Annotated in this window: 51 protein-coding genes and 1 pseudogene (1 of these 52 cut by a window edge); 39 read left to right on the plus strand and 13 right to left on the minus strand. The window is 65.9% G+C overall.

The genetic code is table 11. The annotated features are described in order from the left end of the window. Positions 1-330: 330 nt before the first annotated feature. On the minus strand, positions 331-1,674 hold the full coding sequence (gene pssA / locus AC07VU_RS24870) for a CDP-diacylglycerol--serine O-phosphatidyltransferase (RefSeq protein ID WP_007932925.1): 1,344 nt from the start codon (positions 1,672-1,674) through the stop codon (positions 331-333). A 206-nt stretch (positions 1,675-1,880) separates the two neighbouring features. Between pssA and AC07VU_RS24875 the strand changes: the two genes are divergently transcribed. Both AC07VU_RS24875 and AC07VU_RS24880 read left to right on the plus strand, forming a co-directional pair. Then, positions 1,881-2,459, plus strand: coding sequence for a TetR/AcrR family transcriptional regulator (locus AC07VU_RS24875; RefSeq protein WP_457276530.1), 579 nt, complete (start codon positions 1,881-1,883; stop codon positions 2,457-2,459). Positions 2,460-2,513: 54 nt separating this feature from the next. Further along, positions 2,514-2,993: a nuclear transport factor 2 family protein gene (locus AC07VU_RS24880; RefSeq protein WP_053261441.1), complete on the plus strand. Its 480-nt coding sequence runs from the start codon at positions 2,514-2,516 to the stop codon at positions 2,991-2,993. Positions 2,994-3,088: 95 nt separating this feature from the next. Here AC07VU_RS24880 and sfnG read toward each other — a convergent pair whose 3' ends face one another. Further along, a complete protein-coding gene (gene sfnG, locus AC07VU_RS24885) occupies positions 3,089-4,183 on the minus strand; it encodes a dimethylsulfone monooxygenase SfnG (RefSeq protein WP_495030673.1) in 1,095 nt (364 codons plus the stop codon). A 378-nt stretch (positions 4,184-4,561) separates the two neighbouring features. Between sfnG and AC07VU_RS24890 the strand changes: the two genes are divergently transcribed. Both AC07VU_RS24890 and AC07VU_RS24895 read left to right on the plus strand, forming a co-directional pair. Further along, positions 4,562-5,800 (plus strand): acyl-CoA dehydrogenase family protein, encoded by a 1,239-nt coding sequence (locus AC07VU_RS24890; protein ID WP_495030674.1) that lies wholly within the window; start codon positions 4,562-4,564, stop codon positions 5,798-5,800. Positions 5,801-5,938: 138 nt separating this feature from the next. Beyond that, a complete protein-coding gene (locus tag AC07VU_RS24895; protein WP_009044159.1) occupies positions 5,939-6,718 on the plus strand; it encodes a TSUP family transporter in 780 nt (259 codons plus the stop codon). An 85-nt stretch (positions 6,719-6,803) separates the two neighbouring features. On the opposite strand, the gene nudC is transcribed toward AC07VU_RS24895, so the two are convergent. The 3 genes from nudC to AC07VU_RS24910 all read right to left on the minus strand — a co-directional run bounded on the left by nudC (position 6,804) and on the right by AC07VU_RS24910 (position 9,350). Next, the gene (gene nudC / locus AC07VU_RS24900; RefSeq protein ID WP_009049279.1) at positions 6,804-7,634 is read right to left on the minus strand and encodes an NAD(+) diphosphatase; all 831 of its coding nucleotides are present in this window, start codon (positions 7,632-7,634) and stop codon (positions 6,804-6,806) included. A gap of 6 nt (positions 7,635-7,640) precedes the next feature. Beyond that, on the minus strand, positions 7,641-8,453 hold the full coding sequence (locus AC07VU_RS24905; protein WP_495030675.1) for a crotonase/enoyl-CoA hydratase family protein: 813 nt from the start codon (positions 8,451-8,453) through the stop codon (positions 7,641-7,643). Between the two features lie 114 nt (positions 8,454-8,567). Next, positions 8,568-9,350, minus strand: coding sequence for a class I SAM-dependent methyltransferase (locus tag AC07VU_RS24910; protein ID WP_007926533.1), 783 nt, complete (start codon positions 9,348-9,350; stop codon positions 8,568-8,570). 145 nt (positions 9,351-9,495) lie between these two features. Here AC07VU_RS24910 and AC07VU_RS24915 point away from each other — a divergent pair, with 145 nt between their 5' ends. Continuing rightward, positions 9,496-9,756, plus strand: a complete 261-nt coding sequence (locus AC07VU_RS24915; RefSeq protein WP_274303382.1) for a hypothetical protein — start codon at positions 9,496-9,498, stop codon at positions 9,754-9,756. Between the two features lie 78 nt (positions 9,757-9,834). Next, entirely contained in the window at positions 9,835-10,497 is a 663-nt protein-coding gene (pncA, locus tag AC07VU_RS24920; protein WP_274303384.1) for a bifunctional nicotinamidase/pyrazinamidase, read from the plus strand. Between the two features lie 65 nt (positions 10,498-10,562). Here the strand turns inward: pncA and AC07VU_RS24925 are convergent, their stop codons facing one another. Together AC07VU_RS24925 and AC07VU_RS24930 are read right to left on the minus strand one after the other, a co-directional pair. Continuing rightward, complete coding sequence (locus AC07VU_RS24925) at positions 10,563-11,864, minus strand: ATP-binding protein (RefSeq protein ID WP_007926529.1); 1,302 nt, start codon at positions 11,862-11,864, stop codon at positions 10,563-10,565. Positions 11,865-11,868: 4 nt separating this feature from the next. Beyond that, entirely contained in the window at positions 11,869-12,570 is a 702-nt protein-coding gene (locus tag AC07VU_RS24930) for a response regulator (RefSeq protein WP_009044166.1), read from the minus strand. Positions 12,571-12,786: 216 nt separating this feature from the next. Between AC07VU_RS24930 and AC07VU_RS24935 the strand changes: the two genes are divergently transcribed. The 13 genes from AC07VU_RS24935 (at position 12,787) to AC07VU_RS24995 (ending at position 27,280) form a co-directional block, all read left to right on the plus strand. Continuing rightward, the gene (locus AC07VU_RS24935) at positions 12,787-13,944 is read left to right on the plus strand and encodes an efflux RND transporter periplasmic adaptor subunit (protein WP_037034818.1); all 1,158 of its coding nucleotides are present in this window, start codon (positions 12,787-12,789) and stop codon (positions 13,942-13,944) included. Between the two features lie 12 nt (positions 13,945-13,956). Next, positions 13,957-17,085 (plus strand): multidrug efflux RND transporter permease subunit, encoded by a 3,129-nt coding sequence (locus tag AC07VU_RS24940; RefSeq protein WP_053261448.1) that lies wholly within the window; start codon positions 13,957-13,959, stop codon positions 17,083-17,085. A 178-nt stretch (positions 17,086-17,263) separates the two neighbouring features. Next, on the plus strand, positions 17,264-17,905 hold the full coding sequence (locus AC07VU_RS24945) for a DUF1345 domain-containing protein (RefSeq protein ID WP_009044169.1): 642 nt from the start codon (positions 17,264-17,266) through the stop codon (positions 17,903-17,905). Between the two features lie 75 nt (positions 17,906-17,980). Continuing rightward, positions 17,981-18,820: an AraC family transcriptional regulator gene (locus AC07VU_RS24950; RefSeq protein WP_274303388.1), complete on the plus strand. Its 840-nt coding sequence runs from the start codon at positions 17,981-17,983 to the stop codon at positions 18,818-18,820. Between the two features lie 52 nt (positions 18,821-18,872). After that, entirely contained in the window at positions 18,873-19,496 is a 624-nt protein-coding gene (locus AC07VU_RS24955) for a LysE family translocator (RefSeq protein ID WP_101338172.1), read from the plus strand. A 142-nt stretch (positions 19,497-19,638) separates the two neighbouring features. Continuing rightward, entirely contained in the window at positions 19,639-20,583 is a 945-nt protein-coding gene (locus AC07VU_RS24960) for a choline ABC transporter substrate-binding protein (protein ID WP_457276534.1), read from the plus strand. A gap of 70 nt (positions 20,584-20,653) precedes the next feature. Further along, the gene (locus AC07VU_RS24965) at positions 20,654-21,580 is read left to right on the plus strand and encodes an alpha/beta hydrolase (protein ID WP_457276535.1); all 927 of its coding nucleotides are present in this window, start codon (positions 20,654-20,656) and stop codon (positions 21,578-21,580) included. A 19-nt stretch (positions 21,581-21,599) separates the two neighbouring features. Next, positions 21,600-21,794 (plus strand): hypothetical protein, encoded by a 195-nt coding sequence (locus AC07VU_RS24970; protein ID WP_457276537.1) that lies wholly within the window; start codon positions 21,600-21,602, stop codon positions 21,792-21,794. A 28-nt stretch (positions 21,795-21,822) separates the two neighbouring features. Next, the gene (locus tag AC07VU_RS24975; protein ID WP_124351361.1) at positions 21,823-22,851 is read left to right on the plus strand and encodes a LacI family DNA-binding transcriptional regulator; all 1,029 of its coding nucleotides are present in this window, start codon (positions 21,823-21,825) and stop codon (positions 22,849-22,851) included. A 260-nt stretch (positions 22,852-23,111) separates the two neighbouring features. Next, entirely contained in the window at positions 23,112-23,894 is a 783-nt protein-coding gene (locus AC07VU_RS24980; RefSeq protein ID WP_457276539.1) for a sugar phosphate isomerase/epimerase family protein, read from the plus strand. After that, on the plus strand, positions 23,887-24,873 hold the full coding sequence (locus tag AC07VU_RS24985) for a sugar kinase (protein WP_457276541.1): 987 nt from the start codon (positions 23,887-23,889) through the stop codon (positions 24,871-24,873). Before AC07VU_RS24980 ends, AC07VU_RS24985 begins: the two co-directional genes overlap by 8 nt. 99 nt (positions 24,874-24,972) lie before the next feature. Then, on the plus strand, positions 24,973-26,268 hold the full coding sequence (locus AC07VU_RS24990) for an MFS transporter (RefSeq protein WP_101338178.1): 1,296 nt from the start codon (positions 24,973-24,975) through the stop codon (positions 26,266-26,268). 19 nt (positions 26,269-26,287) lie between these two features. Continuing rightward, positions 26,288-27,280 (plus strand): 2-hydroxyacid dehydrogenase, encoded by a 993-nt coding sequence (locus AC07VU_RS24995; RefSeq protein WP_457276543.1) that lies wholly within the window; start codon positions 26,288-26,290, stop codon positions 27,278-27,280. Between the two features lie 179 nt (positions 27,281-27,459). Here the strand turns inward: AC07VU_RS24995 and AC07VU_RS25000 are convergent, their stop codons facing one another. The 3 genes and pseudogenes from AC07VU_RS25000 to AC07VU_RS25010 form a co-directional block, all read right to left on the minus strand. After that, on the minus strand, positions 27,460-28,656 hold the full coding sequence (locus AC07VU_RS25000) for a pyridoxal phosphate-dependent aminotransferase (protein ID WP_274303406.1): 1,197 nt from the start codon (positions 28,654-28,656) through the stop codon (positions 27,460-27,462). 37 nt (positions 28,657-28,693) lie between these two features. Beyond that, positions 28,694-29,557: a methyl-accepting chemotaxis protein gene (locus AC07VU_RS25005; RefSeq protein WP_371919074.1), complete on the minus strand. Its 864-nt coding sequence runs from the start codon at positions 29,555-29,557 to the stop codon at positions 28,694-28,696. Then, positions 29,552-30,358: pseudogene (locus AC07VU_RS25010) on the minus strand (MCP four helix bundle domain-containing protein); the annotation flags it as partial. The gene AC07VU_RS25005 and the pseudogene AC07VU_RS25010, both read right to left, overlap by 6 nt. 338 nt (positions 30,359-30,696) lie before the next feature. Between AC07VU_RS25010 and hpaB the strand changes: the two are divergent. The 6 genes from hpaB to AC07VU_RS25040 all read left to right on the plus strand — a co-directional run bounded on the left by hpaB (position 30,697) and on the right by AC07VU_RS25040 (position 37,595). After that, entirely contained in the window at positions 30,697-32,259 is a 1,563-nt protein-coding gene (gene hpaB, locus AC07VU_RS25015; RefSeq protein WP_457276545.1) for a 4-hydroxyphenylacetate 3-monooxygenase, oxygenase component, read from the plus strand. 75 nt (positions 32,260-32,334) lie between these two features. After that, positions 32,335-32,847: a 4-hydroxyphenylacetate 3-monooxygenase, reductase component gene (gene hpaC, locus AC07VU_RS25020; RefSeq protein WP_457276547.1), complete on the plus strand. Its 513-nt coding sequence runs from the start codon at positions 32,335-32,337 to the stop codon at positions 32,845-32,847. Positions 32,848-33,140: 293 nt separating this feature from the next. Then, positions 33,141-34,118 (plus strand): helix-turn-helix transcriptional regulator, encoded by a 978-nt coding sequence (locus AC07VU_RS25025; RefSeq protein WP_457276548.1) that lies wholly within the window; start codon positions 33,141-33,143, stop codon positions 34,116-34,118. A gap of 136 nt (positions 34,119-34,254) precedes the next feature. After that, positions 34,255-35,130, plus strand: a complete 876-nt coding sequence (locus AC07VU_RS25030) for a transporter (protein ID WP_101338183.1) — start codon at positions 34,255-34,257, stop codon at positions 35,128-35,130. Between the two features lie 36 nt (positions 35,131-35,166). Continuing rightward, entirely contained in the window at positions 35,167-36,330 is a 1,164-nt protein-coding gene (locus tag AC07VU_RS25035; protein WP_495030734.1) for an MFS transporter, read from the plus strand. Between the two features lie 146 nt (positions 36,331-36,476). Next, on the plus strand, positions 36,477-37,595 hold the full coding sequence (locus AC07VU_RS25040) for a class II histone deacetylase (RefSeq protein ID WP_495030676.1): 1,119 nt from the start codon (positions 36,477-36,479) through the stop codon (positions 37,593-37,595). Between the two features lie 530 nt (positions 37,596-38,125). Here the strand turns inward: AC07VU_RS25040 and AC07VU_RS25045 are convergent. Continuing rightward, positions 38,126-39,088: a helix-turn-helix domain-containing protein gene (locus AC07VU_RS25045; RefSeq protein WP_495030677.1), complete on the minus strand. Its 963-nt coding sequence runs from the start codon at positions 39,086-39,088 to the stop codon at positions 38,126-38,128. 286 nt (positions 39,089-39,374) lie between these two features. Between AC07VU_RS25045 and AC07VU_RS25050 the strand changes: the two genes are divergently transcribed. The 6 genes from AC07VU_RS25050 to AC07VU_RS25075 all read left to right on the plus strand — a co-directional run bounded on the left by AC07VU_RS25050 (position 39,375) and on the right by AC07VU_RS25075 (position 46,702). Further along, entirely contained in the window at positions 39,375-39,908 is a 534-nt protein-coding gene (locus AC07VU_RS25050) for a 2,4'-dihydroxyacetophenone dioxygenase family protein (RefSeq protein ID WP_277588964.1), read from the plus strand. Between the two features lie 38 nt (positions 39,909-39,946). Continuing rightward, complete coding sequence (locus tag AC07VU_RS25055) at positions 39,947-41,212, plus strand: MFS transporter (RefSeq protein ID WP_274303419.1); 1,266 nt, start codon at positions 39,947-39,949, stop codon at positions 41,210-41,212. Continuing rightward, a complete protein-coding gene (locus AC07VU_RS25060) occupies positions 41,209-42,273 on the plus strand; it encodes a 2,3-butanediol dehydrogenase (RefSeq protein WP_495030678.1) in 1,065 nt (354 codons plus the stop codon). Before AC07VU_RS25055 ends, AC07VU_RS25060 begins: the two co-directional genes overlap by 4 nt. Before the next feature lie 167 nt (positions 42,274-42,440). Further along, complete coding sequence (locus AC07VU_RS25065) at positions 42,441-43,742, plus strand: carbohydrate porin (protein ID WP_495030679.1); 1,302 nt, start codon at positions 42,441-42,443, stop codon at positions 43,740-43,742. A 32-nt stretch (positions 43,743-43,774) separates the two neighbouring features. After that, on the plus strand, positions 43,775-45,454 hold the full coding sequence (locus AC07VU_RS25070; protein WP_495030680.1) for a GMC family oxidoreductase: 1,680 nt from the start codon (positions 43,775-43,777) through the stop codon (positions 45,452-45,454). Between the two features lie 273 nt (positions 45,455-45,727). Beyond that, the gene (locus AC07VU_RS25075; protein WP_457276555.1) at positions 45,728-46,702 is read left to right on the plus strand and encodes a bifunctional helix-turn-helix transcriptional regulator/GNAT family N-acetyltransferase; all 975 of its coding nucleotides are present in this window, start codon (positions 45,728-45,730) and stop codon (positions 46,700-46,702) included. Positions 46,703-46,708: 6 nt separating this feature from the next. Here the strand turns inward: AC07VU_RS25075 and AC07VU_RS25080 are convergent, their stop codons facing one another. Together AC07VU_RS25080 and hpaA are read right to left on the minus strand one after the other, a co-directional pair. After that, positions 46,709-47,803 carry a DUF1176 domain-containing protein gene (locus AC07VU_RS25080; protein ID WP_457276556.1) on the minus strand — a complete coding sequence of 365 codons (1,095 nt, stop codon included), beginning with the start codon at positions 47,801-47,803 and terminating at the stop codon, positions 46,709-46,711. Positions 47,804-47,874: 71 nt separating this feature from the next. Continuing rightward, a complete protein-coding gene (gene hpaA / locus AC07VU_RS25085) occupies positions 47,875-48,786 on the minus strand; it encodes a 4-hydroxyphenylacetate catabolism regulatory protein HpaA (protein WP_150051694.1) in 912 nt (303 codons plus the stop codon). A 215-nt stretch (positions 48,787-49,001) separates the two neighbouring features. Between hpaA and AC07VU_RS25090 the strand changes: the two genes are divergently transcribed. The 8 genes from AC07VU_RS25090 to hpaI all read left to right on the plus strand — a co-directional run. Continuing rightward, complete coding sequence (locus AC07VU_RS25090) at positions 49,002-49,688, plus strand: fumarylacetoacetate hydrolase family protein (RefSeq protein ID WP_123411431.1); 687 nt, start codon at positions 49,002-49,004, stop codon at positions 49,686-49,688. A gap of 9 nt (positions 49,689-49,697) precedes the next feature. Continuing rightward, positions 49,698-50,498, plus strand: a complete 801-nt coding sequence (locus AC07VU_RS25095) for a fumarylacetoacetate hydrolase family protein (RefSeq protein ID WP_274303430.1) — start codon at positions 49,698-49,700, stop codon at positions 50,496-50,498. Beyond that, positions 50,499-51,959, plus strand: coding sequence for a 5-carboxymethyl-2-hydroxymuconate semialdehyde dehydrogenase (gene hpaE / locus AC07VU_RS25100; RefSeq protein WP_274303432.1), 1,461 nt, complete (start codon positions 50,499-50,501; stop codon positions 51,957-51,959). A 140-nt stretch (positions 51,960-52,099) separates the two neighbouring features. Further along, positions 52,100-52,957, plus strand: a complete 858-nt coding sequence (gene hpaD / locus AC07VU_RS25105) for a 3,4-dihydroxyphenylacetate 2,3-dioxygenase (RefSeq protein WP_277588971.1) — start codon at positions 52,100-52,102, stop codon at positions 52,955-52,957. 77 nt (positions 52,958-53,034) lie between these two features. Further along, entirely contained in the window at positions 53,035-53,424 is a 390-nt protein-coding gene (locus AC07VU_RS25110; RefSeq protein WP_495030681.1) for a 5-carboxymethyl-2-hydroxymuconate Delta-isomerase, read from the plus strand. Between the two features lie 145 nt (positions 53,425-53,569). Continuing rightward, entirely contained in the window at positions 53,570-54,877 is a 1,308-nt protein-coding gene (locus AC07VU_RS25115) for an MFS transporter (protein ID WP_274303436.1), read from the plus strand. 2 nt (positions 54,878-54,879) lie between these two features. Then, a complete protein-coding gene (hpaH, locus tag AC07VU_RS25120) occupies positions 54,880-55,683 on the plus strand; it encodes a 2-oxo-hept-4-ene-1,7-dioate hydratase (protein ID WP_495030682.1) in 804 nt (267 codons plus the stop codon). Positions 55,684-55,694: 11 nt separating this feature from the next. Continuing rightward, positions 55,695-56,128: the 5' portion of a 4-hydroxy-2-oxoheptanedioate aldolase gene (gene hpaI, locus AC07VU_RS25125; protein WP_274303439.1), read on the plus strand. Its footprint extends 367 nt past the window's final position; the window shows 434 of its 801 coding nt (coding positions 1-434); it begins with the start codon at positions 55,695-55,697; the stop codon falls past the right edge of the window.

Below are 56,128 nucleotides of genomic sequence, written 5' to 3' on the forward strand. Positions count from 1 at the left end.
CTGCCGCAGGCTGCGTACGTCCCGAAGGGGCGCGGCGATCTCAGGACCGATGAAGGCCCTGCGGGCCTTATCGCAGCCTCGCGGGCTCGGCAGCGGCTACAGGATCGGGGCCTGGCTTCGTGTAGCCGCTGCCGAGGGCTGCGTACGTCCCGAAGAGGCGCGGCGATCTCAAGACGAAGGCCCTGCGGGCCTTATCGCAGCCTCGCGGGCTCGGCAGCGGCTACAGGCGGGACCTGGCTTCGTGTAGCCGCTGCCGCAGGCTGCGATAAGCCCCGCAGGGGCTTCAGGGCCAGCAAGAACGACCCCATCGTGGATCGTTCGCCGCGGACCTCAGAGGATGCGGTAGAGCAACCGCTCGATCCGCACCCGGCTGACCCGGCGCAGGAACTTGCCGACGGCCGCCGGGTAGTCCACCAGGGTTTCCAGGCGCTGGAAGTGCTCGATGCGCCGGGTGTGGCGGAAGATCGTTTCCAGCTCCTGGCGCCGCGGTTCCAGCAACTCGCCCTTGGGGTCGTCGAGCAACAAGGCGTTTTCCAGGTCGAGGCGAAAGGCCCGCGGGTTGAGGTTGTTGCCGGTGAGCAAGGTGTAGCGCTGGTCCACCCACATGCCCTTGAGGTGGTAGGTGTTGTCGCCATCGCGCCACAAGTGCAGGTTCAGGCGGCCGCTGTCGATGGCCTTCTGATGCCGCTTGGCGAAGCGCCGCAGGCTGATCTCATAGAGGTACGGCAGCGCGGCGATGACCTTGAACGGCTCGCTCGGCGGAATGTAGAAGTCGTTGGCGGTCTTGTCGCCGACGATGATGTCGATCTTCACCCCGCGCGCCAGGGCGCGGTTGATTTCCCGGGTCACCGCCAGCGGCAAGTTGAAGTACGGCGTGCAGATGGTCAGTTGCTGCTGGGCGCTGGCGATCAGTTCGCAGATGACCCGGCTCAGCGGGTTGTTCTTGCCCACCCCGAGCAGCGGGCTGACCGACAACTGGTCCTTGAGCACCCCGCCGGCACTGGTGTCGTAGGCCGCGTGCTTGAGGCGGCTGCGCAGGTCGCCGATGTCGTTGCGCAGGCTGCGGGTGGTCGGCAGGTTCGGCAGGTCCAGGCGATGCACCGCCCGCGACGCCACCAGGCCATGCTGGACCAGGTGCTGCATGGAGTCGGCCAGCTCGCGGTTGTGCAACAGGTGATAGCGGTCGAAGCGGTATTTGTCGAACTTGTGCAGGTACACGTTGTTCAGGCTGGCGCCGCTGTAAATCACGCAATCGTCGATCACGAAACCCTTCAGGTGCAGCACGCCGAACAGCTCGCGGGTCTGCACCGGCACGCCGTACACCGGCACTACGCTTTCGTGGGTGCGGGTCATTTCCTGGTACCAGGCCGAGTTGCCCGGCTGCTTGCCGGCGCCGATCAGCCCGCGCTGGGCGCGCAGCCAGTCGACCACGACCACCACGTCCAGCTCCGGACGCGCGGCCTTGGCGGCGTGCAAGGCATCGAGAATTTCCTGGCCGGCCTCGTCCTGTTGCAGGTACAGCGCGACGATATAGATGCGCCGGGTGGCCTGGGCGATCTTCTCCAGCAGGCAACGGCGGAATTCGGCGGCGCCATTGAGAATGGACAGGTCATCGGCAGCCAGCGGGAAGCTGCGCAATTTGGGCAGCAGGGAACGTTTGAAAAGCGACGGCATAGGGCTCGCAGAAGGTCGAATCCAAAAGAGCGCAAGAGCTTACACCAAGGTGCCGGCCCGGGTCTTGCGGGGCGCTGTGAAGATTTGTCGCCTGCCCTCTCGCGCCTGCCGCGCAAGCGCGGGTGACGGGATGGGCCGCGACAATAAATTCATCGATCGAAAATAACTTATTGACCAAGGAGAACGATCGTTCTACTGTACGCAACATGAACGAAATCACTAGCAACGACACACGCGACATCATTCTGGATGTCACCGAAAAGTTGATCTATAAAAGTGGCATCGCCGCCACGGGCATGGATCTTCTGGTGAAGACCGCCGGCGTCTCCAGAAAGAGCATCTACCGCTACTTCACCACCAAGGACGAACTAGTGGTGGCCGCCCTGCAACGCCGCGACCTGCGCTGGATGCACTGGTTTCGCAGCGAAGTGGACAAGGCCCCGACCGCGGCCGCGCGCCTGCTCAACCTGTTCACGGTGCTGGGCGGCTGGTTCGCCTCGGAGGACTTTCGCGGCTGCGCCTTCATCAATACCAGCGGCGAGACCGGCGACCCGCAGGACCCGGTACGGGTGGTGGCCAGGACGCACAAACAGAAACTGTTCGACTACGTGTTCGAGCTCTGCAAGGAATACGCCTCGGAAAAACCCGGCACCGAAGATCCGGAGGAGCAAGCCAGACAGCTGCTGATCCTGATTGACGGCGCCATTACCGTTGCACTTGTGATGGGTGATCGCAGTGCCGCCGATAATGCGCAATGCATGGCGCGAAAGTTATTGGACCTGTAATCGTTTAAAACAAGTTCGACACTGCTGAACCTCAACTTTCATTGGAGACTTTAAATGTCATCTAACGCTGAAGTTCGTCCGCCACTTCCCCCTTTCACCCGCGAATCGGCCATTGAAAAGGTCCGCCTGGCCGAAGACGGTTGGAACTCCCGCGACCCGCAGCGGGTGTCCCTGGCCTACACCCTGGACACCCAATGGCGTAACCGCGCCGAGTTCGCCCACAACCGTGAAGAAGCCAAGGGTTTTTTGACCCGCAAATGGGCCAAGGAGCTGGACTATCGCCTGATCAAGGAACTCTGGGCCTTTACCGACAACCGCATCGCCGTGCGTTACGCCTACGAATGGCACGACGACTCGGGCAACTGGTTCCGTTCCTACGGCAACGAGAACTGGGAATTCGACGAGCACGGCCTGATGGCCAACCGCTACGCCTGCATCAACGACATGCCGATCAAGGAAAGCGAGCGCAAGTTCCACTGGCCGCTGGGCCGGCGCCCGGATGACCATCCGGGGCTGTCCGACCTGGGCCTGTAACCCCTTGTAGGAGCGAGCTTGCTCGCGATGCCGGCACTGCGGTCTGTCCGACAAACCGCTATCGCGAGCACGCTGCGCTCCTGCAATTATCCCTCTCAAGCCGCGGCATCCTCGCGCTTCAGCGCCGCCTTGGCTTCCAGCTCGCGCACCAGTGGCAACACACGCTTGCCGAAGTACTCCACCTCTTCCTGGAAATGCAGGAACCCCGCCAGCACCAGGTCCACGCCCACGGCCTTCAAGGCGACGATGCGCTCGGCGATCTGCTGCGGCGTGCCGATCAGGTTGGTCTTGAACCCGTCGTTGTACTGCACCAGGTCCTCGAAGGTGGATTTGGCCCAGTTGCCCTCGCCTTCCGGCGATGCCTTGCCCGCCTGTTTCGCTGCGTCGCCAAAGGCGTTCACCGCTTCCAGATCGGCCTGGTCGATGATCTCGGCCAGCACCGCATGTGCTTCCTCCTCGGTGTCACGGGCAATCACGAAGGCATTGACCCCGACCTTCACCGAATGCTTGTTCGCCGCGGCCTTGGCGCGGATGTCGTCGACCTGGGCCTTGATGCCTTCCGGCGTGTTGCCGTTGGTGAAATACCAGTCGGAGACGCGTGCCGCCATGTCCCGCGCGGCGCGGGAACTGCCGCCCTGGAACACTTCCGGCTGACCCAGCGGCTTGGGCTTGAGGCTGTAGTTGTCGAAGCGATAGAAGTCGCCACGAAAAGTGAAGTTGTCCTGGCTCCAGATGCCCTTGAGGGAACGGATGAACTCTTCGGAACGCCGATAACGCTCGTCGTGCTCCAGCCAGTGTTCGCCGATGGCCTGGAACTCGCCCTTGAACCAGCCGCTGACGATATTCACCGCGATCCGGCCATTAGTCAGCTGGTCGATGGTCGCCAGCTGCTTGGCCGCCAGCGCCGGTGGCCAGGGGCCGGGCAGGATCGCCGCGATCACCTTGAGCTTGTCGGTGGCGGCCAGCAGCGCATGGCTGAACGCCACGGACTCATGCTGGAACTCGGCGCCGTAACCGGCGGTGAAACGGATCTGGGTCAGGGCGTACTCGAACCCGGCGGCCTCGGCCAGCTGCGCCAGCTTGCGGTTGTAGTCGATGCCCCAGTGGGTGCGCTGCTCGATCTTGCTGACCACCAGCCCGCCGCTGACGTTCGGTACCCAGTAGGCAAATTTGACGGCTTGCTGACTCATTGGCGTGTCCTCGCGACTGAAGTGTCCGGGGAGCAGAGCAGCAACCGTGCCAGCCGGAAAACTCCAGGGCCGCGCGCCTCTGTAGCCGCTGCCGCAGGCTGCGATCGGCTGCGCAGCAGACGCTGCCTGTACCGACGCAGGAAGGCCCTTCGGGCCTTTTCGCAGCCTGCGGCAGCGGCTACAGGTAGACCGTCGAACCCGCCTGAACAGGTCGATTTGTTGATGCGCTGTTGGCTGGGCAACAGTTACCGACCAGCCGCCCTGCGCCCGGCCCGCTGATTACAGCCACCCGCCTCCCGGCACGGACCGTGCAATCCCCTCCGCAGAAACCACGTTTTCACTGCCGAGCCAATTTATTGCCGAGAAGGAGCTGTGCCCATGACCGAACACCAGGTAATCAATCCATTGTCCGTAGGCGTCGACTACGAAGCCCTGGCCGGGCGCTTCCGCCCGATCTTCAAGCGGATCGCCGCCGGCGCGGTGGAGCGCGAGCAATCGCGCAGCCTGCCGTACGAGGCGATCGGGTGGCTCAAGGAAGCCGGTTTTGGCGCGGTGCGGGTGCCGGTGGAATACGGTGGCGGCGGCGCCTCCCTGCCGCAGTTGTTCCAGCTGCTGATCGAACTGGCCGAGGCCGACTCCAACGTGCCGCAAGCCTTGCGCGGGCATTTCGCCTTTGCCGAGGACCGCCTCAACGCTGCCCCGGGCCCGGCACGGGACCTGTGGTTCAAGCGTTTCGTCGAGGGCGACATCGTCGGTTGCGCCTGGACCGAGATCGGTAGCGTGGCCATTGGCGAGGTGATCACCCAGGTCTCGCCGGCCGGCGACAAGTGGCGGCTCAACGGCGAAAAGTTCTACAGCACCGGGAGCATTTTCTCCGACTGGATCGATGTCTACGCCCGGCGCAGCGACACCGGTGGCGACGTGATCGCCGCGGTGCGCACCCGCCAGCCGGGCATCGTGCAGAGCGACGACTGGGACGGCTTCGGCCAGCGCACCACGGGCAGCGGCACCTCGCGCTTTGTCGATGCCGAGGTGGAGGCCGAGAACCTTATCGACTTCGCCACCCGCTTCAAATACCAGACCGCGTTCTATCAGTTGGTGCTGCTGGCGACACTGGCGGGCGTCGGCCGCGCCGCGGTGCGCGATGTGGCCCACGAGGTGCGCGCGCGCAAGCGCATCTACAGCCACGGCAACGCGCCCCGGGTCAGCGAGGATGCCCAGGTGCAGCAGGTGGTCGGGGAAATCTCGGCCCTGGTGTACGCCGCCGAGGCCAGCGCGGTGCGCGCGGCGGAACCGGCGCAGCAGGCGTACCTGGCACGTTTTACCGGGAATGACGAGGCAGAGCGGGCAGCCAATGTCGCCGCGGAAATCCAGTCCGCCACGGCCCAGGTGGTGGTCACCGAGCTGATCCAGCGCGCCACCAGCGAGCTGTTCAATGCCCTGGGCGCTTCGGATATCCGCCAGGGCAAGGCCCTCGACCGCCACTGGCGCAACGCCCGTACCCTGTCGTCGCACAACCCGGTGATCTACAAGGCGCGCATCGTCGGCGATTGGCTGATCAATGGCAGCGAACCGCCGTTCGTGTGGCAGATCGGCAACGGGCCGGAGCGCCAATAACAGCCTCACCGCCCTCAACCTAGGAGCGTCGACCGGCCGCTCCTACAGAATGGGGACGGTCGCGGTCGTGAAAGGTTATGGGTAAGATACCGACCCTTCGCGCAGCTCTTCTGCGCCCCGCCGAAATAAGCCGATCCCATGCCTTTCGAACTCAGCGTAGATTTGACCACCCTCGCCATTCTGGCCCTCGTCGCCTTCATTGCCGGCTTTATCGACGCCATTGCCGGCGGCGGCGGCCTGCTCACCACCCCGGCGCTGCTCACCGCCGGCCTGCCGCCGCACCTGGTACTGGGCACCAACAAACTGAGTTCGACCTTTGGCTCGGCCACCGCCAGCTTCACCTTCTACCGGCGCAAGCTGTTCCACCCGCGGCAATGGACCCACGCCATAGTCGGCACCCTGGTGGGTGCGCTGACCGGCGCGGTGGTGGCCCATTACCTGCCGGCCGAATGGCTGAACAAGATGCTGCCGGTGATCGTCTTCGCCTGTGGCGTGTACCTGCTGTTCGGCGGCACGCCGAAAGCGCCGCTGGACAGCGAGGCGCCGATCAAGAAAAAGTGGCAATCGACCCAGGGCTTCAGCCTCGGTTTCTACGACGGCGTGGCCGGCCCCGGCACGGGCGCCTTCTGGACCGTCAGCAGCCTGCTGCTCTACCCCATCGACCTGGTCAAGGCCAGCGGCGTGGCGCGCAGCATGAACTTCGTCAGCAACGCGGCGGCGCTGTCGATCTTCATTTTCTCCGGTCAGGTGGATTGGGCCATCGGCCTGAGCATGGGCCTCTCGCTGATGGTCGGCGCCTTCTTCGGCGCCCGCACCGCCATCAGCGGTGGCGCGAAATTCATTCGCCCGGTGTTCATCACCGTGGTCCTGGGCCTGACCGTGCGCCTGGCCTGGCAGCACTGGTTCAGCGCCGTTTGACCCACTGAAACGACAGCGGGCGAACCCAATGGATTCGCCCGCGCTGTTTGTTTCCAGCTCCTTCCAGCTTGCTTCCAGCCGGGGCTCAACCCGGCAATACAGGCTCCGCCAAGCCCAGGCGCCGCGCCACATACAGATCGATCAGGTAACGGGCAATCGAGCGTGACGCCGGCAGCGGCGGCAACGCATGTACGTTGAACCACTGTGCATCCTCGATCTCGTCTTCCTGCGGCACGATCTCGCCACCGGCGTACTCGGCATGAAAACCCAGCATCATCGAATGCGGGAACGGCCAGCACTGGCTGCCGATGTACTGGATATTCTTGACCTCGATCTGCACCTCTTCGCGCACCTCGCGCACCAGGCAGTCCTCGGCCGATTCGCCCGGTTCGGCGAACCCGGCCAGGGTGCTGTAGACCCCGGGGACGAAACGCGGCGACCGCGCCAGCAACACCTCGTCGCCGCGAGTGATCAGCACGATCATGCTCGGCGAAATCCGCGGGTAGCTGCGCAGGTCGCAGGGCTCACAGTACATTGCCCGCTCGCGCATCACCTGGGTCATGGGCTGGCCGCAGTTGCCGCAGAAGCGGTGCTCGCGGGCCCAGGTGCCGATCTGCGCGGCATAGCCCAGAACCTTGTACAGGGTGTGATCGCCGTCGAGCATGAACGCCCGCAGGCCCTTCCAGTTGCAGCCCGGCACCTCGGAAACGCTCTTGAGTTCCAGCAGATAGACCGGCTCGCCATCCAGGTGGCCGATGCCGTGCTCGGCGAGGATCGGCAGGTCCTGGCGCTTGAGCCATTCGCGGGGGAACAGCGCGCCGTTGTCGTCGAACAGAAAGCCCTGCGGGCCGCGGGCCACGGCCCAGCCGCCGGGAAGGTCGATATCCAGTACTGCGGTGGTCCAGCGTGAAGTCATGTTCAATCAGTCCAGAAATTCAGGTTTCTGTTTGCTCATATGGGCGGCCATGGCCACGCGCAGGTCGGTGGATTGCAGCATGGCGGCGTTCCAGGTAGCGATGTATTCCAGGCCGTCGTCGATGCAGTGGTCGCGCATGTAGCTGATCATTTCCTTGGTACCGCTGACGGCGATCGGCGACTTGCTGGCGATTTCCCAGGCAATGCCCATCACGCCGTCGAGCAGGCTTTCGCTGTCGGCGTAGGTGCGATTGACCAGGCCGATGCTGCGCGCCTCCTCGGCGCCGAAGGTGCGCCCAGTGTAAGCCAGTTCGCGCAGCATGCCGTCACCGATGATACGTGGCAAACGTTGCAACGTGCCGACATCGGCGGCCATGCCGATATCGATTTCCTTGATCGAGAATTGCGCGTCCGCGGCGGCGTAGCGCATGTCGCAGGCGGCGATCAGGTCGATGGCGCCGCCCAGGCAGTAACCCTGGATCGCCGCCAGCACCGGCTTGCGGCAGTTGTCGACGGCATTGAAGGATGCCTGCAGCTGCAGGATCTTGCGCCGCAGCAGGCGCGCGTTGCGCCCGACGTCCTTGCCCAGTTCGTTGGCCACGCCGGCCAGCATCATCAGGTCGATGCCCGAGGAAAAGTGCTTGCCGGCACCGCTCAGCACCACCACGCGGACCGCGTCGGTGTCGTCGATCCAGCGGAAGATCTCGATGATCTCGCTCCAGAACGCGGCGTTCATCGAGTTGATCTTTTCCGGCCGGTTGATCTGCACATGGGCGATGTTGTCAGCAAGTTCGACGCGAAAGGCTTGATATTCGGACATGGCAGCATTCCTTACCGGGCAAAAAAATGAGGCCCGAACTATAGCAAGGGCCTGTGCCGCGCAGTAAGGCAGCGCATCGGCCAAAACCGGGACTGCTCTCTCCTGCAAAAGCAATCAGGGGATTTTGTGGGCCCAGAACGCCGCGGTTTCGTAAGGCACGCTGACCACGCATTTATCCCGCAGCTCCGGTTCTTCGGCGATCAAGGCGGCGATCTGCCGGTCGACCTCCGCCCTCTGCGCATCCGGCAAGGCCGCAATAAAGCTGGTGGAGCGCACCCGATCGAAAATCACGTTCTGCGGCGCGCCGCTGTGGCTGTTGCGAAAGTGCTGCTCCTGCAAGGGCGTGAAACTCGGATGGGGAAAGGCCTGGCGCCAGGCCCCGGTGTAATAGCGCGGCGTATCGCCTTGCAGGGCGTTGACGATCCGATCCAGGCGCTGCACCCACGGCACCCGCGCATCGCGCAGGTTCCACACCAGGCCCAGGCGGCCGCCCGGCTTGAGCACCCGGGCGATTTCGCTCAACGCCTCATGGCTGGCGAACCAGTGAAAGGCCTGAGCGCAGACCACGGCGTCCACCGATTCGTCGGCCAGCGCAATAGCAGTGGCGGTGCCGCTCAGGGCTTCGGCCTGGGGATAGCTGGCGGCGAGCCTGGCGCGCATCTGCGCCACCGGCTCCACGGCGATCACCCGCGCCCCGGTCGCCAGCAGGCGCCCGGTGAACTTGCCAGTGCCGGCGCCGAGATCGACCGCCACCTGGCCGGCCTGCAAGCCCAGGCTTGTGCGCAGCCACTGGTCCAGTGCCGGCGGGTAGTCCGGGCGGCCACGCACATAGGTGTCGGCCGCGCCCTTGTAGCCGTCGGCGGCAGCATGATGGATCGCAGGTTGCGGGTCTTTCATCGGTCGGCTCCAGATCATTGGCCAGTGCTGCCCAGCATAGCCCCGCCCAGGCGACTGACGGCATGAAAAATCTGTCAGTCTGGGCAGCGCGGCCAGGGCGATGGACCTTTAATGGAGGGACCGCTATCCGCATGGAGACCGCGCGATGAACATCCCTGCCCTCGTCTTCGGCGCCCCGCTGCTGCTCGCCGGCGGCCTGCTGACGACCTTGCTGGCGGTCGCCGCCAACTGCCCGGACGGCCAGGTCTGGGACAGCAAGAACCAGCGCTGCGTCAGCCAGCGCACCACCCGGCTACCGGACGCCGACCGCACCGACCAGGCCAGTGGCCTGCTCCCCCATGACCGCTACGAAGAGGCCATCGCCGCTGGCGGCAAGACCCGAGGTCAGTCGATTTCCACGCCCTGACCGGCGGAACGGCGCCATGGAACGGGCACGCTATGCTCTGGGAGAATGGACTCATTGCTCAACCCAGGGAGCTTGCACATGCCTACTGCCAAAACCGCCAGCAGCCGTCGCTCACGCAAGGCGCTGCTGGTCATCGACGTACAGAACGACTTCATCCCCGGTGGCGCGCTGGCCGTGCCCGGAGGCGACCAGATCGTGCCCTTGATCAATCACCTGGGCGGCCACTTCAAGCAAGTGGTGATCGCCCAGGACTGGCACCCGGCCGGGCATATCTCGTTCGCCTCCAGCCACGACGGCCACGCACCGAACGACATCATCCAATTGCCCTATGGTCCGCAGGTGCTGTGGCCGGACCATTGCGTGCAGGCCAGCCGTGGCGCCGAACTGCACCCCAAGCTCAACCTGCCCCACGCCCAGTTGATCCTGCGCAAGGGCTGCAATCCGGATATCGACAGCTACTCGGCCTTCGTCGAGGCGGACCGCAGCACCACGACCGGCCTGGCCGGCTACCTGAGCCAGCGCGGCATCGACACGGTGTATCTGGTGGGTTTGGCCCTGGACTACTGCGTGGCCTGGTCGGCGCTGGATGCGCGGGCGGCGGGGTTCAATACCTTCGTGATCGTCGACGCCTGCCGGGCCATCGACATGGACGGCTCGCTGGACAAGGCCACCCGGCAGATGCGCGCGGCGGGGGTGAACCTGATCAAGGCCAGCGAGCTGCAGCCGACCGCATTGTGCTGATGCAACACCTTCCCTAAACGCCGGTGTGCCGGGCATTCCCCGTCGCCGGGGGTGCCCGGCGAGGCTCAGGCCGGCATCGGCAGCCACAGGCGGAAACGCGCGCCGCCCAGCGGTGAGGCTTCGACGGTCAGGGTTCCGCCCTGGGCTTCCAGGGCCCGGCGGCTGATGGCCAGGCCGAGGCCGAAGCCGCCGGTGGCGCGATCGCGGCTGCGGTCCAGGCGGTAAAAGGGTTCGAACACCCGCTCGCGCTCGTCGTCGGGAATGCCGATGCCATCGTCGTCGACCCAGATTTCACAGCCGCGCTCGCTGACGTGCACCCCCACCTGGATACGCTTTTCGCAATAGCGCGTGGCGTTGCGCAGCAGGTTCTGGATCGCCCGGGCGGTCAGCCGCGGGTCGAGGCTGAAGCGCTCCAGGCTGCCGTGCAGCAGCACATCGATGACGATGTCCGGGGATTCCAGTTCGTCGTCGACGCTGCCGAGGATGCTGTCGATGAACTCGTCCAGCGACACCTCGACCTGCTCCGGCAACTGCGCCGGGATCTGCAGACGGCTGTAGGACAGCAGCTCGAGCACCAGTTCGTCCAGCTCGCGAATATGCGCCACCAGCCCTTGCAGGCGCTCGCGGCTGGTGGCCGGCAGGTCGTCGGAGAGCGCCAGCGCCAGGCCGAAGTCGAGCCGGGTCAAGGGCGTGCGCAGCTCGTGGGACACCGCGTTGAGCAGGTCGCGTTGCTGGTTCAGCAGGTTCTCGATGTCGCCGGCCATGGTGTCGAAGACATTGGCCAGGCTGCCGATATTGGAGCTAGAGGGGATCTGCGTGCGCTCGCTCAAATGGCCCTTGCCGAAACGCTCGGCGGCGTGCTTCAGGCGCTCCAGGTCGCGCCAGTGCGGCCGCAGCCAGAGCAACAGGCAGGCGAGCATGGTCGCGCCGATCAGCACGTTGATGCTCCAGTACAGCAGGCTGACGTCGATCGGGTCCGGCGGCACCACCATCTGCACCGCCATCTGCTCGTCCAGCGGCGCCACCGCGAGGGTGCGCCAGCCCCAGTCGCCGACCCGCACCACGTTCTCGCCGCGTTGCAGGCGTTCGCGTTCGTACAGGGTGAAATCGGCATCGTCGTTGCGGGTCAGGACAATGTGCAGCGGCTGGAATTCCTGGTCCATCTCCGCGGCCAGGGCCGGCCACTGCTCCGAGGGCACGCCGCGAAACTGCTTGACGATCAGGGTCTGCAGGCCCCGGGAATAATCCAGGTTGTAAGTGACGAAACGCTCGTGGAAGACCTTCACCACCAGCTCCGGTACCAGGTAGATCGCCGCGCTGAACGAGACGATGGTCACCAGGTACAGGCGAATCAGGATTCTCAGCATCGACTCAGCATTCCCATTCGGAACGGCTGAACAGGTAACCCTTGCCCCACACGGTCTTGATCTTGCGCGCCTCGCCGGCATGGTCGTCGAACTTGCGCCGCAGCTTGGAAATCGCCACGTCCACCGAGCGGTCGGTGCCGTTGAACTCGATGCCCCGCAGGCGTTGCAGGATCTGGTCGCGGCTCAGCACCTCGCCGGCATGCCGGGCCAGCACCACCAGCAGGTTGTATTCGCCGCTGGACAGCTCCACCAGCTGGTCGCGCCAGCTCACGGTGCGCTCCGACAGGTCGATGCACAGGTTGCCCATGAGGATCCGGTCGCTGGCGGTCTGCGGCTCGCCGAGGCTGCTGCGGCGCAACAGGGTGCGCACTCGCGCCAGCAGCACCCGCGGCTCGCAAGGCTTTGTCACATAATCGTCGGCGCCCATTTCCAGACCCAGCACCTGATCATGGCTATCATCACGGGCGGTCAGCATCAGGATCGGCAGCGACGCCGAATCGGCCCGCAGCAGGCGGCAGACCTGCAGGCCGTCGAGGCCGGGCAGCATCAGGTCAAGAATCACCAGGTCCGGCGGGTTGACCCGCGCCCGTTCGCGCACCTGGTCGCCGCGGCTGATGACATTGACCTGATAGCCGTTGCGCTCCAGGTAACTGGCGATCAGTTCGGAGAGCGCGGAGTCGTCTTCGACCAGAAGGATGTTGGGCATGGGGATTGAAGTCTTTGAGTGAATAAAAACACAGCGACAACGTTCCTTAGAATGTTCCCTGGGAAGCCGTCGCCCGATCAGCGAGGCACAAAGGATATACAACCTCGCGCCCGCCCGAGCATTCGTTTCACACTTTTTCACACAGCACCTACACAGCTTCACAGCGGTCCTGGCGGCATGCCCTTAGCATGCCGCAGTCATCATTGGGGTATCAGCATGTCGAAAAACCTGTTTGCGCCGTTCTGCCTGTTGTTGCTGGCAGCCGCGCTGAGCGCTTGCGACCAGGCCTCCACCGCCGAAGAACAGGCGCCGTTGGCCAAGGTCCGGATCGAAACCGTCGAGACTCGCCCGCTGTCGATCAGCAGCGAACTGAGCGGGCGCATCGCCGCGCCGCGTATCGCCGAGGTGCGCGCACGGGTGGCCGGGGTGGTGCTGCAACGGACCTTCCGCGAAGGCACCGACGTCAAGCAGGGCGACGTGCTGTTTCGCATCGATCCGGCACCGTTCAAGGCCGACCTCGACAGCGCCCTGGCCAGCCTGCGCAAGGCCGAGGCCAACGCTTTCCAGGCCCGCTTGCAGGAGCAGCGCTACGCCCAGTTGATCGCAGACCAGGCCATCAGCGCCCAGGAATACGACAACGCCCGGGCCAACGCGCGCCAGACCGCCGCCGACGTAGCCGCCAACCAGGCCGCCGTGCAGCGCGCCCGGCTGAACCTGGGCTATGCCACCGTCACCGCGCCTATTTCCGGGCGCGTCGGCCGCGCCCTGGTCACCGAAGGCGCACTGGTGGGCCAGAACGAAACCACGCCGCTGGCGCTGATCCAGCAACTGGACCCGATCCACGCCGACCTCACCCAGTCGACCCGCGAGCTCAACGACCTGCGCCGGGCCTTCCGCGCCGGCCAGTTGCAGCAGGTCGGCCAGGACCAGGCCAAGGCCACGCTGATCCAGGACGACGGCAGCCTCTACCCGCTGCCGGGCAAGCTGCTGTTCGCCGACCTCAGCGTCGACCCGAGCACCGGCCAGATCATCCTGCGCAGCGAGTTCCCCAACCCGGACCTCGACCTGCTGCCCGGCAGCTTCATTCGCGTACGCCTGGAGCAGGCGGTGAACCGCCAGGGCATCAGCGTGCCGCAGCGGGCCATCCAGCGCGACAGCGCCGGCATCGCCCAGGTGCTGCTGGTGGATGCCGAGCAGCGGGTGGTGCAGCGTCCGGTGCAACTGGGCGCCGTGCAACAGGACCGCTGGATCGTCAGCGACGGCCTCAAGGCCGGCGACCGTATCGTCGTCGAGGGCCTGCAGCACGCCCGTCCGGGCGAAAAGGTGCAGATCGACGACAGCCCTCTTCCCCTTGCCCAGACCACTGGACAGTAGGTAGGAACCCTCATGCCGCAATTCTTTATCGACCGTCCGGTGTTCGCCTGGGTGGTCGCCCTGTTTATCCTGCTGGCGGGCGCCCTTTCCATCCCGCAGTTGCCGGTGGCGCAGTACCCCAACGTCGCCCCGCCGAGCATCGAGATCTACGCCGTGTACCCGGGCGCCTCGGCGCAGACCGTGGACGAAAGCGTGGTCAGCCTGATCGAGGAAGAACTCAACGGCGCCGACCACCTGCTGTACTTCTCGTCCCAGAGCAGCCTGGGCAGCGCCACCATCACCGCGACCTTCCAGCCGGGCACCAACCCGGAAATGGCCCAGGTCGACGTGCAGAACCGCCTCAAGGTGGTCGAGCCGCGCCTGCCGCAAGCGGTGACCCAACAGGGCCTGCAGGTGGAAAAGGTCTCGGCCGGCTTCCTGCTGCTGATCACCCTCACCTCCAGCGACGGCAAGCTCGACGACACCGCGCTCAGCGACTACCTGGCGCGTAACGTGATGAACGAGATCCGCCGCCTGGACGGGGTCGGCAAGGCCCAGCTGTACGGCGCCGAGCGCGCCATGCGGGTGTGGATCGACCCGCAGAAGCTGATCGGCTTCAACCTGACCCCGGCCGACGTCAACGCGGCGATCGTCGCGCAGAACGCCCAGGTCTCGGCCGGCAGCATCGGCGACCTGCCGAGCCGCTCGAGCCAGGAAATCACCGCCACGGTATTGGTCAAGGGCCAGCTGTCGACGCCGCAAGAGTTCGCCGACATTGTCCTGCGGGCCAATCCGGACGGCTCCACCGTGCGCATCGGCGACGTCGCCCGGGTGGAAGTCGGCAGCCAGGAATACCAGTTCTCCACCCGCCTCAACGGCAAGCCTTCCACTGCGGTCGGCGTGCAGCTGTCGCCGGGGGCCAACGCCCTGAGCACCGCGACCCTGATCCGGGCGAAGATGGATGAGCTGTCGCGCTACTTCCCGGCCGGCGTGGAATACAAGATCCCCTACGACACCTCGCCCTTCGTCAAGGTCTCGATCACCAAGGTGGTCTATACCCTGGGCGAAGCCATGTTGCTGGTGTTCGCGGTGATGTTCCTGTTCCTGCAGAACATCCGCTATACGCTGATCCCGACCCTGGTGGTGCCGGTGGCACTGATGGGCACCTTTGCCACCATGCTGGCGCTGGGTTTCTCGATCAACGTGCTGACCATGTTCGGCATGGTCCTGGCCATCGGCATCCTGGTGGACGACGCCATTGTGGTCGTAGAGAACGTCGAGCGGATCATGGCCAGCGAGGGCCTGTCGCCCAGGGAGGCGACGCGCAAGGCGATGCAGCAGATCACCGGCGCCATCGTCGGCATCACCCTGGTGCTGGTGGCGGTGTTCCTGCCGATGGCCTTCATGCCGGGTTCGGTGGGCGTCATCTACCAGCAGTTCTCGCTGTCGATGGCCACCTCGATCCTGTTCTCGGCCTTCCTCGCCCTGACCCTGACCCCGGCCCTGTGCGCCACCCTGCTCAAGCCGATCGCCAAGGGCGAGCACCATGAAAAAGGCGGCTTCTTCGGCTGGTTCAACCGGCGCTTCGAAAACCTCAGCGACGGCTACCAGCGCTGGGTCGCCTATGCGCTGAAACGCTGCGGCCGCTACCTGCTGGTGTACGGCGTGCTGCTGGTGGGCCTGGGGCTGCTGTTCAGCCGCCTGCCCTCTTCGTTCCTGCCGGTGGAAGACCAGGGCTACACCATCACCGACATCCAGCTGCCACCGGGCGCGAGCAAGAACCGCACGATCCAGGTGGTGGAACAGATCGAGGCGCACAACGCCAGCGAGCCGGGGGTCGGCGACAGCACGGTGATTCTCGGCTTCAGCTTCTCCGGCAGCGGGCAGAACGCCGCGCTGACCTTCACCACCCTCAAGGACTGGTCGCAGCGCGGCAGCGACGACTCGGCGCAATCCATCGCCGACCGGGCCAACGCCGCCTTCAGTGAAATCAAGGACGCGGTGTCCTACGCCGTGCTGCCACCGCCGGTGGACGGCCTGGGCACCTCCAGCGGCTTCGAGTTCCGCCTGCAGGACCGCGGCGGCCTCGGCCATGCCGCGCTGATGCAGGCCCGCACCGACTTGCTGGCCGCCGCGGAAAAGAGCCCGATCCTCGTCAACGTGCGCGAAAGCGCCCTGGCCGAGGCGCCGCAGGTGCACCTGGAAGTCGACCGCAAGCAGGCCAATGCCCTCGGCGTGTCCTTTGCCGACATCGGCAATGTGCTGTCCACCGCGGTCGGTTCCAGCTACATCAACGACTTCCCCAACCAGGGGCGGATGCAGCGGGTGGTGGTCCAGGCCGAGGGCGATCGACGCAGCCAGGTGGAAGACCTGCTGAAGATCAACGTGCGCAACAACCTCGGCAAGATGGTGCCGCTGTCGGCCTTTGCCCAGGCGCGCTGGACCCAGGGCCCGACCCAGTTGACCCGCTACAACGGCTACCCGGCCATCAGCATTTCCGGCGAGCCGAGCGCGGGCCACAGTACCGGCGAGGCCATGGCGGAAATCGAGCGCCTGGTCAGCCAGCTGCCCACCGGCCTGGGCCAGGAATGGACCGGCCTGTCGTTGCAGGAACGCCTGTCCGGCAGCCAGGCGCCGCTGTTGCTCGGGCTGTCGCTACTGATCGTGTTCCTGTGCCTGGCGGCGCTGTACGAGAGCTGGTCGATTCCGACCTCGGTGCTGCTGGTGGTGCCCCTGGGCGTGCTCGGCGCGGTGCTCGCGGTGACCCTGCGCGGCATGCCCAACGACGTGTTCTTCAAGGTCGGGCTGATCACCATCATCGGCCTGTCGGCGAAAAACGCGATCCTGATCATCGAGTTCGCCAAGAGCCTGTACGACGAAGGCCACGACCTGGTGGACGCCACGGTGCAGGCCGCGCGCCTGCGCCTGCGGCCGATCGTCATGACCTCGCTGGCGTTCATCCTCGGCGTGGTGCCCCTGGCCATCGCCAGCGGCGCCAGTTCGGCCAGCCAGCAGGCCATCGGCACCGGGGTGATCGGCGGCATGATCACCGCGACCCTGGCGGTGGTATTCGTGCCGGTGTTCTTCGTGGTGGTGATGAGGCTGGTCAGGCGCAACGGCAAACAGGCGGTGAGCGTCACGGCACCAGGAGCGGCCGAATAGTCATGCGGCGGCGGGTCTTCAGCGTACCGCGTGATCGTTGAAGGCTTATCAAGCCATCGTTGAAGACTCATCGCGAGCAAGCTTCGCTCCTCCACAAGAGTCATGTAACCGCAGGGGCCACCGCCCCTGCGGCGACGGCATGCTAAGGTTTGCGGCAAATCCGCCACTGCGAGTCGCCATGTCCCTTCTTGTACGTACCCACCCTCGCCTGACCATCGGCGCCCTTATCGGCCTGGCCGCGGGCGTCCTGGTGCCGGCCGACACCCTGATCAGCAAGATTCTCATCGGCTGGAACGCCGGGGTCTGGAGCTACCTGGCGCTGATGTGCTGGCTCACCGCGCGGTCCAAGGCCGACGATGTGAAACGCATTGCCGAGGTCGAGGACGAAAACGCCGGGCTGGTGTTGTTCATGGTCTGCATCGCGGCCATCGCCAGCCTCGCCGCCATCACCCTCTCGCTGTCCGGCAGCAAGGACCTGGAAACCGGCCGGCGCCTGCTGCACTACGCCTTTACCGGCCTCACGGTGATCGGCTCCTGGCTGCTGATCGGGGTGATCTTCAGCGTGCACTACGCCCGCCTCTACTACACCTGGGGCGGCAAGGACCCGGCGCTGCGTTTTCCCGAAGGCCTGACCACCCCCAATTACTGGGACTTCCTGTACTTCTCCTTCACCATCGGCGTGGCGGTGCAGACTTCCGACGTCGGCGTCGCCACCCGCGAGCTGCGCAAGATCGTCCTGGCCCAGTCGCTGATCGGTTTTCTGTTCAACACCGCGATCCTCGGGTTTTCCATCAACATCGCCGCCGGGCTGTTCGGTTGAAGTCGCACAAATCTTCTAGACCCGCCCTGGCCGGCGGGCGCTAACTGTCACGCTCGCCCTTGCCACGGACACTTCATGAACGCGCACAACTGGATCGATCTGGCCCAGGACGCCGACACCGGCATCGAAACCCTGCGCGCCCATTTCACCGGTCATGCCTACGACCCTCACTGGCATGACAGCTACCTGGTGGGCGTGACCGAAGAAGGCGTGCAGCAATTCCACTGCCGGCGCGAGCGTTTTCACAGCACCCCGGGCAAGGTGTTCCTGCTCGAGCCCGGGGAAATCCATGACGGCGATGCCCCCACCGAAAGCGGCTTCACCTACCGCATGCTCTACCTCGACCCGCACTGGCTGGAGCGTGAGCTGAGCGCGCTGTTCGAAGAGGCGCCGGCCGACAGCCAGCTGAGTTTCGCCACCACCCTGGCCAGCGACCAGCGCCTGGCCCTGGCCACCAGCAATGCCTTCCACAGCCTGCACCACGGCGAGCTGCGCATCGTCCGCCAGAGCGCCATGGACCAGTTGCTCGACCAGCTCACCGGCCACCTGCACTGGCGCAAGCGCCACCACGCAGACCCGCGCCTGCCCCTGGTGGCGCACAAGGCCCGCGACTACCTGCATGCCCACGCCCAGCAGGACATCAGCCTGGACGAGCTGGGCGCGGTCTGCGGCGTCGACCGCTTCCGCCTGACCCGCGCCTTCAAGGCCGCCTATGACCTGCCGCCCCACGCCTACCTGGTGCAGTTGCGCCTGGCCAAGGCGCGGCGCCTGCTGGCCCGCGGCGAACAGCCGGCCGAGGTGGCCATGGCCCTGGGGTTCGCCGACCAGAGCCATATGGGCCGCTGGTTCGTCCGCGCCTATGGCCTGACCCCGGCGGCCTACCGCAAGCGCTGCTCAAACCTTCCAGACGCCTGAACCCGCACCGGCGAAGATCGCCTCCCTCGATCTTCACTGGAGCCTGCTCACGATGTTCTCCTTCTTACCTTCCCTGCCCAGCCTGCTGCCCTTTCTGCTGTTCGCCTTCGTGGCCTCGATCACCCCGGGGCCGACCAATATCCTGGTGCTGAGCAACAGCGCCCGCTACGGGTTCAAGGCCGCGCTGCCGATCGTTGTCGGCGCCTGCGTGGCCGCCGCCGGCATTGTCGTGCTGGTGGGCAGCGGCCTCGGCCGCACGCTGATGGAAGTGCCCGGCCTGCCGAGCGCCATGCGCTGGGCCGGGGTGATCTGGTTGAGCTACCTGGCCTGGCAGATCTTCCGTGCCCCGGCCGCGTCCCTCGACCCACAAGCGGACACCCACCACCGGCGCCTGGGCCTGCTCGGCGCCGCCAGCCTGCAACTGGTCAACCCGAAAACCTGGATGATGGCCCTGGCCGTGATCAGTGTGTTCGCCGGCAACGGCAGCGAACGCCAGGATCAGGTGTTGTACCTGTCGCTGGTGTTTTTCCTGGTGTCCCTGCCCTGCCTCGGCGCCTGGGCGCTGCTCGGCGCCGGCTCCGCCCGGCTGCTGCGTTCGCCGCTGGCCCTGCAGCGTTTCAACCAGGGCATGGCACTGTTGCTGCTGGTCTCGGCCTGGGCGAGCCTGTGGGCCTGAAGGGGCTGGCCGCCGTCGCCCCAGTGCAAAAGCCAGTCGCCTCAGGGCGCTTTCATAACGATCAGGGTTACCTAAAGTGGTGGGCACGGCGCACTAAAGACGCCGCCTCTGACAATAACGACCTGCCGAACGAGACCCTCCGATGAAAACCCTGTTCAAGCCTTGTCTCCCGCTGCTCTGTGGCGCCCTGCTCCTCAGCGCCAATGCCTGGGCCAGCGAGCCCGCCTCCTGCAAGACCGTGCGCATGGGCGTGGTCAACTGGACCGACGTCATCGCCACCAGCGGCATGGCCGACGTGCTGCTGACCGGCCTGGGTTACGACAGCAAACAGACCAGCGCCGTGCAGCAGATCATCTTCGCCGGCATCCGCGACAAGCGCCTGGACATCTTCCTCGGCTACTGGCAACCGGCGATGGACAAGAACATCGCGCCGTTCCTCGAGGCCGGGCAGGTCAAGGTCCTGGACCAGCCGAGCCTGGCCGACGCCCAGGCCACCCTCGCCGTGCCGGACTATGTCGCCGCCGCGGGCCTGAAGACCTTCGCCGACATCGCCCGCTTCAAGGAGCCACTGGGCGGCAAGATTTATGGCATCGAGCCCGGCAGCGGCGCCAACACCACCATCAAGACGATGATCGACAGCGACCGCTTCGGCCTCAAGGGCTTCAAGCTGGTGGAGTCCGGCGAGGCCGGCATGCTCGCGGCGGTGCAACGGGCGATCAACCGCAAGGAGTTCGTGGTCTTCGTCGGCTGGACCCCGCACCCGATGAACATCAACATGCGGATCACCTACCTGACCGGCAGCGAAGACGTCTACGGCCCCAACGAAGGCGCGGCCAGGGTATCTACCGTCACCGCGCCGGACTACGCCGAGCGCTGCCCCAACGTCCAGCGCCTGCTGCAGAATCTGACCTTTACCGCGGCCCAGGAAAGCCAGTTGATGGTGCCGATAATGGAACGCAAGACGCCCCAGGACGTGGCTCGGCAATGGCTGCGCGAACACCCCGAAGACCTGCAACGCTGGCTGGCCGGGGTCAGCAGCTTCGAGGGCAAGGACGGCGTGACGGCGATGCAGGCCAGCCTGAAATAGTGGCGTCCTGCCGGTCTCATCGCGAGCCAGCTCGCGATGGCCCTCTTCCAGACAACGGACACCTCCAGCCATGCGCCACTACCCGCTCTCCCCCCAACTCGCCGCCTTCGTCGAGCGCACCCTGAGCTTCACCAGCCCCGACAACAGCTTCAAGGGCCTGCGCGACAGCTACAGCCGCATGTGCCGCGCCTTCACCCCGCCCCGTCCCGAGGGCCTGCGGGTCAGCGAATTGCAACTGGCCGGGGTGCCGGCGCGCGCCTATTGCCCCGCCCGCCCGATGCCCGCGGACGGCTGGCCTTGCCTGTTGTACCTGCACGGTGGCGGCTGGGTGGTCGGCGACCTGGATTCCCACGACTTCATCACCGCCTACCTGGCGGCGCAGTTGCAGGTGCTGGTGATTGCCGTGGATTACCGCCTGGCGCCCGAGCATCCGTTCCCCGCCGCCTTCGACGATTGCCTGGCGGCCTGGCGCGCCTTGCAGGCCGGCGCCAGCCCCTTTGCCCTGGATGCCCGGCGGCAGTTGGTGATCGGCGACAGCGCCGGCGGCAACCTCGCCGCGGCCTTGTGCCTGGCCCTGCGCGATGCCGGCGAACAGCTGCCCGCCGCCCAGGTGCTGCTGTACCCCGGCCTCGGTGGCGCCGCCGACCTGCCCTCGCGCAGCCAGTGCGCCGATGCGCCGCTGCTCGGCAGCAACGACCTGGACGCCTACCAAGCCCTGTATCTGCCCGGCCCGGAACGGCATTCGCCTTATGCCCGGCCCTTGCTGGCCACGGACTTGCGCGGCCTGCCCGCCGCCTTTATCGCCCTGGCGCAGTTCGACCCGCTGCGCGACGACGGCGAGCTGTATCACCAGCGACTGCTGGCCGCCGACGGCCACAGTCAGCTGTACCCGGGCCTCGGCCTGGTACATGGCTGCCTGCGCGCCCGAGGCCTGGCGCCGGAGGTGGATGCGCTGTATGGCGCCCTGCTCGATTACCTACGAGCCTGCCTCGAATAGTTTTTCTCCGGGAAACCGCGTGGTCTTTATCGCGGGCAACGCAGGTGCCAGACACCTCCCTCTACCGAAGAAGACCGCCCACGATCGACTGCATGACATTTTTTTCATGCCGCTGGCGCTGATCGCGCTTGACGGCGAAAGCGCTTTGCTATTTCCTGAAACCGGTTTCAGCGATGCGGCAGAACGTCGCACCTGGAGCGGATACACCCCATAACAAGAACGCCAAAGACAGGTCGCCGCCCGTGAACAGTTTTTCCGCCGCCCAGCGCAGCCGCGTCACCATGCTCGATGTCGCCGAACGCGCCGGGGTCTCCAAGGCCAGCGTGTCGCGCTTTATCGGCGAAGACCGCGCCCTGCTCTCCGATGCCATCGCCCTGCGCATCGAACAGGCAATAGCCGAGCTGGGCTACCGCCCGAACCAGATGGCCCGTGGCCTGAAACGCGGGCGCACGCGCCTGATCGGCATGCTGGTGGCCGATATCCGCAACCCCTATTCGATTGCCGTGATGCATGGCGTGGAAACCGCCTGCCGCCAGCACGGCTACAGCCTGGTGGTGTGCAACACCGACCGCGACGACGAGCAGGAGCGCCAGCACCTGGCCAACCTGCGCTCGTACAACATCGAAGGCCTGATCGTGAACACCCTGGGCCATCATCTGGACGAACTGCGCGAACTGCACCGGGAAATGCCCATGGTCCTGGTGGACCGCAAGGTCGAGCAACTGCACAGCGACCTGGTCGGCCTGGACAACCCGCAAGCCGTGCGCAGCGCCATCGAACACCTGCAAGAGCGCGGCTACCGCGACCTGCTGCTGGTCAGCGAACCCCATGACGGCACCAGCTCGCGGATCGAGCGCAGCAACAGTTTCAAGGCGCAGATCGAGCAACGCCCGGCCTTGCAAGGCGCGGCGGTGGAAACCGGCGCCGCGCTGAACCAGCAACTGCAACAGTTCCTCGCCGCCCCCGGCCCCGGTCCGAAAGCGCTGTTCTGCGCCAACGGCGTCGCCGCCCTGGCCGCGACCCGGGCCTTGCGCGAGCTGGGCTGCCCACTGTTCGACGAGATCGGCCTGATCGCCCTCGACGACCTCGACTGGTATCCGCTGGTGGGCAGCGGCATCACCGCCCTCGCCCAACCCACCGAACGCATCGGCGCCAGCGCCTTCGAGTGCCTGCTCAAGCGCTTGCGCGGCGATGTCGAGCCGCTGCGGGTGCTGGATTTCCCGGCCGAGCTGATCGTCCGCGGTTCCACCCGACAGCGAGGGTCTCTGTAACCACTGATCGACTCGGGAATCGCGGTGCCGGTGTAGCCGCTGCCGAGCCTGCGAGGCTGCGATCGGCAACGCAGTTGCCGCAAAACCTGCGTCCGCGATCGGCCTGGAAAACGCTTCGGCCGGGTTACGACGGCTACGCCGCCGATCGCAGCCTGCGGCAGCGGCTACAGGGAACGGCGCAGGCATGAAGATAGGGAAATGAGCTTCTTTTTGGGGGCTTTTTTTGAGCAGAAATGAAACCGGTTTCAGAGGCCATGACCATGAATAAATCGCCTGTCTCCATCAGCCTGTCCAGCTACGGCGCCGACCGCGTCCGTGAGCAGGGCCAGGGCAGTTTCATCGAGGTGCTGGCCGCCGCCGGCGCGTCGCGCATCGAATGGCGCGAAGAGCTGCTGACCGTCGAAGACCCGTCCCAGCTGGCCCGGGCTACCCGTGAGCAGCAACTGGAAAGCGTGTTTTCTTCACCGCTGGAACTCTGGGTGGCCGGGCGTTCCCGGGCCAACCCGCTGCTGGAACAGGCGCTGCAACGGGCCGAAGCCTTCGGCGCGAAAAGCCTCAAGGTGTCCCTGGGGTATTTCACCGAGCACAACGACCTGCCCCAGCTGGCCCTGCTGCTGGCGCAGTCCCCGGTGCAACTGCTGGTGGAAAACGACCAGACCCTGCACGGCGGGCGCATCGAACCCTTCCAACGCTTCTTCGCCGAGGTCGAGCGCCACCGCCTGCCAGTGCAGATGACCTTCGACATCGGCAACTGGCAGTGGCAGGACCAGTCCGCCTCCGTCGCCGCGCGCCTGCTCGGCCGGCATGTCGGCTACGTGCACTGCAAGGCCGTGGCCCGGCGCGCCGACGGCAAGCTGGTGGCGATACCGCCGGGCATGGCCGACCTGCATCTGTGGGAACAATTGCTGCGGCACATGACTCAAGGTGTGACCCGGGCCGTGGAATACCCGCTGCAGGGCGAAGACCTGGTGCAACTGACCCGCGAACACGTCGCCACCCTCGCCCGCCTCGGCCAGTCCCGCCTGGAGAACGCCCATGTCTGAGCTCGATATCCTGTCGTTCGGTGAAACCATGGCGATGTTCGTCGCCGAACAGAGCGGCGACCTGGCCCGGGTCGGCCACTTCCACAAACGCATCGCCGGCGCCGACAGCAACGTCGCCATCGGCCTGTCGCGCCTGGGCTTCAAGGTCGGCTGGCTGAGCCGGGTCGGCGCCGACTCCCTGGGGCGCTTCGTCATCGACAGCCTGCAGGTCGAAGGCGTGGACTGCCGCTACGTCGCCACCGACCGGCAACACCCCACCGGTTTCCAGCTCAAGTCCCTGGAGGAGCACGGCGACGATCCACGGGTGGAATACTTCCGCCGCGGTTCCGCGGCCAGCCACCTGAGCGTCGCCGATATCGCCCCCGAACTGCTGCGCGCCCGTCACCTGCACGCCACCGGCATTCCCCCGGCGCTCTCGACCTCGGCCCGGGACCTGTCCCACAGTCTGATGAGCAAGATGCGCGCGGCCGGCCGCAGCGTGTCCTTCGACCCGAACCTGCGGCCCGGCCTGTGGGGCAGCGAACAACTGATGATCGACGAAATCAACCGCCTGGCCGTGCTCGCCCACTGGGTGCTGCCGGGCCTGAGCGAAGGCCGCCTGCTGACCGGTTATGAAGACCCGGCCGACATCGCCGCGTTTTACCTGGACCAGGGCGTCGAAGTCGTGGCGATCAAGCTCGGTGCCCATGGCGCCTATTACCGCACACAGCTACACGAAGGTTTCGTCGAGGCCGTACCGGTGACCCAGGTGGTCGACACCGTGGGCGCCGGCGACGGTTTCGCCGTCGGCCTGATCAGCGCCCTGCTGGAAAACCACAGCGTCGCCGAGGCCGTGCAGCGCGCCAACTGGATTGGCAGTCGCGCGGTGCAGAGCCGCGGCGACATGGAAGGTTTGCCAAGCCGCGATGAATTACCGACGGTCGCTGCGCGACCGATCGCGAGCAAGCTCGCTCCTACAGGGGCTGCGCAAGTTCTGTAGGAGCGAGCTTGCTCGCGATAAAACCGTGAAAACAACACCGCCTGATTGAACCAACGCGTTACCTGTTGCGACAAAAACAACAAGCTCAGGAGCACCCTTATGCAAACGCTGAAACTCGCCACCCGCCGCTGGTGGTACATCATGCCCATCGTGTTCATCACCTATAGCCTGGCGTACCTGGACCGCGCCAACTACGGGTTCGCCGCCGCCTCCGGGATGGCCGCCGACCTGATGATCACCCCGGGCCTGTCGTCCCTGCTCGGCGCCTTGTTCTTCCTCGGTTACTTTTTCTTCCAGGTACCGGGGGCGATCTACGCGCAAAAACACAGCGTCAAGAAGCTGATCTTCGTCAGCCTGATCCTCTGGGGCGGCCTGGCCACCCTCACCGGCGTGGTGTCCAACGCCTATTGGCTGATCGCCATCCGCTTCATGCTCGGAGTGGTCGAAGCCGCGGTGATGCCGGCGATGCTGGTCTACCTGTGCCATTGGTTCACCCGGGCCGAACGCTCGCGGGCCAACACCTTCCTGATCCTCGGCAACCCGGTGACCATGCTCTGGATGTCGGTGGTCTCGGGGTACCTGGTGGAGCATTTCAGCTGGCGCTGGATGTTCATCATCGAAGGCCTGCCGGCGGTGCTCTGGGCCTTTATCTGGTGGCGCCTGGCCGATGACCGCCCAAGCGCGGCGAAGTGGCTCAGCGACCAGGAAAAACACGACCTGGAAAGCGCCCTGGCCGCCGAACAGGTGGGCATCAAGGCGGTGAAGAACTACGCCGAAGCCTTCCGCTCGCCCAAGGTGATCATCCTCGCCCTGCAGTTCTTCTGCTGGAGCATCGGCGTCTACGGCTTCGTGCTGTGGCTGCCGTCGATCCTCAAGCACGGTGCGCAGATGGACATGGTCGAGGCCGGCTGGCTGTCGGCGCTGCCTTACCTGGCCGCAGTGATCGCCATGCTCGGGGTGTCCTGGGGCTCGGACCGGATCCAGAAGCGCAAGCGTTTCGTCTGGCCGCCGCTGCTGATCGCCTCCTTCGCCTTCTACGGCTCCTACCTGCTGGGCGCCGAGCACTTCTGGTGGTCCTACAGCCTGCTGGTGATCGCCGGTGCCTGCATGTACGCGCCTTATGGGCCGTTCTTCGCCATCGTCCCGGAGATCCTCCCGGCCAACGTCGCCGGCGGCGCCATGGCGCTGATCAACAGCATGGGCGCCCTGGGCTCGTTCGGCGGCTCCTACCTGGTGGGCTACCTGAACAGCGCCACCGGCTCGCCCGGCGCCTCCTACCTGCTGATGAGCGGCGCGCTGCTGCTGTCGGTGCTGCTGACCCTCTTTCTCAACCCGGGCGCCAGCGACCGCAGCCGCACCGCGCTGCCGGTACGTCGCCGCCTGGCGCATTCCTGAATCGAACAAGGTGAACCCCATGAAAAAACAGGTCGTGCTGTACAAGAAACTCTCGCCGCCGCTGATGGCCCGCCTGCACGAGCAGGCCCAGGTGACCCTGATCGAAGACCTCGGCGCCCAGGGCCTGGCCAAGCTGCGTAGCGCCCTGCCCGCCGCCCAGGGCCTGCTCGGCGCCAGCCTGCGCCTGGACGCCGAGCTGCTGGACCTGGCGCCACGCCTGGAAGCGGTGGCCAGCGTGTCGGTGGGCGTCGACAACTACGACATCGACTACCTGACCCGCCGCGACATCCTGCTCAGCAACACCCCGGATGTGCTCACCGAAACCACCGCCGACACCGGTTTCGCCCTGATCCTGGCCAGCGCCCGGCGCGTGGTGGAGCTGGCCAACCTGGTGCGCGCCGGCCAGTGGAACCGCAATATCGGCCCGCTGCATTTCGGCAGCGACGTGCACGGCAAGACCCTGGGCATCATCGGCATGGGGCGGATCGGCGAAGCCCTGGCCCAGCGCGGCCATTTCGGCTTCGGCATGCCGGTGATCTACCACAGCAACAGCCCGAAACCGGCGGTGGAACAGCGTTTCGGCGCCCGCTACTGCAGCCTGCCGGAGCTGCTGCAACAGGCCGACTTCATCTGCCTGACCCTGCCGCTGACGGACCAGACCCTGGGCCTGATCGGCCGTGAAGAGTTCGCCCTGATGCGTCCGGAAAGCATCTTCATCAATATTTCCCGGGGCAAGGTGGTGGACGAACAGGCGCTGATCGAAGCCTTGCAGCAACGGCGGATTCGCGCGGCCGGGCTGGATGTGTTCGAGCGCGAACCCCTGGGCCACGACTCGCCGCTGTTGCAGCTGAACAATGTGGTGGCCACCCCGCACATCGGCTCGGCGACCTTCGAGACTCGCGAGGCCATGGCCCGCTGCGCGGTCGACAACCTGCTGGCGGCCCTGGCCGGCCAGCGTCCGGCCAACCTGGTCAACCCCCGGGCCTGGGAGCGCCGCAAGGCTGCGGTGTGACGCTGTAGCTGCCCGACCGTCCGATCCACCCTGTAGCCGCTGCCGCAGGCTGCGATAGGTCCGCAGGACCTCGGCGTCCTGAAGATCGCCACGACCGTTCCGGTCGATCGCAGCCTACGGCAGCGGCTACAGGGACAGCGACGTTTCGACGATCGCAGCCTGCGGCAGCGGCTACAGGCTCAGCGGCGTTTTGAGGATCGGCCTTCGAGCAGGTCCTGGGTGCAACGCACGATCCGCTGGCAGGCGTCCGCCAGACGCTGTTGATCCACCACCAGGCCGATACGGATATGCCCCGCCGCGCTGGGGCCGAAGGCCTCGCCGGCGAGCACCGAGACGCCGTGTCCTTCCAGCAGCAGCTCGGCGAATTGCTGGGCGCCCAGGCCGGTTTCCCGCACATCGACCATGACGAACATGCCGCCATCGGGCTTGACCGGCTTCAGCCCCGGGCATTGGCTCAGCTGCGCGCACACCAGGTCGCGGCGCTGGCGATATTCCTCGCGCATCTGTTCCAGTTCCGGCAGGTCGGCGTCCAGCGCCACCACCGCGGCGTTCTGCACAAAGTCCGGCAATCCGTACAACATGCACAGTGCCAGATGGCTCAGGTGCCCGGCCAGGGCCTGGGGCGCCACCACCCAGCCGACCCGCCAGCCGGTCATGGCATGGGACTTGGACAGGCTGTTGATGGTCGCCGTGCGTTCGGCCATGCCCGGCAGGCTGCCGGGGCTGATGTGTTCGCCGTCGAACAGCAGGTCGCTGTAGACCTCGTCGGAAATCAGCCACAGGTCATGCTCGACGCACAGTCGCGCCAGGGCCTGCCAGGTTTCCCGGGACAGGCTGGCGCCGGAGGGATTGTTCGGGCTGTTGAGCATCAGCGCGCGGGTCTTCGGCGTGATGCGCGCGGCGACCACGGAGGGCTCGACACGAAAACCGTTCTCCGGGTGCACCGGAATCGGCAGCACCTTGGCCCCGCAGGCACCGAACACCCCTTCGTAGGTGACGTACATCGGCTCGGCCACCAGCACCTCGTCGCCGGGGTCGAGCAGGCACTGGGCCACGGAAAACACCGCGCATTGCGCCCCCGGCAACACCACCACATGCTCGGCGTCCACCGCCTGGCCGCTGCGGGTGGCATGGCGGTGGGCGATGCGGGTGCGCAGCGAACGATTGCCGCGCACCTCCGAATAATGGGTGTCGCCCGCCAGCAGGCTATCGATGGCGGCCTGGACGATCGGCCGAGGGGTGTCAAAATCCGGGTCGCCGATGGTCAGCAGCAGCACATCGACGCCCTGCTCGCGCAGCTCCAGGGCGCGGTAGTGAATCTGCCAGGCCGCGGCACCTTCGCCGGCGATCCGTTGGGTCAAGGCTGAATAGCGCATCTCGCTCTCCTTGGGCACGCATTCCAACAACCCTAACTCAAATCACAAAGCGCGCCACCATCGCATTCAAATCCACCGCCAGGCGCGACAGCTCATGGCTGGCGGCGCTGGTCTGGTTGGCCCCGGCGGCCGACTGGGTGGCCAGGTCGCGGATATTCACCAGGTTGCGATCGACCTCGCGGGACACCTGGGCCTGCTCTTCCGAGGCGCTGGCGATCACCAGGTTGCGCTCGTTGATCAGATTGATCGACTCGGCGATCTGCTCCAGGGCCACGCCGGCGGCGCGGGCCATTTCCAGGGTGTTCTGGGTGCGCTGGTTGCTTTGCTGCATCGACTGCACCGCCTCGCCCGTGCCGTTCTGGATGCCGGCGACCATCTTTTCGATTTCCTGGGTCGATTGCGCGGTGCGATGGGCCAGCGCCCGCACTTCGTCGGCCACCACCGCGAAACCACGCCCGGCCTCACCGGCGCGGGCCGCCTCGATGGCTGCGTTGAGCGCCAGCAGGTTGGTCTGCTCGGCGATGGCGCGGATCACGTCGAGCACCTTGCCGATGTCACGGCCCTGGGTGGCCAGGCCTTCGATCATCACCGAAGTGCTCTGCACGTCGTGGGTCATGGTCTGGATCGCGTCGACGGTTTCCACCACCCGGTCGCGACCTTCGCGGGCGGCCTGGGTCGACTGGTGCGAGGCTTCAGAGGTCGACACGGCGTTGCGCGCCACCTCTTCCACGGCGGCGGTCATTTCATTGACCGCAGTGGCCGCCTGTTCGATTTCGTTGTTCTGCTGCTGCAAGCCACGGGAGGCTTCCTCGGTGACCGCGCTGAGTTCTTCCGAGGCCGAGGCCAGCTGGGTGGCCGAGCCGGAGATCTGCTCGATGGTCTTGCGCAGGTTGCCCTGCATCTCGTTCAGCGCCACCAACAGGCGGGCCGGCTCGTCCTTGCCGTCGACCTCGATGGCCTGGGTCAGGTTGCCCGCGGCGATGGTCTGCGCGGCCAGCAGCGCGCGGTTCAACGGGGTGACGATGCTGCGGGTCAGCAGCAGGGCCAGCACCACTGTGAGCAGGGCCGCGACCACCGCCACGGCGATGATGCCGGTGATGGCGCCGTGGTAATGCTCACCGGCCAGGTCAGATGCCTGGGTGGCCCCGGCCTTGTTGATCGCCACCAGTTTGTTCAGCTGTTCGCCCATCTGGTCGGTGCCGTCCTTGATCCGCGTATTGATCAGGGTGCGCAGCTCCTCGAGCTTGTTCTGTCGCGACAGCTCCAGCATGTCGTTCTGCGCTTGCAGGTACTTTTCCAGGGTGGCCGCGAAGGTCTTGTACAGGGCCACTTCCTCTTCCCCCGCCGGCAAGGCGGCGTAGCTGGCCTGGGCCTGCTTGAGCTTGTCCACCAGCACGCCAATGCGCGTCTGCGCTTCCTGCAGGCCGGCCGGCTCGCGGTTGACCAGTACCCGGAACGAGAGAATCCGCAGGCGCAGCACGTTTTCGGTGACGTTGCCGAGGAACCCTACGCTGGGCAGCTGGTTGCTTTCCATTTCCAGGGAGGCCTGTCGGATGATCGACATGCGGTTGACGGCAAACACACCCAGCGCGATGACCAGCAACGCGATGAACGCAAAACCGAGGAAAGCTCGAGGCGCGATATTCATATTACGTAGGGACATAGGATGACTCTCGGGATATTGAGGACTGCGAGCATCCATGCACTGAACCCTGTCGCCAGCGGCGGCTGGCGGCCTGACAGGTGGGCGCCACTGTTGTAGTTGGTCTGTGGGCCTAATAGCGATATCGGCCGGGCTTTAGGTTTTTTGCAGGCCCCGGCGAAAATATTTTTCGTCGCCGCGAAAGTGTTTCAACGGTGAAACGGACGACCTGCCGGATCGGTTCCGCGCCCATGGCCTGCTCCGTGATCAGACCCATGACCAGCCCCATGAAAAGTGCAATTCATTCGCCGGAAAAGCCATTCAGTCGCCGCCCCGTCCTGCCCATCATGGGCCCAGCTCGCAATGGCAATTCATAACAACAACGACTGGAGTGGATGATGAAACCCGAAGACTTCCGTGCCGAGACCAACCGCCCGCTGACCGGCGCCGAATACCTGGCCAGCCTGCGCGATGATCGCGAAATCTACATTTATGGCGACCGGGTCAAGGATGTGACCAGCCACCCGGCGTTCCGCAACTCCGCCGCCTCCATGGCGCGCCTCTATGACGCCCTGCACGCCCCCGAGACCAAGGACAAGCTGTGCTGGGCCACCGACACCGGCAACGGCGGCTACACCCACAAGTTCTTCCGCTCGGCGAAAAGCGCCGACGACCTGCGCCAACAGCGCGACGCCATCGCCGAGTGGTCGCGCCTGACCTACGGTTGGATGGGCCGCAGCCCGGACTACAAGGCCGCCTTCGGCAGCGCCCTGGGCGCCAACCCGGAGTTCTATGGCAAGTTCGCGGACAACGCCCGCACCTGGTACAAGCGCATCCAGGAAGCCTGCCTGTACCTCAACCACGCCATCGTCAACCCGCCGATCGACCGCGACAAGCCGGTGGACCAGGTCAAGGACGTGTTCATCTCGGTGGACGAGGAAGTCGAAGGCGGGATCATCGTCAGCGGCGCCAAGGTGGTGGCCACCAACTCGGCCCTGACCCACTACAACTTCGTCGGCCAGGGCTCGGCGCAGCTCTTGGGGGACAACACCGACTTCGCCCTGATGTTCATCGCACCGATGAACACCCGCGGCATGAAGCTGATCTGCCGCCCGTCCTATGAACTGCAGGCGGGCATGACCGGCTCGCCGTTCGACTACCCGCTGTCCAGCCGCTTCGACGAGAACGACGCGATCCTGATCATGGACAAGGTGTTCATCCCCTGGGAAAACGTGCTGATCTACCGCGACTTCGAACGCTGCCGGCAGTGGTTCCCGCAAGGCGGTTTCGGCCGGCTGTTCCCGATGCAGGGCTGCACCCGGCTGGCGGTCAAGCTCGACTTCATCACCGGGCTGCTGGTCAAGGCCTTGCAGTGCACCGGTTCCCTGGAGTTTCGCGGGGTGCAGGCGCAGGTTGGCGAAGTGGTGGCCTGGCGCAACCTGTTCTGGTCGCTGACCGACGCCATGCACGGCAACGCCAGCGAATGGCTCAATGGCGCCTTCCTGCCCAGCGCCCAGGCCTTGCAGGCCTACCGGGTCCTGGCGCCCCAGGCCTACACCGACATCAAGAAGATCATCGAGCAGGTGGTGGCCAGCGGCCTGATCTACCTGCCGTCCGGCTCCCGCGACCTCAAGGACCCGATGCTCAACCAGTACCTGAGCACCTATTGCCGGGGTTCGGCGGGCATGGGCCACGAGGAGCGGATCAAGATCCTCAAGCTGCTGTGGGATGCCATCGGCACCGAGTTCGGCGGCCGCCACGAGCTGTACGAAATCAACTACGCCGGCAGCCAGGACGAAATCCGCATGCAGTGCCTGCGCCATGCCCAGGCCACCGGCTCGATGAAAGCCATGACCGACCTGGTAGACCAATGCCTGGGCGACTACGACCTCGACGGCTGGACGGTGCCGCACCTGACCAATCCGGACGACATCAACATGCTCGACCGCATCCGCCAGTAAGTGCCGCCCGACCTGAATGACCCGCGGGGCGCCCCCCGATTGCCGGCGCCCGCGGGTTCACCCGAGGAATCTGTCATGACTCAACTCGATCCCAAGCAACAGGCTTTTCGCGATGCCATGGCGCACATGACCGCGGCGGTCAACGTCATCACCAGCAACGGCCCGGCCGGACGCTGCGGCATCACCGCCACCGCGGTCTGCTCGGTCACCGACAGCCCGCCCAGCCTGATGGTCTGCGTCAACCGCACCAGCGCGCTGAACCCGGTGTTCAAGCGCAACGGCCAGCTCTGCGTCAACGTGCTCTGCGGTGAACACGAAGAGGTCGCCCGGCACTTCGCCGGCATGACCGGAGTGGAGATGGAGCAGCGCTTCAGCCTGCACCCCTGGCGCGACGGCCAGGGCGCCCTGCCGGTGCTCGACGGTGCCCTGGCCAGCCTGCAGGGACGCATCACCGAGGTGCAGGAGGTCGGCACCCATTCGGTGATGCTGGTGCAGCTGGATGAGATCTGCGTGCGCGAACACGGCGACTCGCTGGTGTATTTCAGCCGTGGTTTCCATCGGTTGCAGCGGGCCGTCCAGGTGGCCTGATCTTCTGATCTTTTGTAGGAGCGGCCGGTCGACGCTCGATTGCTCGCGATAGCCGCGCAGCGGCGATGGGCCTGCCAACGCGCGTTATCGTTGCAGATTTATCGCGGGCAAGCCTCGCTCCTACAGAAGCCAATATCCCCGCCAGGCCTCCCCTTCATCCTGCATCTGTAGGATAGCGATCCCCCGCCAACCCGACGATACTCGTGCCCAGGCCCTGCCCACGTCCCTGGACGTTCCGGTCCCTACTGACTCCGTGACGAAAACAATAAGAAAGTCGCACAGAGGAACACCCGATGAGCCGTCATGATCATGCTCACGCCAGCCTGCTGGAAGCCTTCAGCTCGCTGACCCTGGAGTTGCAGCGCCTGGCGCAGCACAAGGACATCGAACATTTCCATGGCCATGCGCTGAACCGCATCGGCCAGTTGCTGCCCTTCGACAGCGCCTGGTGGGGCCGCGCCGCGCTGATCGACGGCCTGCCGGAAGAACACAGCTCCTACCTCCATCACTTGCCCCCCAGCTACCTGCCGGACTGGCAGTCGATCAAGCACGTCGACGTCACCGTCGGCCGGGTCCATGCGCACCCGGGCCGGGCGGTGATCGTCGACATGCGCGACCCGGCCAACGGCCCCGGCCTGAACTGGCTGGGCACGACCTATGGCATCGGCGAGCTGCTGTGCGTGGTGTACATCGACCCGCAGACCCACCTCAGCGACCACCTGGCGCTGTACCGCGCGCCCGGCGCCAAACGTTTCGACGCCGACGACTGCCTGCTGCTGAACAACCTGATGCTGCACCTGGTGGCCGCGGTGTCGGCCAACCAGATCCGCACCCTGGTGGCCATGCGCGAAACCCTCACCAGCCCGCGCAACCTGGCGCTGGCGGTGTGCGACCAGCGCGGCACCCTGCACTGCGCCGAACGCGGCTTCGTCGACCTGCTGCTCGGCGAGTGGCCGGACTGGAGCGGCCCCTGCCTGCCCGTGCCCATGGCCGATGGCGGTTACGAAGGCCGGCACCTGCAATACGAGGCCTCGCCGGTGGGCGACCTGTTCCTGCTCGCCGCCCGCGGCCGCACGCTGCTGCCCCAGCTGAGCCCACGGGAAAACGACGTGGCCCTGGGCTTCGGCGAAGGCAAGACCTACAAGGAAATCGCCCGCGAGCTGGGCCTGTCGCCGAACACCGTGCGCCATCACATCCGCGCCATCTACAACAAGCTCGGGGTCAAGGACAAGACCCGCATCGCCCATCTGCTGCACGCCCCACCCGACTGACGTTTACCTCCCTCGCTGACTGACTTTCGCGCTGTCGTTTTGACGGCCACGGGCCGCTGTTGCCCTTTTTCCAGCCACTGCCGCGTACCGGCGAGTACTTCGCCGCACAACAACTCAAAGAACAGAGGTTACGCCCATGACCAGAACGCTTGCGCACCACACCGCCCTGGCCTTCACCGGTGCCCTGCTGAGCCTGAACGCCAGCGCCGCCGACCTCAACGCCCGCGACTTCTTCGGCGCGCCCTCGGGCACTAGCCTTGGCGTGCTGTACCTGCCGGCGACCCGCGCCGACGACTTCCACGGTCCTGCCGACAGCACCGGCAAGGCCGAGCTGAAGGTCAACGCCCTGGCCTATCGCCAGGTATTTTTCACCGACATCTGCGGCACCCTGTGCACTCCGCAATTCATCGTGCCTTTCGCCGATATCGACGCGCGCCTGCCCGGCGCCAATCGCCACACCGGGGAAAGCGGCTTCGGCGACCCGCAGGTCGGCGGCACCCTGTTTTTCATCAACGACCCGGCCAGCCGAACCTACAGCGGCCTGCTGACCCTGATCACCCTGCCGGTGGGCGAATACCACGGCGACAACCCGGATGTCTCGCCGGGCGCCAACCGCTGGGGCGCGACCTTCGTTTACAACTACACCCAGGGCGTCGGCGAGAAGTGGGTGCTGGAAGCCAACCTCGAAGCCCAGCTCTACGCCAAGAACGACGATTACTTCGGCAGCGACCTGAAGCAGGACCCGCTGTACCGCCTGCAAGCCTTCGCCTCCTATGACTTCACCAGCAGCACCTACGGCGCCCTGCGGCTGATCCACGCCGATGGTGGCGAGCTGCGGATCAACGACCAGCGCATCGACGACACCCACAAGCGCTACACCCAGGTCGGCTTCGAGGTCGGCCACTGGCTGGACCAGCAGAACCAGCTGATGTTCGGCCTCTCGCAAAACGTCGCCACCCGTAACGGCTACCACGGCACCGACGCCTTGCTGCGTCTGGTCCACGTGTTCTGAAGCGTTTTTCCGGAGCTACCCACCATGACGCCCCCCATGATCGACAAGAGCCAGGCGCTCACCGGCGAGCAGCCGCACACTGCCTCATCCCTGGCTTTGCTGGCGGCCATCGTGCTGTTCGCCGCCATCACCCCGACCATCCTCATGACCGCCCCGGCGGTGGCCGCGCAACTGGCCAGCCAATGGCAACTGAGCCCGTCACAGATCGGCGACCTGTTCTCCACTGAACTGGGGGCCATGAGCCTGGCCACCCTGCCCGCCTTCTGGTGGCTCAAGCGCGTCGACTGGCGCCGCGCGGCGCTGCTGGCCGGGGCGCTGTTCATAGTCGCCAACCTGCTGTCGATCTGGGCCCAGGACTACAGTGCGCTGCTAGCCCTGCGTTTTTGCAGCGCCCTGGCCGGCGGTTCGCTGATGATCATCTGCCTGTCCAGCGCCGCCTCCACCGCCAACCCCAGCCGGACCTACGGCCTGTGGGTCATGGGCCAACTGGTGGTCGGGGCAATCGGCCTGGGCATTCTGCCGCGGTTGTTCGAGCATTACGGCCTGGCGGCCTGCTACCTGCTGCTGGCGCTGCTGATGAGCCTGTGCCTGCCCCTGGCGCGCTACTTTTCCCAGGGCGCGCCGCCCCCGGAAAAAACCGCGGGGCAGGCAGCCGCCGCGCCGAAGTGGAAGGCCCTGTGCGGCATTCTCGGCATCCTTGGCTTCTATATCAGCCTCAGCGGGGTCTGGACCTTTATCGGTTCGATCAGCGCCAAGGCCGGTATCTCCGCGCAAGCCAGTGGCGAGCTGCTGGCCGTCGCCACGGTCATGGGAATCGTCGGCGCCGGCTGCGCCTCGCTGATCGGTAATCGCCTGCCGCGCCTGCTGTTGCTGCTGTTCGGCTACAGCCTGATGGCCGGCTCGGTGCTGTTGCTGCTGGGCGCGCCGCCCCTGGCGCGCTTCGCCCTCGCCGCCCTGGTTTTCAAGTTCACCTGGACCTTCATCCTGCCGCTGATCCTCGCCTGCCTGGCCGACCTCGACCGCTCCGGCAAGCTGATGAACGCCTCCAACCTGGTGATCGGCGGCGGCCTGGCCATCGGCCCCGCGCTGGCCGGGCGGTTGATCGAAAGCACCGGTGGCTTCCAGCCCCTGCTGATCGGCGGGGCCGGCCTGACCCTGCTGTCGCTGGCGCTGATCCTCGGCTGCCGGCGCAATCCCTGAATCCCCTGACCCCCTGTAGCCGCTGCCGAAGGCTGCGATCGGCCCGCAGGGCCGTTGCGGTTTCCAGATCGCTGAAGGCCTTCGGCCTTATCGCAGCCTGCGGCAGCGGCTACAAATTTTCGTCCCATAGATAGATGGATATGCCCATGACCCGTAAAACCGCGTTTTTCTTCGATGAACTCAGCCTCTGGCACAGCGCCGGGCTGCATGCGCTGACGCTGCCGGTGGGCGGCTGGGTGCAACCGCCCGCCGCGGCCGGGCACGCCGAATCGCCGGAAACCAAGCGCCGCCTGAAAAGCCTGCTGGACGTCTCCGGCCTGACCCGCCACCTGCAGGTGCGCAGTGCCACGGCTGCCAGTGAGGAGGATTTGCTGCGGGTGCACAGCACCGAGTACCTGCAACGCTTCAAGGCCCTGAGCGAGGCCGGTGGCGGCGAACTCGGCCCGCAAGCGCCGATCGGCCCGGGCAGCTACGAAATCGCCCGGCTCTCCGCCGGCCTGGCCATCGCCGCGGTGGACGCGGTGCTCGGCGGCGAAGCCGACAACGCCTACTCGCTGTCGCGTCCGCCGGGGCACCATTGCCTGGCCGACGGCGCCATGGGTTTCTGCTTCCTGGCCAATATCGCCATCGCCATCGAGGCGGCCAAGGCCAGGCGCGGCCTGGGCAAGGTCGCGGTGATCGACTGGGACGTGCACCACGGCAACGGCACCCAGTCGATCTTCGAGGAGCGCGGCGACGTGCTGACCCTTTCCCTGCACCAGGACGGCTGCTTCCCGCCCGGCTACAGCGGCGAACAGGACCGTGGCCGCGGCGCCGGGCTGGGGGCCAACCTCAATATCCCGCTGCTGCCCGGCAGTGGCCACGACGCCTACCTGCATGCCCTGCAACGCATCGTGATCCCGGCCCTGGAGCGCTTCGAGCCGGAGCTGATCATCGTTGCCTGCGGCTACGACGCCAACGCGGTCGACCCGCTGGCGCGGATGCTGCTGCACAGCGAATCGTTCCGCGCCATGACCCGCCAGGTGCGCGAAGCCGCCGAGCGCCTGTGCCAGGGCCGCCTGGTGCTGGTGCATGAGGGCGGTTATTCCGAAGCCTATGTGCCCTTCTGCGGGCTGGCGACGGTCGAGGAGCTGGCCGGCGTCAGGACCGCGGTGACCGACCCGATGCTGGAATTCGTGCAGCTGCAGCAGCCCAATCCCCGGTTCCAGGCGTTTCAGCGCCAGCTGATCGATGATCTGGCACAAAGCTTCCTCAACGACCACTGACCTGTAGCCGCTGTCGCAGGCTGCGATCGACCGGAACGGGCGTAGCGATCTCCCGGCCGCAGGAGGTCCTTCGGACCTATCGCAGCCTGCAGCAGCGGCTATATGGGTTTGCGAATCTCGCTCGAGGCTGGCCGTAACGGGGCTTAAATGCCGCGAAATACGTCTGGCTGGCCACCGACCTGTAGCCGCCGCCGCAGGCTGCGATCGACCGGAACGGGCGCTGCGATCTCTCGGACGCTGGAGGTCCTTCGGACCTATCACAGACTGCGGCAGCGGCTACATGGGTTTGCGAATCTCGCTCGAGGCTGGCCGTAACGGGGCTTAAATGCCGCGAAATGCGTCTGGCTGGCCACCGACCTGTAGCCGCTGCCGAAGGCTGCGATCGACCGGAACGGGCGCTGCGATCTCTCGGACGCTGGAGGTCCTTCGGACCTATCGCAGCCTGCGGCAGGCTGCGATCGACCGGAACGGGCGCTGCGATCTCTCAGACGCTGGAGGTCCTTCGGACCTATCGCAGCCTTCGGCAGCGGCTACAGTGACGCGCGCACTTCGCTTGGAGTCTGGCCGTAATGGGCCTTGAACGCCCGGGCGAAGTGGGCCTGGCTGGTGAAGCCATGACGGTAGGCGATTTCGCCGATATCCAGGCCGGCTCCCCGTGGGCTGCTCAGCAGGTCATGGGCCTGTTGCAGGCGTTTTTCCAGGATAAAACGGCTGGGCTGGCTGTCTTCCAGGGCGAACAGGCGGCTCAGGTGCCGTGGGGAAATGCCGGTCTGCGCGGCCACCCGCTCGCAACTCAGGCCAGGGTCGGCCAGCTGTTCGCTGATGCACTGCTTGGCCGCCAGCAGATAGGACGCGCTCAGGGCATTGATCCGCCGCTCTCCCGCCTGCCCGGCGATCAGGCTGGCCAACAGCTCCAGCGCCTGGTTCTGATAACTCTCGGCGTCCTCGCTCAGCGGCTGCTGGAAAAAGCCTCCGGTGCGCTCGCCCAGGGTGCGCAGCAACAGGCGCTGCACGCCGCTTTGCCCGCCAATCTTCAGCGGACGGTCGAAACGCTTGAGGCAGCGCTCGGCGAACAGCGCCTGGGGAATGTCGTAAATGAACTGGCGCATCGGCCCGGAGAACCCGAACAGATAGGGTTTGTCGGTGCGGTAGACGATCAGCTCGCCCGGTTCGAGCAACTGGCAGGCGCCATCCTGATAGAAGAACGAGCCGCTGCCGGTGACGAAGGACACGAACACCGACTCCTTGGGCACCGCGCGGATCATCGAGTTGTCACGCTCGACCACGTGCTCGTTGCCCTCGATCCGCGCCAGGCGCATGCCCTCCAGCTGCAGGTTGTCCTGGCTGGCGGCAAAACCGCTCTCACAAAAGGAAGTGCATTTGAGGCCGACCAGGGTGGAGGCGTTGTAGTCCTCCCAGAAGGCCAGCCGCTGATCCAGGGCAATGCTCTGGGTGCAGGCATGCCGGGTTTCGAGCAAGGCGCATGGAGACATTTTTATTCTTCTCATGGCTAGGAAGCATTCCCGGTCGGCAAGGCAGTGACCGGATTCCGAGGCCGCGACAGGTGGCGCTCACGGCGATTCATTAACATATGAAGCTTATGCCCTGTCAACGTGAAACGCAGTGGGCACAAGTCGATTGCCAGGGTAAACGGCGTCCCTGAAGCCTGTAGGAAAAGTCTCGTCCGATCCAGTCAACAATCCCGTCCGATTGGATAAAACCCCGCCCGCGCGCCGCGCCTAAAGTCGCCTCGACTCCCACAACGAATAGAGGCCGACCATGCCCGAAGCCGCCCGCCGTGAATTCTGGAAAGACCTGCAACCGATCGCCAATTGCTTCAAGCCGGACGCCAAGCCCGAGGTCTACCTGCCCAATGCCGCCAGCGACGACCTGAAGCTGTATGTGCCCTTCACCGAAACCGTGTCCTCGCGGCCGCTGTGGATCTCGCCGAGCGAGAACCGCTGGTGCGACATCCTCATGGCCAGAAGCGCCGGCCTGGTGAACCGGCATTACCACCCCCACGAAGTGTTCGCCTACACCCTGTCCGGCAAGTGGGGCTACCTGGAGCACGACTGGACCGCCACCGCCGGCGACTTCGTCTACGAGACCCCGGGCGAAGGCCACACCCTGGTGGCCTACGAGCACGAGCAACCGATGCGCGCGTTTTTCATCGTCAAGGGTCCGCTGATCTGGCTCGACGAACAGGGCGAGCCGGACGGTTACTTCGACGTGCACTCCTACATCGCCCTGTGCCGCGCGCACTACGAAAAGATCGGCCTCGGCGCGGCCTATATCGACACGCTGTTTCGCTGAAGTCTCGACTTCACCTGTCCCTCCCGCGGAGAACGACCATGGCTTACAACAACAATAAAGCCGGTTACGAGAACATCCTGCTGGGCGTGCTGTTCCTGACGTTCGGCTTCGTCTTTTTCGATCGCCTGGCCCTGTCCTTCCTGTTCCCCTTCATGGCCGACGAGCTGCAACTGAGCAACAGCCACCTGGGCATGCTGTCGTCGATCCTGGCCCTGGCCTGGGCGGTGTCCGGCGCGCTGGTCGGGGCCTGGTCGGACCGCCGTGGCAAGCGCAAGCCGCTGCTGATCGTCGCGGTGATCCTGTTTTCCCTGTGCTCGGCGCTGTCGGGGCTGGTCACCGGTTTTCTCAGCCTGCTGCTGTTCCGCGGCATCATGGGCCTGGCCGAAGGGCCGATCCTGCCGCTCTCGCAATCGCTGATGGTGGAGGCCTCCTCGCCCCATCGCCGGGGCCTGAACATGGGATTGCTGCAAGGCTCGGCGGCCGGGCTGCTGGGCGCGGTGATCGGCCCGCCGGTGCTGATCGCCCTGGCCGAAGCCTACGGCTGGCGCCATGCCTTTATCGTCTCGCTGATCCCCGGGCTGCTGATCGCCCTGCTGATCTGGCGCTATGTGCGCAACGACGCGCCGCCGGCACCGATCACGGACAACGCTCCTGCTGCTCCGGTCAATCGCCTGGCCCTGCTGAAAAGCCGCAACATCGTGCTCTGCACCCTGATCAGCTGCGTGTTCCTCACCTGGTTCGTGATCCTCATTTCCTTCACCCCGACCTTCCTGGTCAAGGTCCGCGGCTACAGCCCGGCGAGCATGGGCACGGTGATGAGTTGCCTGGGCGGCGCCTGGGTGCTGTGGGGCTTCGGCGTGGCGGCGATTTCCGACCGTTTCGGCCGCCGCCCGACCCTGGTGCTGTTCTCGCTGATCGCCGCCTGCTGCCCGATCGCCCTGCTCTACGCCAACAGCCCGCTGCTGATGGGCGTGCTGATGCTGCTGACCTACACGGGCCTGGGCTGCTTCACCCTGTTCATGGCGACCATCCCGGCGGAAACCGTGCCCCGTGAGGTCATGGCCACCGCCCTGGGCATGATCATGGGCATCGGCGAGCTGGTGGGCGGTTTTGTCTCACCGACCATCGCCGGCTTTGCCGCCGACCGTTTCGGCCTGTCCATCGTCATGTGGATCTCCTGCGGCGGCGCCCTGCTGGCGGCGCTGCTGGCACTGTTCCTCAAGGAAACCGCGCCGGCGGTCCTGGCACGCGGCCGCCGCGCCGAACCTTCCCCCTCTCCTGTCCTGCAAGGAAACCAGCCATGAAAGCATTGCGTTGGCATGCCGCCCGCGACTTGCGCCTGAGCGATCTGCAACTGCCGCAGCCCGGCCCGGGCGAGGTGCTGGTCAAGGTGGCCTACTGCGGTATCTGCGGCAGCGACCTGCACGAATACGCCGACGGCCCGCACTCGATCCCACAACAGGTGCCCCACCCGCTGTCCGGTTGCCGCGCGCCGCTGACCCTCGGCCATGAGTTCTGCGGCCAGGTCCTGGCGGTGGGCGCGGGCGTCGACCGGGTCCGGGTCGGCAGCCGGGTGGCGGTGGAACCGGAGTACCGCTGCGGCGATTGCCAGTACTGCCGCGCCGGCCAGTACAACCTCTGCCAGTCCATGGGGTTTATCGGCCTGATGGGCGACGGCGGTTTCGCCGAACAGGTGCTGGTGCCGGCCTACATGCTGCACCCGCTGCCGGATTCGGTGAGTTTCAAGCAGGCCGCGGTGCTGGAGCCGGCGGCGGTGGCCTTTCACGCGCTGAACCAGAGCAGCCTGCTGGCCGGCGACAGCTGCGTGGTGTTCGGTCTCGGTCCTATAGGCCTGCTCTTGATCCTGCTGGCGCGCCTGCGCGGCGTGGAGCGGATCTTCGCCGTGGACATCAGCCCGGAACGCCGGCGACTGGCCCGCGACTTCGGCGCCCAGGAAGTGCTCGACGGCCACGCCTCCGACCTGTCGCAACGCCTGCACGAACTGAGCGGTGGCGGCGTCGACACGGCCTTCGAGGCCGCCGGCAGCCAGCAGACCCTGAGCCTGGCCCTGCACTCGCTGCGCAAGGGCGGCGAGGTGGTGCTGGTGGGCCTGATGGGCGAGGTCAGCGTCGATGCCTTCCACCTGGTCAACCACGAACTGCGCCTGCTCGGCAGCGTGGGCTATCGCAACGCCTACCCGCCGCTGATCGAGCTGCTGGCCAGCGGCCGCCTGGACCTGACCCGCGCCGTGACCCGCTGCGTGACCCTGGACCAGGCCGTGGAGCACGGCTTCGAGGCACTGCTGCGGGACAAGAGCCAGATCAAGGTGCTGGTCAATCCCAACCCCGAACTGGCCAAGGCATGACCTGTAGCCGCTGCCGCAGGCTGCGATCGAGGACGCAGTCCTCGCCAGCGCAATCGGCAGCACCCTGGTAACCCGTTGGCGAACGCTGCGCGTCCGATCGCAGCCTTCGGCAGCGGCTACAGAGCTGAACGACTCATCACAAAAACAACAAGAAACGAGTATCGACCATGAAAAGCACTCTCCTGCTGTGCCCGCTGCTGGCGGCGGTCCTGTTCACCCCGTTGTGCCACGCCGAGACTCCAGCACCCAACCGCGAAGGCCCGCTGGCCGGGCTCGGCGAGCAACTGGCCGGCTACGGCATCCGACCCCATGTGCAGTTCTGGAGCCTGTCGATGAAGAATCTCGACACCGGTCCGCGTGAACACAGCTTCGGCAACAGCGGCGACCTGTTCGTCGGCGCCGACCTCGACCTCGATACCCTCGCCGGCCTTACAGGCGCGGCCGTTCATTTCGAAGAAACCTTCTTCATCCTCGACACCGCCACCGGCCAGCCGACCTCGCGCAACTGGCAAGGCGCCGCCGGCAGCTATTTCGCCGGCGCGCCGATCCACAACGACATCACCAGCAACCAGCTGAGCCTGCTGACCTACCAGCAGACCTGGCTCGATGGCCAGGTCGACATGAGCCTGGGACGCACCAACGCGCGGCGCTACTTCTATATCTACAACTGCGAAACCGTGGTCACCTGCAACGACCCGATCATCGATTCGTCCACCGGCATCCTGCCGCCGCCCTACGGCAGCTGGGGCGGCTACCTGAAGTACCAGGCGACGCCGGGTTTGTATGTGCATGCCGGGGCCTTCGAATCGAACCCGGTGGACTACCTGAAAAAACGCAAGGGCCTGGACTTCAGCACCGACGACGCCAGCGGCACCAGCCTGCTGCTGGGCATCGGCAGCAAGCACGACGGCGCCTACAGCGCCCACTATGAACTCAATGGCTACTACAACACCGCCAACCAGCACGACCCGCTGACCGGCGCCAGCGAGCACGGCACCGGCGGCGCCTTCTTCAAGTTCCAGCAAGGCTTCTGGCGGGCCGACGGCGGCCAGCGCACCGCGCCCCAGGCGCTGCTGGCGTTCGGTTCGCTGTCCCTGGCGGCCGACGACAAGCAGCCCTTCAGCCATTTCGCCGAGATCGGCCTGACTTACCTGGCGCCCTTCGACCGCGCCCAGGACAAGCTCAACCTCAAGGCCAGCTACCTGCGCCTCAACGACCACCAACTGCGCTTCCAGCAACAGGCGCGGATCGCCAACGGCGGCGACCACCGCCTGGGCGAACGCAACGTGTACGCCATCGAGGCCAACGGCCACTTCGCCCTGACCCGGCACCTGGCGCTCGAACCCAGCGTGCAGTACCTGATCAACCCGGACAACTTCTACAACCCCGAGGCCCGCGAGCTCAGCGGCAACGGTTTTGTCGTCGGCCTGCAAGTCATGTACGACGTCGGCGCGGCGCTGGGGCTGTAAACCTGCTTTTCACTGCCAACGAGGTATCTCCCATGACTGACTCTGCCCCGCGTTCGTTCGACTACATCGTGGTCGGGGCCGGCTCGGCCGGTTGCGTGCTGGCCAACCGGCTGTCCGCCGACCCGCAGCTCAGCGTCTGCCTGATCGAAGCCGGCCCCAGCGACCGCAGCCTGTTTCCCGGCGCCTATGTGCGCACCCCGGCGGGCATCATCCGCCTGATCGCCAACCCGAAGTGGAACTGGATGCATCAGTTCAGCGCCCAGGCCGCCAGTGGCGCGCGCCCGATCCCCTGCCCCCGTGGCCGGCTCTGGGGCGGCTCCAGCGCGATCAACGGCATGATCTACATCCGCGGCCACCGCAGCGACTACGACCGCTGGGCGGCGGCCGGCAACCAGGGCTGGAGCTACGACGAACTGCTGCCGTACTTCCTGCGCTCGGAGCATTTCGAGCCCGGCGCCTCGCCCTGGCACGGCCAGGGCGGCGAACTCAACGTCGCCGCGCAACGCAGCCCGAGCCCTATCAATGAGGTGTTCTACCAGGCCGCCCAGGAACTGGGCTGGCGCTACAACCCGGACTTCAACGGCGATGAGCAGGAAGGCTACGGCCCCTTCCACGTCACCCAGATCAACGGCGAGCGTTGCAGCGCCGCGCGGGCCTTCCTGTACCCGGCGCTGTCGCGGCCCAACCTCAGCGTACTGAGCTCGACCCTGACCCACCGCGTGTTGCTGGAGGGCAATCGCGCCTGTGGCGTCGAGGTCAGCCAGGATGGCGCGGTGTTCCAGCTCCAGGCCCGGCGCGAAGTGATCCTCAGCGCCGGGGCGATCAACTCGCCGCAGCTGCTGTTGCTCTCCGGCATCGGCCCGGCCGAGGAACTGGCGCGCCATGGCATCGCCCAGCGCCATGAACTGCCGGGAGTCGGCCACAACCTGCAGGACCATCAGGACGTGGTGCTGATGTACCGCTGCGACAGCGAGCTGACCTACGGGATCTCGGCCAAGGGCCTGTTGCCCCTGGCCCGTTCGCCCTGGCAGTACCTGAGCCGGCGCAGCGGCCCGCTGACCTCCAATACCGTGGAGTCCGGCGGTTTCCTGCGCCTGCATCCCGAGGACGCCGCCCCGGAGCTGGGCCTGATCGTCGCCCCAGCGCTGAAGAACCAGCCCCAGCGCCTGGTGCCGCTGGGCCATGGGGTCAGCCTGCACATCGCGGTGATGCACCCACAGAGCCGTGGCCAGGTCCGGCTCAATTGCGCCGATCCCCATGACAAGCCGATCATCGACAGCAACTTCCTCAGCCACCCGGAAGACCTGCGCAAGCTGGTGGCGGGCGTGCGCCTGGTGCGCCAGCTGGCGGCGAGCCAGGCCTTCTCCCGGCGCCTCAAGGGCGAGCTGGTGCCCGGCCCGCAGGTGGAAAGCCAGGCGCAGATCGAGCAGTGGATTCGCGACAGCCTGGGCACCGTGTTCCACCCGGTCGGCACCTGCAAGATGGGCCACGACGCCCAGGCGGTGGTCGACGACCAGTTGCGGGTCCACGGCGTGCAGGGCCTGCGGGTGGCCGACGCATCGATCATGCCGAGCCTGACCACCGGCAACACCAACGCGGCGGCGATCATGATCGGCGAAAAGGCCGCGGATCTGCTGCTGGGTAAACCGGCGCCGAGCCTTCAGGTTCCCGCTCGCCTGGAACAACAGATACCCGCGCCTGTCATTGGCTGAAAAACGGCCAACCGCAGCCGCGGGTGGGCCAAGGGCTAATGCCAATCGATCAAACGCCGGTGATCCATTGTAAGAGCGAGCTTGCTCGCGATGGTCGTTAACGATAACGCGTACTAATCGGATGAACGCGGCGCGCTCAGGTCCATCGCGAGCAAGCTCGCTCCTACAGTTTTGATCGGTATCTCCCAAAAGGAGTCCGCGTTTATAGGTGTATGGATTTTGCCGTACCCCAGGCATATAGTTGCACCGCACAACTATATCGAGAGCCACGCCATGTCATCGCCGTCGCCGCTGGTGGATCAGATCCGTAACGAATCGCGCAAACTGGTGCGCGAGCTGGGTTTCATGGGCAGTACTCTGGCCGGTTCCGATCTGCCGCCCTCGGCGGTGCATGCGCTGATCGAACTCGACCTGCACGCCCCGCTCACCGCCGCCCAGTTGGGCAAGACCCTGAATTTGGAGAAGTCCTCGGTCAGCCGCCTGCTGGGCAAGCTCATCGAGCGCGGCGATATCCAGGAAAGCCCCAGCCCCACCGATGCCCGGGAAAAGCACCTGGGCCTGACCGCCAGCGGGCGCAAACAGGTCGCCGCGCTCCATGCCTTTGGCAGCGCCCAGGTGCAACAGGCGCTGCGCCTGCTGGCGCCCCGCGAGCAAAGCCAGGTGGTCGCCGGACTGCGCAGTTATGGCCAGGCGCTGCAGGCCTGCCGCCTGGGCCATGCGCAGATCGCCGCGGCCACCCCGAGCGTGCTCCGTGGCTATCGGCCGGGCATGATCGGCCGCATCACCGAGCTGCATGCGCACTACTACTCACGCCTGGTGGGTTTCGGGCAGTTCTTTGAACAGCGCGTCGCGGCGGGTCTGGCGGAGTTCAGCGAGCGCCTGGACAAGCCCGATAACGGCGTCTGGCTGGCGGTGCTGGACGAGCAGATCGTCGGCTCGATCGCCATCGACCTCGGCGACGCCGCGGATCGCCCTCAGGCCGACAGAGTCGCCCATCTGCGCTGGTTTATCCTCGACGAGGCGGCCCGTGGCACCGGCACCGGTCGCCTGCTGCTCAAGGCGGCGCTGGAGCATTGCGACCGGGTGCGGGCAACCTCCTGCTATCTGTGGACCTTCAGCGGCCTGGACGCCGCCCGGCACCTGTACGAAGCCTTCGGCTTCCAGCTGGTGGAGGAACAGCCGGCGGCGCAATGGGGCAAGACCGTGCTGGAACAGAAGTTCGCGCGCCGCCATCCCGGCCTGGCCTGAAACGCCTCAGCGATTGGCCGGCGGCGCGATATTCCACAGCCGCGGCCAGTCTTCGGAGGACAAGCCATTGCAGGTCGGCATCTGCCGGTAATCGCTGAGCTGGAAGCTTTCGCCGTCGAACAGCCAGCGCCCGGTTTCACCGCAGTCGCCAATGCCGCGCGCCAGATAGAAGGTGGTCAGCACCCCGGTCTTGGGGTCGTAGTGGGCGCCGCCCGAGCCGTCCGCGTTGCTCATGGGCATGGCTTGCCGGCGCAATTCCTCGAGCTGCGGCGGGTTGCCGCGCGACCAGCTGTTGATCAGGTAGTCGCAGTTGTAGGCCGCGCAGTCGCTCAGCACCACCGTCAACGCCCGCTGCGCGGTCAGCGGATAGACCTCGACCTGGGGCTCGGCCACAAAGTCTTCATCGTCGTTGGGCGTGCCTGGCGCGGCGAATTTCACCGCGGCCGCCGAGATCCGCGTGCGCTGCGCCTCCGTCAGTTCCGGTGCCCCCGGATAAGCCCGCAGCTGCGCCGGCAGCGGTCGCGCCGGCACCTCGCTGGCCGGACGCTGGCCTGGCCGCCACAGCGCCGTCACGCCATCGACCCGGCCCTGTACCGAGTCCATCAGCAGCAGCGCTGCCGACAACCCGGACAATGGCACCCGGGCTTCGTCGTTCCCCTCCAGCTTCAGTTCCTCGGCATTGCGCAGGCGTTCCAGCCATTGGCGGGCCCGGGCCGGGTCGGCGATTTCATAGCGGGTGACCTGGATCTGCGCGCCCTTCTTCTCCGGCAACAGCACCAGGGCGTCCAGCAGCTGTGGCTCCAGCGGCTGGCCGTCGAGGCGCAAGGCCGTCAGCTCGGCGGGTTCGCCGCGCTGGTCCAGGCGTATTTCCAGCGGGCCGTCGGGGCCGGCGCGACGCTGGATGTGCAGGGTCAGGCTGCTGTACTGCACACCGTGCTCGCCGTTGGGCGCGCTCAAGGCGTGGCAGCTGCGCAGGTTATCGCAGCCGGTGATCCATTCCTTGGTCTGGCGCAGCAACGGCACCTTTTCCGCGGCGTTCTGCGCCAGCGCCTGGGCGGCGCTGGCGGTCAGCAAAAGAACCATCAGGGTGCACTGCAACATGGGACTTTCCTTGTCGGGTAAAAGCGCCGATTGTCCCACGCAGCGCGCTGGCGCTCCCAGCTTTTTTGCCCTCAGGACGAGGGTTTCGCCGCACCCTGGCGCGCCCGGTATTCCCCCGGCGTCATCTTCGCGTAGCGCTGGAAGAACCGGCTGAAATACGCCGGGTCCTTGAACCCCAGCTGGTAGCAGATTTCGTTCACCGAACTGGCGGTGAACAGCAGCAGGCGCTTGGACTCCTGCATCAGGCGCTCGTACACCAGGCGTTTCGACGGCAGGTCGGCGATGCGCCGGCAGACGTCGTTGAGACGCGCCTCGGTGACGCCGATCTGCCCGGCATACCGCGACAGCGGCCAATGCTCCAGGTAGCGGGCTTCGATCAGTTCGTTGAAGCGATGGAAGATGTGCAGGTCTTCATGCCGCGCCGGGCGGGCCTTGAGGGAATTGGCCGAAAGCCTGAGCAGGCTGATCAGGATCAACCGGGTCAGGGCTTCCAGCGCCGGCGCATGCCCGGCGCCCTGCCCGGCGACTTCCTCCTGCAACTCATCGAACAGCAGCGCCAGGCGCCGCGCCTCGCCGGCGAACCCCGGGTCCAGGCGCGCCAGGGCCACGCAGGCCGGCGCCACCTGGGGGCCGCTGGCGAGACGGCTGTCGGCTTCGATCAGCTCCCACACCAGCTGCTGGCGCACGGTCAGTACGTGGCCTTCGCTGTCGGCCTCGGTGACGAAGGAATGGGCAATGGTCGGCGGCGTGAGGAAAAACATCGGCCCCGATTCCAGGTATTGCTGGTCGTCGAGGTAGACCCGCACCGCGCCGCTTTTCACGTAGTGCACCTGGAAAAACCGGTCGTGGCGGTGCACCGGCATGTTGCGGCCGAAGAACCCGGCCAGGTTGCTCAGCTTGTCGTAATGCACCTGCGAGTCGGCGTAGCGCTGGTCGTAGACCTGGCCGATGTTGATGTTGGGGATCGGCTGGCGATCGCTCATGGTGGCGTGTCTCTTGTTTTCGCCCGCGGCGTTTTTATTTTTTACCCGCGACAAACGCCCACATCCTGCGTGATTCGCGGCCTGTTCACCAGCACGGGGCGGACAGTTGGTGGTCGGCTCCTGGCCGGCGCTTGACGATCGTTAACATATTAAATATAACGTTAACACATTAACGAAATCACCTCGTCTTCCGCGATGCTCAGGAGAAAACCACAATGAGCCGTGCACTGCATGAAGTCGCCACCGGCACCCTGTTCGGCGTCGCGCTGAACTACCAGGGCCTGTTGCGCAGCCACCTGGAATCCTTCACCCAGCCGCCCTACCAGAAGCCACCGGTCAAGCCGGTGCTGTTCATCAAAACCCCCAACACGCGCAATGTCCACGGCGGCGCCGTGATCTATCCGCAAGGCGTCGAGCGCCTGCAACCGGGCCCGGCGCTGGGCGTGGTGATCGGCAAGAGCACCAGCCGGGTCAGCGTGGAAAACGCCCTGCAGCATGTGGCCGGCTACACCATCGTCAACGAGTTCAGCCTGCCGGAAGACAGCTACTACCGCCCCGCCGTCAAGGCCAAGTGCCGTGACGGTTTCTGCGCCTTCGGCCCGGAACTGGTGCCAGCGGCCCAGGTGCGCGATCCCCATGATCTGGAACTGAAGCTGTGGGTCAACGGTGAACTGCGGCAACGCAACAGCACCGCCAACCTGGTGCGCGGTATTCCCCAACTGATCGCCGAAATCAGCGAGTTCATGACCCTGCACGAGGGCGATGTGCTGATCACCGGCACCCCCGAAGGCCGCGTCGACGTCAAGCCCGGCGACCGCATCGAAGTGGAGATCAGCGGCCTGGGCCGTCTCGCCAATCACGTTGTCGCTGAAGAAATAGCCGCCGAAGTAGCCGCTGAATAAGGAGCCGTCATGAAACACGCCCGCATCCGTTATCAAGGCCAGGTCCACAACGTCGTGGTCAACGCGCCCAACAGCGTGAAACTGGCCGATGGCCGTGTGCTCGCCGAGGATCAGGTCGAGTGGCTGCCCCCGGCCACCGGCAGCATGTTCGCCCTGGGCCTGAACTACGCCGACCACGCCGCCGAACTGGCCTTCAAGCCGCCGACCGAGCCGCTGGTGTTCATCAAGTCCCCCGGCACCTACACCGGCCACAACCAGGTCACCTGGCGCCCGGACAACGTCGCCTACATGCACTACGAGTGCGAACTGGTGGCGGTGATCGGCAAGACCGCGCGCAACGTCAAGCGCGAGGACGCCCTGGATTACCTGGCCGGCTACACGGTGTGCAACGACTACGCGATCCGCGACTACCTGGAAAACTACTACCGGCCCAACCTGCGGGTGAAGAACCGCGACGCCACCACCCCGGTCGGGCCGTGGATAGTCGACGTCGCCGACGTGCCCGAGCCGAACCGGCTGAAGCTGCGCACCTGGGTCAACGGTGAGTTGCGCCAGGAAGGCAGCACCTGCGACATGATCTTCGACATCCCCTACCTGATCGAATACCTGTCCAGCTTCATGACCCTGCAACCCGGCGACATGATCGCCACCGGCACCCCGGAAGGCCTGTCCGATGTGGTGCCCGGCGACGAAGTGGTGGTGGAAGTCGAAGGCGTCGGCCGGCTGGTCAACCGCATCGTCAGCGAGGCGGAGTTCTTCAGGATCAAGGCGCAACACGACACGCAACGAGCGGCCAAGGAGCACGCATAAATGATCAAACATTGGATCAACGGCCGCGAGGTCGAAAGCCAAGACACTTTCGTCAACTACAACCCGGCCACCGGCGAGGCCATCGGTGAAGTGGCCAGCGGCGGTGCCGGGGAAATCGCCCAGGCGGTCGCGGCGGCCAAGGAAGCCTTTCCGAAATGGGCCAATACCCCGGCCAAGGAACGCGCGCGGCTGATGCGCAAGCTGGGCGAGCTGATCGACCGGAACGTGCCGCACCTGGCGGAGCTGGAAACCCTCGACACCGGCCTGCCGATCCACCAGACCAAAAACGTGCTGATCCCCCGCGCCTCGCACAACTTCGACTTCTTCGCCGAGGTCTGCACCCGCATGGATGGCCACAGCTATCCGGTGGACGACCAGATGCTCAACTACACCCTGTACCAGCCGGTCGGCGTCTGCGCGCTGGTGTCGCCGTGGAACGTGCCGTTCATGACCGCCACCTGGAAGACCGCGCCGTGCCTGGCGCTGGGCAACACGGCGGTGCTGAAGATGTCCGAGCTGTCGCCGCTGACCGCCAACGAACTGGGGCGCCTGGCGGTCGAAGCCGGCATTCCCAATGGTGTGCTGAACATCGTCCAGGGCTACGGCGCCACCGCCGGCGATGCCCTGGTGCGCCACCCGGACGTGCGCGCCATTTCCTTCACTGGCGGCACCGCCACCGGCAAGAAGATCATGCAGACCGCGGGGCTGAAAAAGTACTCCATGGAACTGGGCGGCAAGTCGCCGGTGCTGATCTTCGAAGACGCCGACCTGGAGCGCGCCCTGGATGCGGCGCTGTTCACCATCTTCTCGCTCAACGGCGAACGCTGCACCGCCGGCAGCCGGATCTTCGTCCAGGAAAGCGTGTACCCGCAGTTCGTCGCCGAGTTCGCCGCCCGCGCCAAGCGCCTGATCGTCGGTGACCCGCAGGACCCGAAGACCCAGGTCGGCTCGATGATTACCCAGGCCCACTACGACAAGGTCACCGGCTATATCCGTATCGGTATCGAAGAAGGCGCCACCCTCCTCGCCGGTGGCCTGGAGCGCCCGGCCAACCTGCCGGCGCACCTGAGCCGTGGCCAGTTCATCCAGCCGACGGTGTTCGCCGACGTCAATAACAAGATGCGCATCGCCCAGGAAGAGATCTTCGGCCCGGTGGTCTGCCTGATCCCGTTCAAGGACGAGGCCGAGGCCCTGCAACTGGCCAACGACACCGAGTACGGCCTGGCCTCTTATATCTGGACCCAGGACATCGGCAAGGCCCATCGCCTGGCCCGTGGCATCGAGGCCGGCATGGTGTTCATCAACAGCCAGAACGTGCGCGACCTGCGCCAGCCGTTCGGTGGGGTCAAGGGCTCCGGCACCGGCCGCGAAGGCGGCGAGTACAGCTTCGAGGTGTTTGCCGAGATCAAGAACATCTGTATCTCCATGGGTAGCCACCACATCCCGCGCTGGGGCGTGTAAGGTTTTGCAATCCTGTAGCCGCTGCCGAAGGCTGCGCTCGTCTCGGAACGAGACGCCGCTCTTTGAAGTCCCTGCGGGACTTATCGCAGCCTGCGGCAGCGGCTACGGGCCGAACAATAAGATGTTTCAGGAGAAGCACCATGGGCGAAGTCGTCATGGCCGCCAAGGTCTGCCACGTTCCATCGATGTACCTGTCCGAACTGCCGGGCAAGCACCACGGTTGTCGCGAAGCGGCGATCGCCGGGCACAAGGAAATTGCCCGTCGCGCCCGTGAGCTGGGGGCCGACACCGCCGTGGTGTTCGACGTGCACTGGCTGGTCAACAGCGGTTACCACATCAACTGCGGCGAGCACTTCAAGGGCACCTACACCAGCAACGAACTGCCGCACTTCATCAAGAACATGGACTACGACTACCACGGCTGCCCGGAACTGGGCGAGCTGATTGCCGCCCAAGCCAATGCCGCCGATGTGCGCACCCTCGCCCACAACATCCCCAGCCTGGAGCTGGAGTACGGCACCCTGGTGCCGATGCGCTACATGCACATGGACGTACCGCCGGAGCAGCATTTCCAGGTGATTTCCATCGCCGCCTGGTGTGCCTGGCACAAGCTCGAAGACAGCTTCACCTTCGGCGCCGCGGTGCGCCGTGCCATCGAGAAGAGCGACCGCAAGGTCCTGGTGCTGGCCTCCGGCTCCCTGTCGCACCGTTTCTCCGACGACCGCGAGGCCGAAGCCAACATCCACAACTGGACCCGCGAGTTCGACAAACAGATGGACCTGCGAGTGGTCGAGCTGTGGCAACAGGGGCGCTTCCGCGAGTTCTGCTCGATGCTCCCGGACTACGCCGAGCACTGCTTCGGCGAAGGCCGGATGCACGACACCGCCATGCTCCTGGGCCTGCTCGGCGGCCCCGAATACAACCAGCCGGCGGAAATCGTCACCGCGCCTTTCGGCAGCTCCGGCACCGGCCAGATCAACGCCATTTTCCCGCTCTAGACGCCGCGCCAGCCTCGCCAACCCAGCCCTGGATTTCCAGGGCTGGCCGCCGAAGGCTCGCCCGCAAGGAGGATCACATGCCGCATTTCATCGCTGAATACACCGACAACATCGAGCAACCCGCCGACCTGCCAGGGCTGTTCGAGAAGGTCCACAACTACCTCGGGGCCAGCGGCGTGTTTCCGCTGGGTGGCATCCGCAGCCGCGGCGTGCGCCTGGACACCTGGCGCATGGCCGACGGCAAGCACGACTACGCCTTCGTCCATATGCGCCTGCAAGTCGGCGCCGGGCGCGACCTGGCGACAAGACGCAAGGTCGCCGAGGACCTGTTCGAGATCATCAAGGCGCACTTCGCCGAGCTCCAGGCCCAGCGCCTGCTGGCGCTGTCGTTCGAAATGAGCGAGCTGGATGCCGAGCTGAACTTCAAGCACAACAACGTGCATGAGTTTCTCAAGCGGCAAGCGTGACCTGTAGCCGCTGCCGCAGGCTGCGATAAGGCCGAAGGCCTTCAGCGATCTTGAAGTCGCTGCGGCCGTCCCGGCCGATCGCAGCCTTCGGCAGCGGCTACAGAGTCCGTGCCCTATCGACAAGAACAATAAAAGAGACCCGCCCATGTCCAGCTCGACCCTTGCCCTGCCCAGCGCGGTGGAGACCAACGACACCTATCGCCGGATCACCTGGCGGCTGATGCCCCTGCTGTTCACCTGCTACATCTTCGCCCACCTGGACCGCATCAACATCGGCTTCGCCAAGTTGCAGATGACCCAGGACCTGGGCTTCAGCGACAGCGTCTACGGCTTCGGCGCCGGCCTGTTCTTCATCGCCTATGCGCTGTTCGGCGTGCCCAGCAACCTGGCATTGGACCGGGTCGGGCCGCGCCGCTGGATCGCCACCCTGATGGTGGTCTGGGGCCTGCTGTCCAGCGCCATGCTGCTGGTGGACAACGCCGCCGGCTTCTACCTGTTGCGCTTTCTGCTGGGGGTGGCCGAGGCCGGGTTTTTCCCCGGCATCCTAGTGCTGCTCAACCGCTGGTTCCCGGCCAGCCGCCGCGGCCAGGTGACCGCGCTGTTCGCCATTGCCGTGCCCATGGCCGGGGTGATCGGCGGACCGCTGTCGGGCTGGATTCTCGAAAGCTTTCACGACCTGGGCGGGATGCGCGGCTGGCAGTGGATGTTCCTGATCGAAGGCCTGCCGGTGGTCCTGCTCGGCCTGGTGGTGCTCAAGGCGCTGCCGGAAAGCATCGACAGCGTCGGCTGGCTGAGTGCCCCACAAAAGCAGCAACTGCACGCGGCCCTGAGTGAGGAGGAACAGCACAAGCCGATCACCCGCTTCGCCGGCATCCTCCAGGACAGACATATCTGGCTGCTGGTATGCATCTATTTCGCGGTGATGCTGGCGGTCAACACCATCGCCTTCTGGATGCCGACCCTGATCCACCACGCCGGCATCGCCCGCGACAGCCGCGTCGGCATGCTCAGCGCCCTGCCGTACCTGGCCGGCTGCCTGTTCATGATCGGTGTCGGCCGTTCCTCCGACCGCCTGCGCGAACGGCGCTGGCACCTCGGCGTGCCACTGCTGATGTCCAGCCTCGGCCTGATCGTCGCAGGCGTCGCCCCGGACAACGCCTGGCTGGTGATGACCGGGCTGCTGGTGGCCGGCATGGGCGCCAGCGCCGCGCTGCCGATGTTCTGGCAACTGCCGCCGGCCTTTCTCGCCAGCAACACCCAGGCCGCGGGGATCGCCCTGATCAGTTCCTTCGGCAGCATCGCCGCCTTTCTCGCGCCCTACCTGATCGGCGTGGTCCGCGACGCCACCCAGAGCGCCAGCCTCGCCCTGTATGCCCTGGCCCTGCTGATCGCCTTCGGCGCCTGGCTGGTATTGCGGGTGCCAGCCCTTATCGTCAATCCCCAGGAGAAATAACCATGCTCAGCCTTTCGGACATCCAGCAGGCAGCCGCCCGCCTCGACGCCGCCGAACGCAATCGGGAACAGATCGCCCAGCTGTCGCTGGAGTTTCCCGGCATCACTATCGAGGACGCCTACGCCATCCAGCGCAGTTGGGTGGAACACAAGATCCGCGCCGGGCGCAAGCTGGTTGGGCACAAGATCGGCCTGACCTCGCGGGCCATGCAGGTGTCGTCGAACATCACAGAACCGGACTTCGGCGCCCTGCTGGACGACATGCTGTTCGAGGAAGGCAGCGACATTACGTTCCAGCGCTTTATCGTGCCGCGGGTCGAGGTAGAACTGGCGTTCATCCTCGGCAAGCCGCTCAAGGGCCCGGACTGCACGCTGTTCGATGTGCTCGACGCCACCGAATGGGTGATCCCGGCCCTGGAGATCATCGACGCGCGCATCCAGCAGGTCGACCCGCAGACCCAGGTCACGCGCAAGGTGTTCGACACCATCTCCGACAACGCCGCCAACGCTGGCGTGGTCATGGGCGGCCGCGCGGTGCGCCCCAACGATATCGACCTGCGCAAGGTGCCGGCGGTGCTCTATCGCAACGGCGTGATCGAGGAGTCCGGGGTGTCCGCCGCGGTGCTCAACCATCCGGCCAAGGGCGTGGCCTGGCTGGCCAACAAACTGGCGGCCTACGACGTCGGCCTGGAGGCCGGGCAGATCATCCTCGGCGGTTCCTTCACCCGCCCGGTGGCCGCCCGACCCGGCGATACCTTCCACGTCGACTACGATCAGCTCGGCAGCATCGCCTGCCGTTTTGTCTGAGGAGAACGCTCATGCAACTGCCGATCAATCATTTCAAGCAACGCCTGCGCCAGGACGCGCCGCAGATCGGCCTGTGGCTGGGCCTGGCCAATGCCTATTGCGCGGAGCTGGCGGCCAACGCCGGTTTCGACTGGCTGCTGCTGGACGGCGAACACGCGCCCAACGACCTCAACAGCCTGCTCGGCCAGTTGCAGGCCATCGCGCCCTACCCGGTGCAAGGCATCATTCGCCCGCCGGTGGGCGACACCGCGCTGATCAAGCAACTGCTGGACATCGGCGCCCAGACCTTGCTGATCCCCATGGTCGAAAGCGTCGAGCAGGCCCGGCAGCTGGTACGCGCCATGCGTTATCCGCCCGCGGGCATCCGTGGTGTCGGCAGCGCCCTGGCCCGGGCGTCGCGCTGGAACAGCATCCCCGGTTACCTGGACCAGGCCGATGAGCAGAT

The organism is Pseudomonas sp. GW821-FHT02B10, from assembly GCF_059421865.1.

What these genes read in the sequence shown, in the direction of transcription:
- AC07VU_RS24945 (WP_009044169.1), top strand. Translation starts at nt 17,264, where the DNA reads ATGTCCCTTCTTGTACGTACCCACCCTCGCCTGACCATCGGCGCCCTT.
- AC07VU_RS24890 (WP_495030674.1), top strand. Translation starts at nt 4,562, where the DNA reads ATGACCGAACACCAGGTAATCAATCCATTGTCCGTAGGCGTCGACTAC.
- AC07VU_RS25045 (WP_495030677.1), bottom strand. Translation starts at nt 39,088, where the DNA reads ATGTCTCCATGCGCCTTGCTCGAAACCCGGCATGCCTGCACCCAGAGC.
- AC07VU_RS24965 (WP_457276535.1), top strand. Translation starts at nt 20,654, where the DNA reads ATGCGCCACTACCCGCTCTCCCCCCAACTCGCCGCCTTCGTCGAGCGC.
- AC07VU_RS24875 (WP_457276530.1), top strand. Translation starts at nt 1,881, where the DNA reads ATGAACGAAATCACTAGCAACGACACACGCGACATCATTCTGGATGTC.
- AC07VU_RS24990 (WP_101338178.1), top strand. Translation starts at nt 24,973, where the DNA reads ATGCAAACGCTGAAACTCGCCACCCGCCGCTGGTGGTACATCATGCCC.
- AC07VU_RS24915 (WP_274303382.1), top strand. Translation starts at nt 9,496, where the DNA reads ATGAACATCCCTGCCCTCGTCTTCGGCGCCCCGCTGCTGCTCGCCGGC.
- AC07VU_RS24950 (WP_274303388.1), top strand. Translation starts at nt 17,981, where the DNA reads ATGAACGCGCACAACTGGATCGATCTGGCCCAGGACGCCGACACCGGC.
- AC07VU_RS25115 (WP_274303436.1), top strand. Translation starts at nt 53,570, where the DNA reads ATGTCCAGCTCGACCCTTGCCCTGCCCAGCGCGGTGGAGACCAACGAC.
- AC07VU_RS25070 (WP_495030680.1), top strand. Translation starts at nt 43,775, where the DNA reads ATGACTGACTCTGCCCCGCGTTCGTTCGACTACATCGTGGTCGGGGCC.
- AC07VU_RS25050 (WP_277588964.1), top strand. Translation starts at nt 39,375, where the DNA reads ATGCCCGAAGCCGCCCGCCGTGAATTCTGGAAAGACCTGCAACCGATC.
- pssA (WP_007932925.1), bottom strand. Translation starts at nt 1,674, where the DNA reads ATGCCGTCGCTTTTCAAACGTTCCCTGCTGCCCAAATTGCGCAGCTTC.
- AC07VU_RS24895 (WP_009044159.1), top strand. Translation starts at nt 5,939, where the DNA reads ATGCCTTTCGAACTCAGCGTAGATTTGACCACCCTCGCCATTCTGGCC.
- hpaH (WP_495030682.1), top strand. Translation starts at nt 54,880, where the DNA reads ATGCTCAGCCTTTCGGACATCCAGCAGGCAGCCGCCCGCCTCGACGCC.
- nudC (WP_009049279.1), bottom strand. Translation starts at nt 7,634, where the DNA reads ATGACTTCACGCTGGACCACCGCAGTACTGGATATCGACCTTCCCGGC.
- AC07VU_RS25040 (WP_495030676.1), top strand. Translation starts at nt 36,477, where the DNA reads ATGACCCGTAAAACCGCGTTTTTCTTCGATGAACTCAGCCTCTGGCAC.
- AC07VU_RS24940 (WP_053261448.1), top strand. Translation starts at nt 13,957, where the DNA reads ATGCCGCAATTCTTTATCGACCGTCCGGTGTTCGCCTGGGTGGTCGCC.
- hpaB (WP_457276545.1), top strand. Translation starts at nt 30,697, where the DNA reads ATGAAACCCGAAGACTTCCGTGCCGAGACCAACCGCCCGCTGACCGGC.
- AC07VU_RS25075 (WP_457276555.1), top strand. Translation starts at nt 45,728, where the DNA reads ATGTCATCGCCGTCGCCGCTGGTGGATCAGATCCGTAACGAATCGCGC.
- hpaE (WP_274303432.1), top strand. Translation starts at nt 50,499, where the DNA reads ATGATCAAACATTGGATCAACGGCCGCGAGGTCGAAAGCCAAGACACT.
- AC07VU_RS24995 (WP_457276543.1), top strand. Translation starts at nt 26,288, where the DNA reads ATGAAAAAACAGGTCGTGCTGTACAAGAAACTCTCGCCGCCGCTGATG.
- pncA (WP_274303384.1), top strand. Translation starts at nt 9,835, where the DNA reads ATGCCTACTGCCAAAACCGCCAGCAGCCGTCGCTCACGCAAGGCGCTG.
- AC07VU_RS25005 (WP_371919074.1), bottom strand. Translation starts at nt 29,557, where the DNA reads ATGCAGGGCAACCTGCGCAAGACCATCGAGCAGATCTCCGGCTCGGCC.
- AC07VU_RS25060 (WP_495030678.1), top strand. Translation starts at nt 41,209, where the DNA reads ATGAAAGCATTGCGTTGGCATGCCGCCCGCGACTTGCGCCTGAGCGAT.
- AC07VU_RS24925 (WP_007926529.1), bottom strand. Translation starts at nt 11,864, where the DNA reads ATGCTGAGAATCCTGATTCGCCTGTACCTGGTGACCATCGTCTCGTTC.
- AC07VU_RS25095 (WP_274303430.1), top strand. Translation starts at nt 49,698, where the DNA reads ATGAAACACGCCCGCATCCGTTATCAAGGCCAGGTCCACAACGTCGTG.
- AC07VU_RS24910 (WP_007926533.1), bottom strand. Translation starts at nt 9,350, where the DNA reads ATGAAAGACCCGCAACCTGCGATCCATCATGCTGCCGCCGACGGCTAC.
- AC07VU_RS25035 (WP_495030734.1), top strand. Translation starts at nt 35,167, where the DNA reads ATGATCGACAAGAGCCAGGCGCTCACCGGCGAGCAGCCGCACACTGCC.
- AC07VU_RS24905 (WP_495030675.1), bottom strand. Translation starts at nt 8,453, where the DNA reads ATGTCCGAATATCAAGCCTTTCGCGTCGAACTTGCTGACAACATCGCC.
- AC07VU_RS25080 (WP_457276556.1), bottom strand. Translation starts at nt 47,803, where the DNA reads ATGTTGCAGTGCACCCTGATGGTTCTTTTGCTGACCGCCAGCGCCGCC.
- AC07VU_RS24960 (WP_457276534.1), top strand. Translation starts at nt 19,639, where the DNA reads ATGAAAACCCTGTTCAAGCCTTGTCTCCCGCTGCTCTGTGGCGCCCTG.
- hpaC (WP_457276547.1), top strand. Translation starts at nt 32,335, where the DNA reads ATGACTCAACTCGATCCCAAGCAACAGGCTTTTCGCGATGCCATGGCG.
- AC07VU_RS25030 (WP_101338183.1), top strand. Translation starts at nt 34,255, where the DNA reads ATGACCAGAACGCTTGCGCACCACACCGCCCTGGCCTTCACCGGTGCC.
- hpaA (WP_150051694.1), bottom strand. Translation starts at nt 48,786, where the DNA reads ATGAGCGATCGCCAGCCGATCCCCAACATCAACATCGGCCAGGTCTAC.
- AC07VU_RS25000 (WP_274303406.1), bottom strand. Translation starts at nt 28,656, where the DNA reads ATGCGCTATTCAGCCTTGACCCAACGGATCGCCGGCGAAGGTGCCGCG.
- AC07VU_RS24980 (WP_457276539.1), top strand. Translation starts at nt 23,112, where the DNA reads ATGAATAAATCGCCTGTCTCCATCAGCCTGTCCAGCTACGGCGCCGAC.
- AC07VU_RS25025 (WP_457276548.1), top strand. Translation starts at nt 33,141, where the DNA reads ATGAGCCGTCATGATCATGCTCACGCCAGCCTGCTGGAAGCCTTCAGC.
- AC07VU_RS25065 (WP_495030679.1), top strand. Translation starts at nt 42,441, where the DNA reads ATGAAAAGCACTCTCCTGCTGTGCCCGCTGCTGGCGGCGGTCCTGTTC.
- AC07VU_RS24985 (WP_457276541.1), top strand. Translation starts at nt 23,887, where the DNA reads ATGTCTGAGCTCGATATCCTGTCGTTCGGTGAAACCATGGCGATGTTC.
- AC07VU_RS25110 (WP_495030681.1), top strand. Translation starts at nt 53,035, where the DNA reads ATGCCGCATTTCATCGCTGAATACACCGACAACATCGAGCAACCCGCC.
- AC07VU_RS24880 (WP_053261441.1), top strand. Translation starts at nt 2,514, where the DNA reads ATGTCATCTAACGCTGAAGTTCGTCCGCCACTTCCCCCTTTCACCCGC.
- AC07VU_RS24930 (WP_009044166.1), bottom strand. Translation starts at nt 12,570, where the DNA reads ATGCCCAACATCCTTCTGGTCGAAGACGACTCCGCGCTCTCCGAACTG.
- AC07VU_RS24955 (WP_101338172.1), top strand. Translation starts at nt 18,873, where the DNA reads ATGTTCTCCTTCTTACCTTCCCTGCCCAGCCTGCTGCCCTTTCTGCTG.
- sfnG (WP_495030673.1), bottom strand. Translation starts at nt 4,183, where the DNA reads ATGAGTCAGCAAGCCGTCAAATTTGCCTACTGGGTACCGAACGTCAGC.
- hpaD (WP_277588971.1), top strand. Translation starts at nt 52,100, where the DNA reads ATGGGCGAAGTCGTCATGGCCGCCAAGGTCTGCCACGTTCCATCGATG.
- AC07VU_RS25055 (WP_274303419.1), top strand. Translation starts at nt 39,947, where the DNA reads ATGGCTTACAACAACAATAAAGCCGGTTACGAGAACATCCTGCTGGGC.
- AC07VU_RS24935 (WP_037034818.1), top strand. Translation starts at nt 12,787, where the DNA reads ATGTCGAAAAACCTGTTTGCGCCGTTCTGCCTGTTGTTGCTGGCAGCC.
- AC07VU_RS25090 (WP_123411431.1), top strand. Translation starts at nt 49,002, where the DNA reads ATGAGCCGTGCACTGCATGAAGTCGCCACCGGCACCCTGTTCGGCGTC.